The organism is Mycobacterium sp. NGS56, from assembly GCF_059812425.1.
In genome coordinates this window covers 57,672-115,342 of record NZ_JCALCQ010000004.1, presented here as the reverse complement: position 1 = coordinate 115,342, position 57,671 = coordinate 57,672, and the positions used below count along the sequence as shown (strand labels likewise).

The following is a 57,671-nucleotide window of genomic DNA, read 5'->3' as shown; positions in this document are numbered from 1 at the left end:
AGGTTGGACACTCGTCGATCGTATCGGATTCCGTATTGCCGATTAGCTGAAATGAGCGGGCAAAGCAGCGTACGGCCGGCGGCCAGGAGTGCGGCAGAGCGCCGAGGGTGCCTGCGGTGCCCGACGCACGGATTCGCGGCCGCAGCGCCCTCGAGGCCCCTTTGCGTCCCGCTGAAACCGATGCGCCGCGCCAAACGCCGCGTTGGCCTGCCGTTTGACCACGTCGCGACACGCGCGACACGCCGCAACAAATCCGTGATCCCCCGCACCGGGCCGGAGCACTGCCCGCCGGGCCCTTATCCGGACGGCACGGCCGGCCCGCCCGCTATCCCGCTCTGCAGACAAAACCGCAGCTAGGAGGCCTAGAAGAGTGCCAAAACGGGTTGGGCGCCGACGCCACGACGGCGCCACAGGCGACCGTCGTTCGTGCCCGGTAAAGCGCCGCTTTGGCTCGCCGCACGCCGGCCCATGCTGGGACTTTGCCCCCTTAAGCAGGGGGTCGGGTTAGATTTCGTCAGGAGGCCTGAGTACGGTCGTCTCCGCTGGCAGAAGTGCCGGCGGGACAAAATGAGATCGATTGAATGTGATTGATCAGATACGGAGGAATCGTGGCCCTTCCCCAGTTGACCGACGAGCAGCGCGCGGCCGCGTTGGAGAAGGCGGCTGCCGCACGTCGAGCGCGAGCAGAGCTTAAGGACCGCCTGAAGCGTGGTGGCACCAACCTCACCCAGGTGCTCAAGGACGCCGAGACCGACGAAGTCCTGGGCAAGATGAAGGTTTCCGCGCTTCTCGAGGCGTTGCCCAAGGTGGGCAAGGTCAAGGCGCAGGAAATCATGACCGAGTTGGAGATCGCCCCCACCCGCCGTCTGCGCGGTCTCGGCGATCGTCAGCGCAAGGCCCTGCTGGAAAAGTTCGGCTCCTAACCCGGCCGCCGACGATGCAGGCCGAATGGCCTGAGGAGAAGGCGGGCAATCCGATCCGGGCCGTGGGCGCATCGACCCAGGAGCGCCTGTGAGAACCGGCGGGGGACCGGACGTCCAGCACGGGACACGTCCCGAACCATCAGGTAACGGACGTGTGGTCGTGCTGTCCGGTCCCTCAGCGGTCGGCAAGTCGAGCGTGGTCCGGTGCCTGCGTGAGCGGGTCCCGGACCTGCACTTCAGCGTCTCGGCTACGACGCGCGCGCCGCGGCCCGGCGAGGTCGACGGTGTGGACTACCACTTCGTCACCCCGGCCCGCTTCCAGCAGCTCATCGACGAGGGCGCCCTGCTGGAGTGGGCGGAGATCCACGGGGGACTGCACCGATCCGGCACCCTGGCCGAGCCGGTTCGGGCCGCCACCGCCCGCGGATTTCCGGTTCTGATCGAGGTTGACCTGGCCGGGGCCAGGGCCGTGAAGAAGGCGATGCCCGAGGCGCTGGCGGTCTTCTTGGCGCCGCCCAGCTGGGAAGACCTCGAGGCCAGGCTCGTCGGCCGCGGCACCGAGACACCCGAGGCCATGCAGCGGCGGCTGGAGACCGCCCGGGTCGAAATGGCGGCCCAAAACGACTTCGATCGGGTGGTCGTGAACAGCGAATTGGAATCGGCCTGCTCGGAATTGGTATCCTTGCTGGTGGGAACTGCGCCGGGCCTACCCGACCCGTCGGGTCAGTCCAACAGCCGGACCACATCCCAGCACGATTGACTACCGAATTTTTCAGTATCTTTCAGCGGCGACGAGCCGCTCCGATCCGCCAGGAGATCAACCTAAGTGAGTATTCCGCAGTCCGACGCGGCACTGACCGCCGTCCCCGACCGGTTCGATCCGTCCGCCGGGGGGCCGGGCGCATACGACACCCCGCTGGGCATCACCAACCCGCCCATCGATGAGCTGCTGGACCGCGTTTCGAGCAAGTACGCCCTGGTGATCTACGCCGCCAAGCGAGCCCGTCAGATCAACGATTACTACAACCAGCTCGGTGAGGGCATTCTCGAATACGTCGGCCCGCTGGTCGAGCCGGGGCTACAGGAGAAGCCGTTGTCGATCGCGATGCGCGAGATTCACGGCGACCTGCTCGAGCACACCGAGGGCGAGTAACCGGGCCGGGCCGGGCGCGCGCCGTGGACAACCGCGATCGGGTCGCGAAAAAAGTAATCGTCGGCGTCTCCGGCGGTATCGCCGCCTATAAGGCGTGCACCGTCGTTCGTCAGCTCGCCGAGGCCGGTCATTCGGTTCGCGTCATCCCGACCGAGTCCGCGTTGCGTTTCGTCGGGGCCGCCACATTCGAGGCGCTCTCCGGCCAGCCGGTGCACACCGGCGTCTTCGACGACGTGCCCGAGGTCCCGCACGTGCAGCTCGGCAAGCAGGCCGACCTGGTGGTGGTGGCGCCGGCCACGGCGGACCTGCTGGCCCGGGCGGTCCACGGCCGGGCCGACGATCTGCTGACCGCCACCCTGCTGACCGCGCGATGTCCGGTGCTGTTCGCGCCGGCGATGCACACCGAGATGTGGTTGCACCCGGCCACCGTGGACAACGTGGCCACGTTGCGTCGCAGGGGAGCGGTAGTGCTCGAACCCGCCGCCGGCCGGCTCACCGGGACGGACAGCGGGTCGGGTCGGCTACCCGAAGCCGAGGAGATCACCACCCTGTCTCACCTGCTGCTCGAACGCCAGGACGCGCTGCCCTACGACCTCTCCGGCTGCAAGATGCTGGTGACGGCCGGGGGGACCCGCGAGGCCGTCGACCCGGTGCGCTTCATCGGCAACCGCAGCTCAGGCAAGCAGGGTTATGCCGTGGCGCGGGTGGCTGCCCAGCGCGGCGCGGACGTCACGCTGATCGCCGGGCACACCGCCGGGCTGATCGATCCCGCCGGCGTCGAGGTGGTCCACGTCAGCTCGGCCGAGCAGCTGGGCGACGCCGTGGCCAAGCACGCGTTTGAGGCGGACGTGTTGGTGATGGCCGCCGCGGTAGCCGACTTCCGGCCGGCCCGGGTTGCGGCCGCCAAGATCAAAAAGGGTCCGAAGGACCAAGACCAGCCGCCCACGATCGAGTTGGTCCGCAATGACGACGTGCTGGCCGGCGCCGTGCGGGCACGAGCCAATGGCGAGCTGCCCAACATGCGCGCCATCGTGGGATTCGCTGCCGAAACCGGCGACGCCAACGGGGACGTGCTGTTTCACGCCCGAACGAAGCTGCGCAACAAGGGTTGTGATTTGTTGGTCGTCAACGCGGTGGGCGACGGCAGGGCCTTCGAGGTGGACAACAACGACGGCTGGCTGCTGGCGGCCGACGGTACCGAGTCGGCGCTGCAACACGGCTCCAAGACATTGATGGCCAGTCGTATCGTGGATGCGATCGCCGCGTTCCTGCACGGGGGCAGCGGGTAGAACGGTCGAGTTTCTCGGCACCGGACCAGGTGCTGGCGGGCCGACGCCAGTCGATATAATTCGGCTAACTAACTAATTGGAAGGATCGGCATTGTGAGCGAAAAGGGTCGCCTGTTTACCAGTGAGTCGGTGACTGAGGGACATCCCGACAAGATCTGTGACGCGATCAGCGACTCGGTCCTCGACGCCCTGCTGGCGCAGGATCCCAACTCACGTGTCGCGGTCGAGACGCTGGTCACCACCGGACAGGTGCACGTGGTGGGCGAGGTGACGACCACCGCCAAGGAGGCGTTCGCAGACATCACCAACACGGTTCGAGAGCGCATCCTCGCCATCGGCTACGACTCGTCGGACAAGGGCTTTGACGGCGCGTCCTGCGGCGTGAACATCGGTATCGGCGCGCAGTCGCCCGACATTGCCCAGGGCGTCGACACCGCCCACGAGGCGCGCGTCGAGGGCGCCGCGGACCCGCTGGACGCCCAGGGCGCCGGTGACCAGGGCCTGATGTTCGGCTATGCGATCAACGACACCCCCGAGCGGATGCCACTGCCGATCGCGCTGGCCCACCGGCTGTCACGCAAGCTCACCGAGGTCCGCAAGAACGGCACGCTGCCCTACCTGCGGCCCGACGGCAAGACGCAGGTCACCATCGAGTACGAGGACGACGTTCCGGTCCGGCTGGACACCGTGGTCGTATCCACCCAGCACGCCGACGGCATCGACCTGGAGCAGACGCTGGATCCCGACATCCGGCAGCACGTGCTCAAGGCCGTGCTCAACGAACTGGCCCACGACACCCTGGACTCGTCGGCGACGCGGGTGCTGGTCAACCCGACCGGCAAGTTCGTCCTCGGCGGCCCGATGGGCGACGCGGGCCTGACCGGCCGCAAGATCATCGTCGATACCTACGGCGGATGGGCCCGCCACGGCGGCGGCGCCTTCTCCGGCAAGGATCCCTCCAAGGTGGACCGGTCGGCGGCCTACGCGATGCGCTGGGTGGCCAAGAACATCGTCGCCGCGGGGCTGGCGGAGCGTGTCGAGGTGCAGGTGGCCTACGCCATCGGCAAGGCGGCCCCGGTGGGTCTGTTCATCGAGACGTTCGGCACCGCGACGGTCGACCCGGTGAAGATCGAGAAGATCGTTCCAGAGGTGTTCGATCTGAGGCCCGGCGCGATCATCCGCGACCTGGACCTGCTGCGCCCGATCTACGCACAGACCGCCGCGTACGGGCACTTCGGCCGCACCGATGTCGAACTGCCCTGGGAGCAGCTGAACAAGGTCGACGAACTCAAGCGCGCGATCTAGGCGCCGGTGGACCGCTGGCCGGTGAACCGGTAGTCGTCCAAGTTGAACCGTCGGCTGCGCCAGTACACCTCGGGAGTGGTGCCCGGGCGCAGTGGCACGTCGCCGTTCTTGTCGAAGTAGTAGCTGTTCGCCAGCTTGCAGCTGTCTTGCCAGAAGATCTGCCGATGCCGCCGACGCATCATCTCGGCGAAGTAGCGGTCGTTGGCCTCCTCGCTGACCTCGACGCGGGTCGCCCCGATGCGCTTGGCCCGCTTGAGGCAGCGCACGATGTGATGCGTCTGCGCCTCGATGAGCGCGAAATACGAAGAGCCGACGTAACCGTACGGGCCGAACACGGTGAAGAGGTTGGGGAAGCCGGGCACGGTGACGCCCTCGTAGGCCTGCAGTCGGTGCTCGTCCCAGAACCGGCTCAACGACTTTCCGCCGCTTCCGGTCACCGCGAACGTGGGCACGTTGTCGGGGTCCATCACCTTGAAGCCGGTCGCCAGGATCAGCACGTCGATCTCGTGATTCTCGCCGTCGGTGGTGGCCACCGCGTCGGGCGTGATCTTGTCGATCGGCTTGGTCACCAGCCGCACGTTGTCGCGATTGAACGTGGCCAGGTAACCGTTGTGGAAACCGGGGCGTTTGCAGCCGACGGCGTACTTCGGGGTGAGCTGTTCGCGCACGCTCGGATCCCGAACCTGTTGCCGCAGATAGGACTTTCCCAGCGAAGCCATCCGCTTGGCCAGCGGGATGACCGTGAAGTAGTGCGCCGAGATTGGGAAGGTGAGCTCCACGTAGGCCTGGCTGAGCAGCCGCTGCAGGAGTCTGCCGCCGGGGATTCGCATCGCCCAGCGCGCGGGTGCGGGCAGGGGGACGTCGAACTTCGGGAAACACCAGATCGGCGTGCGCTGAAATACGGTGAGCGACGACACGATTGGCGCGATTTCGGGAATCACCTGCACGGCCGAGGCGCCGGTCCCGATCACCGCGACGCGCTTGCCACGCAAGTCCTGGCCGTGATCCCACCGCGCGGTGTGCATGGTGATGCCGCCGAACGAGTCCACGCCGTCGATGTCAGGCAGGTTGGGCACCGTCAGAACGCCGCAGGCGCTGATCACGAACCGAGCCGTGATTTCGCCCGCCGGGTCGGTCTGCACGCGCCACAGGTTTTGTTCGTCGTCGAACTCGGCGGTTTGCACCTTGGTGTTGAACCGAATCCGCGATCTCAGACTGTACTTGTCGGTGCAGTGTTCGGCGTAGGCCTTGAGCTCTCGGCCCGGCGCGTAGGTGCGCGACCAATGCCGGCTCTGCTCGAACGAGAACTGGTAGGAGAACGACGGAATGTCCACGGCGATACCCGGATACGTGTTCCAGTGCCAGGTACCGCCGACCCCGTCGCCGGCTTCGATCACCAGGTAATCGGACAGCCCGACCCTATCGAGGGTGATGGCCGCACCGATGCCGGAGAATCCGGCGCCGATGATCAGCGTATGAAAGTCGGGCGTTTCTGCTTCGTGGTCGACCATCGTTGCCTGCCTAGGGGTGCAGAGCCTTGCAGAGCGCAGCCAGCCCACGCTCGGCGGCCTCGGCGGCGGCGGGTATCGCCAGCGCGAAACTGACGAAACCGTGCACCAGGGTGGGCTCGTTACTCAACTCGACCGGCACGCCCGCGGCGTCCAGCAGCTCGGCGTAGCGGGCGCCGTCATCGCGCAGCGGATCGTGTCCGGCGGTGGCGATGTACGCGGGCGCCAGCCCGGACAGGTCCGCGGCGTTCGCCGGAGCGATGGTGGTGGGCAGCGACTTCGGGTCGCTGATATCGAGGCCCTGCACGTACCAGGACAGCAACGCATCGATGACTTCCCGGTTCAGGATCGGCGCCTCGGCGTTGTCGGCGAACGACGGCAGGGACAGATCCGCGGTGACGGTCGGGTACCACAGCAACTGGAACCGCAGTTCGGGCCCGCCGTGCTCGCGGGCCAGCAGTGCCGTCACCGCGGCGAGGTTGCCGCCCGCCGAGTCGCCGGCCACGGCGATGTTGTTCGGGTCGCCGCCGAGCCCGGCCGCGTTGTCGGCTACCCATTGCAGGGCCGCCCAGCAGTCGTTCACGCCCGCTGGGAACGGGTGCTCGGGCGCCAGTTGGTAGCCGACGGACACCACGATGGCCTCGGCGCCGACGGCGTGCGCGCGGGCGACCGGGTCGTGAGTGTCCAGGTCGCCCAGGCAAAACCCGCCGCCGTGGTAGAAGACGACCACAGGCAATGACGTGAGGTCGCTGTCGGGCCAGTAGATACGCACCGGGATGTCGGCGAGCTCGCCGTGGGAGATGGTGCGGTTCGCAATCCGCAGGTCCGGCAGCATACTCGTGGGAACCTTGAGCAGCCGGAGCCGCTTTCGGGCGACCTCGACGCCGTCGGCCTCGCGAAAGGTCATCGGATAGGCGTCGAGCAACGTCTTGAAGGTCGGATCGATGCCGGGGCGGGCGGTGGTCGGCTCGCTCATGCGTTCACCGTACGCCGCGGGGTGATCGGTGCAGGGCCGTGTGCAGCGCGGTCAGTCCGGCCTCGAGCGCAGCGGTGGCGGCGGGCACTACCCCGGCATAGCCCAGGTAGCCGTGCACCAGCGTCTCGGCGTTGTGCACGTGGGCGGCGACGCCGGCGGCGGAAAGCAACCCGGCGTAGCGGATGCCGTCGTCGCGCAGTGGGTCGTACCCGGCGACGGCGACGTAGGCCGGTGCCAGGTTGCTGAGGTCCTTCGCGCGCCCCGGCGCCATGTCCGGCGGGGGGTCGGACATATTGACTTCGCCCGCGTACCAACGGGAGAACGCCGCGACGGACCTGGCATCCAGGATCGGCGCGGCGGCGTTTTCGGTGAACGACGGCAGCGACGCGTCCCACATGGTCGAGGGATACCACAGCAGCTGGAACACGATCGGCAAAGCGCCGCTGTCGCGCGCTCGCTGCGCCACCGCGGCGGAGATGGTGCCGCCCGCCGAATCTCCGGCGACGGCGATCCGGTTCGGATCGCCGCGCAGTTCGGTCGCGTTCTCTGCGACCCAAAGCGTTGCGGCCCAAGCGTCTTCGACGGCGGCGGGGTAGGGGTGCTCGGGGGCGAGCCGGTAGTCGACGGCCACCACGATCGCGTCGGCGCCCACCGCGTGCTGACGCGCCGTGCCGTCGTGGGTTTCCAGGTCGCCTATGACGAAGCCGCCACCGTGAAAATAGAGCAACACGGGAGCGGTGGCGCCCTGCTGATGATCGTCGGAATAGCTTGGTGGCCAATAGATCCGGAGAGCTATAGACCCCACGGGGCCTGGAATCGTGCGGTCCTCGACCCGCAGCTCGGGATGCGGCGGCCGGCGCGGCAGGTCGCGGAACCGCTGGCGCGCTGCGCCGATACCGTCCTCAGTGGATAGCCGGAAGGGAACCGCATCCAGTACCTTCTGCAGGATGGGGTCGATAGCGGGTTTCTCGTCGGCTGTGTTATCCAAGCTGGGCATGGACGTACCGTACGCACCTCGCCTGGTGGCCGGCGCCTGGGTGGTGGCCGGCTGGGTGGCCCTCGGCTATGGCATCTACCTGACCGTGCTGGCGCTGCGCTCGCCACCGGGAATCGAGTTGACCGGTCACTGGGTGTTGCAGCCCGCGTTCAAGGCCTCGATGGCGTTCCTGCTGGCCCTGGCCGCGGCCGGGCACGCCAAGGTCGGCGAGCGGCGGTGGCTGATGCTGGCGCTGCTGCTCTCGGCCATCGGCGACTGGGTGCTGGCGATTCCGTGGTGGTCGCTGTCCTTCGAGGTGGGCCTGGCGGCATTCCTGTTGGCGCACTTGTGTTTTATCGCCGCGCTGCTGCCGCTGGTTCCGGCGCTCTCCGGGGACTCGGAGGATGACCGCCCGACGACCGTGCGCATCGTGGCGGTGGTCCTGATGTGTGCGGCCTCGGTCGCGTTGCTGGTCTGGTTCTGGCCGCACCTGGGCACCGACAAGCTGACGCTTCCGGTCACGGTCTACATCGTGGTGCTGACCGCGATGGTGTGCACGGCCCTGTTGGCGAAACTGCCGACGATCTGGACGGCGATGGGGGCGTTGTGTTTTGCGGCCTCGGATTCGATGATCGCGATCGGGCGCTTCATCCTCGGCAACGAGGCTCTGGCGGTGCCGGTCTGGTGGTCGTACGCGGCCGCCCAGATCCTGATCACGGCCGGCTTCTTCTTCGGCCGCGAGCTTCCGGCTGAACCCGCCGGGGAGGCCCCGGCGCCCGCCGAGAGCTGACTGTCACCGGTGCCCGGTACGCTGCGGACCGGACGGTAAACATTGGATGACAACATGATTCGCGGTCCGGAGACGCCGTGAGTCCGAATGCGCGCAGGCCCGTCGAGGTGGAGCCCATAGCCCGGGTGCTGCCGATGCTGTCGGTGCCGCACCTGGACCGGGAATTCGACTATCTGGTGTCGGCCGAGCAATCCGACGACGCCCAGCCTGGGGTGCGGGTGCGGGTGCGTTTCCACGGCCGGCTGGTCGACGGGTTTGTGCTGGAGCGCCGCAACGACACCGATCACACCGGCAAGCTGGGCTGGCTGGATCGCGTCGTGTCGGCCGAACCGGTGCTCACCCCGGAAATCCGCCGGCTGGTCGATGCAGTGGCCGCGCACTACGCCGGCACCCGCCCCGACGTGTTGCGGCTGGCGGTGCCGGCCCGGCACGCCAGGGTGGAGCGGGAACCCGCGGTCAGCCGCGACGCCGCGGTCCCGAAGCCCGTCGATCCGAACGCCTGGGGCGGTTATGGCCGGGGCGCTCAGTTCCTGGCCGCGCTCGCCGAATCACGGGCCGCCCGGGCCGTCTGGCAGGCGCTTCCCGGCGAGTCGTGGACCGACCGGTTCGCCGAGGCCGCCGCGGAAACGGTGCGGACCGGCCGCTCGGTGCTGGCGATCGTTCCCGACCAGCGCGACCTGGACGCGCTGTGGCGGGCCGCGACGACGCGGATCGACGAGGCCAGCGTGGTGGCCTTGTCGGCCGGCCTGGGGCCGGCGGCCCGGTACCGGCGGTGGCTGGCGGCGCTGCGCGGCTCCGCACGAATGGTGATCGGCACGCGCAGCGCGGTGTTCGCACCGCTGAGCGATCTGGGGCTGGTCATGGTGTGGGCCGACGCCGACGACAGCCTGGCCGAGCCGCGCGCGCCGTATCCGCATGCCCGCGAGGTGGCGATGCTGCGCGCCCATCAGGGCCGGTGCGCGGCGCTGATCGGCGGCTACGCGCGCACCGCCGAAGCCCACGCGCTGGTGCGCAGCGGCTGGGCCCACGACATCGTCGCCGCGCGGCCGGTGGTGCGGGCCCGCACGCCGCGAGTGATCGCCTTGGATGACACCGGCTACGCCGACGAGCGCGACCCGGCGGCGCGCACGGCACGCGTTCCGTCCATCGCGCTGCGCGCCGCCCGCTCGGCGCTGCAGGCCGGGGCGCCGGTGCTGGTGCAGGTGCCGCGGCGGGGGTACATCCCGGCGCTGGCTTGCGCGCGGTGTCGCACGATCGCCCGTTGCCGGCACTGCACGGGCCCGCTGTCGTTGCAGGAGGGTGGCGCCGCACTGCTGTGCCGCTGGTGCGGCCGCGTCGACCCGACGCGACGGTGCGCGCGTTGCGGGTCCGACGCGGTGCGCGCCGTCGTCGTCGGCGCGCGCCGTACCGCCGAGGAATTTGGCCGCGCGTTTCCGGGCACGGCGGTGATCACGTCGTCGGGCGAGGCTGTGGTACCCGAGGTCGCGGCCGGTCCGGCCCTGGTGGTGGCCACCCCGGGCGCCGAGCCGGCGGCGTCCGGCGGTTATGGTGCGGCGCTGTTGTTGGACACCTGGGCGCTGCTGGGCCGCCAAGACCTGCGCGCGGCCGAGGATGCGCTGTGGCGCTGGATGACCGCCGCCGCGCTGGTGCGTGCCCGCGGCGACGGCGGCGTGGTGATGATTGTCGCCGAATCATCGCTTCCCACGGTGCAATCGCTGATCCGGTGGGATCCGGTGGGTCATGCGGAGGCCGAAGTGGCCGCGCGGACCGAGGTCGGGCTGCCGCCTAGCGTGCACATGGCGGCCGTCGACGGGACGGCGGGCGCGGTGACGGCGCTGCTCGACGAGGCCCGCCTGACCGATCAGGAGTCTCTGCACGCGGATTTGCTTGGGCCGGTGGACCTTCCGGCCGGCGTGCGCCGCCCGGCCGGAACTCCCGCCGGCGCCGCGGTGACGCGAATGCTGGTGCGCGTGCCCCGCCACCAGGGCCTGGCGCTGGCGGCGGCGCTGCGGCGCGGCATCGGCGTGCTCAGCGCCCGGCAAACCCGTGAGCCGGCCCGGGTGCAGATCGACCCGCTGCACATCGGTTGACCTTCACCAACCATTACCCTAGGCGACAATATGTGCATGCAATAATCTCTTTTTACGACATTAGAGTGTTGCTACACTTTCTAATCCTTAGCCGCCGAAAGGCCGGAAACCATCCGGGAAGGGGCGTTATGGCAGCGGATCACGCCGCGGTGGACGAGTCGTTGGACGTCATCACCGATGCCCTACTGACGGCCTCCCGTTTGCTGATGGCCATCTCGGCGCGTTCCGTCGGACAGGTGGACGAGACGATCACCATCGCGCAGTTCCGGACGTTGGTGATCCTGTCCAATCGCGGCCCGGTCAATTTGGCCACCCTGGCGGGTCTGCTGGGTGTGCAGCCGTCGGCCACTGGCCGGATGGTGGACCGGCTGGTTGCCGCCGGGCTGATCGACCGGTTGCCGCACCCGACCTCGCGGCGCGAACTGCTCGCCGCGCTCACCGCGCGCGGCCGCGACGTCGTCCACCAGGTCACCGCGCACCGGCGCGCCGAGATCGCGGCCATCGTGGCGAAGATGCCGCCGCCCGAGCGGCACGGCCTGGTGCGGGCCCTGACCGCCTTCACCGCTGCCGGCGGCGAGCCCGACGTACACCTGGACGCCGAGATCGACCTGTAGCGGCTGTGGCGATCGCGAGCGCGGCGGAGCCGGGTGAAGCGGGTCGCCACCGGCGGGTCTAGTGGCGATCGCGAGCGCGGCGGAGCCGGGTGAAGCGGGTCGCCACCGGCGGGTCTAGTGGCGATCGCGAGCGCGGTGGAGCCGGGTGAAGCGGGTCGCCACCGGCGGGTCTAGTGGCGATCGCGAGCGCGGCGGAGCCGGGTGAAGCGGGTCGCCACCGTTGGGTCTAGTCGCTCCGCTTTCGGGCGGTCAGCAGCAGGTACTCCCACCCCATGGTCCCGTTGACCAGGTGGTGCTGCGCGAGTTCGACGAGCTGCGCGTCGAGTTCGGCGGCCAGCACCCGGTTGTGGCCGATGTTCGCGTATGCCTCGATTGTCGGCCCGTAGTGTCGCTTGAAGTAGGTGTGCACGGCCTCGGCGCTGTCAAAGCGGTTGACCGCCAACATGTCTCGTGCCGTGGTTATCTCGGTGATCTGGTCGCCGAGCAGCGCGGCGACGTAGCCGGGGCGCCCCCAAAGTGCCGCCGGCGGCACGGGGTGCGACAGGCTCGGCCGGTAGGGCCGAATGGTGGCGAGCATCCGGCCGAAGAACCCCTCGGGAGTCCAGCTGATCACGCCGATCGTGCCGCCGGGGCGACAGACCCGGGCCAGCTCGGCGGCGGCGCGCTGCTGGTCGGGGGCGAACTGCACGCCGATCGCGGACATGACGACGTCGAACTCGCCGTCGCCGAAGGGCAGTGCATGGGCGTTGGCTTCCCGGTAGTCGATGGTCAGGCCGCGTGCCTCGGCCCTGGCCTGCGACCGCCGCAACAACTCCGGGGTGAGGTCGGTGGAGACCACGGTGGCGCCCGCCGCGGCCGCCGGCAGCGAGATGTTGCCCGAGCCGGCGGCGACGTCGAGGACTCGTAGGCCGGGACGGATGCCGGTGGCTTCGACCAGCGCGGGCCCGAGCGGGGCCATCACTTCCTCGGCCATCAGGGCGTAGTCGCCCAGCGCCCATACCGTGCGATGCGTTGCGGCCACGGAGGCGTCACTGATCGAAGTGTCGACGGTCATCTGGAGCTCCTTGAAGAGAGGGGAAGGATTGTCTTTCGACCTCGTTGTCGACCCGATCAGCGGTGCGGCTCACACCGGCAGATAATGGCTTCTAGCAATAGTAGCCATAGGCAATAGTGTACGCACACACGTTCCCGCTCGGGCGGATCCGGCTGCGCACGCCGCTTCCTAGACTGGGTCGGTGCGTCTTGTCTTCGCCGGAACCCCCGAACCCGCGCTCCCCGCGCTGCGCCGCCTCATCGACTCACCACGTCACGAGGTCATCGCGGTGCTGACCCGGCCCGACGCCGCCGCCGGACGGCGCGGCAAGCCGGAGCCGTCACCGGTGGCCCGCGAAGCACTCGACCGCGGTATTCCGGTGCTGCGGCCGTCGCGGCCGAACTCGGAAGAATTCGTCGCGGAGCTCTCGCGGTTGGCACCCGACTGCTGCGCCGTCGTGGCCTACGGCGCGCTGCTGCGCGACGGCTTGCTGGCGGTGCCGCCGCGGGGCTGGATCAACCTGCACTTCTCGCTGCTGCCCGCCTGGCGCGGCGCGGCGCCGGTGCAGGCCGCCATCGCGGCGGGCGACAGCATCACCGGCGCCTCGACATTCCAGATCGAGCCGAGCCTGGACTCGGGTCCGATCTACGGGGTCGTGACCGAGACGATCCGGCCGACCGACACCGCCGGGGAACTGCTTGAGCGACTGGCTGTTTCGGGCGCAGCCCTGCTGTCGACCACACTGGACGGCATCGCCGACGGGACGCTGACGCCGGTGCCGCAACCCGCCGACGGGGTCAGCATCGCGCCCAAGGTCACCGTCGAGCAGGCCCGGGTGCGCTGGGATCTGCCGGCACTGGTCGTCGACCGCCGCATTCGCGCCGTCACCCCCAATCCCGGTGCCTGGACCTTGATCGGCGACCTGCGCGTCAAACTGGGGCCGGTGCAGCTTTTTCAGGATTCTATGCAACCCAAGCCCCCGGAACCGTTGCCGCCCGGCGCTATTCACGTCGACCGCAAGAGCGTCTGGATCGGCACGGGTTCCGGTCCGGTGCGGCTGGGCCAAATCCAGCCGCCCGGAAAGAAATTCATGAACGCGGTCGACTGGGCCCGCGGCGCCCGCCTTGGCCCCGCGGTGCGGGCGACATGAGCACCGGGCGCGACGGATCGCGGCGCGGCCGTTCGGAACGCAACCCGAAACAGCGCGAGCGCCGGCCCCAGCAACGGGACCGCCGACCGCGGCGCCGGCCGCTTGACCCGGCCCGCGCCGCCGCGTTCGACGTGCTTCGGGCGGTCAGTGAGCGCGATGCATACGCGAACCTGGCCCTGCCCGCGCTGCTGCGCGAACGCGAGATCACCGGCCGCGACGCGGCATTCGCCACCGAGCTCACCTACGGCACCTGCCGCACCCGCGGCCTGCTCGACGCCGTGATCGCCGCGGCCGCGGGGCGATCGCCGCAAGCGATCGATCCGGTGCTGCTCGACCTGCTGCGCCTCGGGGCGTATCAGTTGCTGCGCACCCGCGTCGACGCGCACGCCGCGGTGTCCACCACCGTCGAGCAAGCCGGAATCGCATTCGATTCGGCGCGGGCGGGTTTCGTCAATGGAGTCCTTCGCGCCATCTCCGGGCGCGACGAGCACTCCTGGGTCGCCGAGCTGGCCCCCAACCCGACGCAGGATCCGATCGGCCATGCGGCGTTCGTGCATGCCCATCCCCGGTGGATCGCCCAGGCCTTCGCCGATGCGCTGGGCGCCGCCGCGACCGAACTGGACGCGGTACTGGCCAGCGACGACGAACGGCCTCAGGTACATCTGGCCGCCCGCGCCGGCGCACTGACGGCCGCCGAGTTGGCCGACGCGGTCGGCGGGACCGTCGGCCGTTATTCGCCACACGCGGTGTACCTGGCAGGCGGTGATCCCGGACGGCTGGCGCCGGTGCGCGACGGCGTCGCGCTGGTCCAGGATGAGGGCAGCCAGCTAGTGGCCCGGGCGCTGACCCTGGCGCCGGTTGCCGGCGACGGTGGCCGGTGGCTGGACCTGTGCGCCGGGCCGGGTGGCAAGACCGCGCTGCTGGCCTCGTTGGGCATGCAGCAGCACCCGGAGTCCGGGTTCCGGCTCACCGCGGTGGAACCCGCGCCGCGCCGCGCCGATCTGGTGGCCGAAAACACCAGTGGGTTGCCGGTAGACGTGCTGCGAATCGACGGGCGAGAGACAGGTCTGGAACCGACCTTCGACCGGGTGCTCGTCGACGCGCCCTGCACCGGGCTGGGGGCGCTGCGCCGCAGGCCGGAGGCCCGGTGGCGCCGTCAGCCCGCCGACGTGCCGACGCTGACCAAGCTGCAGCGCGAGCTGCTGGGCGCCGCGATCGCGCTGACCCGTCCCGGCGGCGTGGTGCTCTACGCGACCTGCTCGCCGCACCTGGCCGAAACCGTCGGCGTGGTCGCCGACGCGCTGCGCCGCCACCCGGTCAGCGAACTGGACACCCGGCCGATGTTCGCGCCCGTCTCCGACCTGGGCGACGGGCCGCACGTGCAGCTCTGGCCGCATCGGCACGGCACCGACGCGATGTTCGCGGCCGCGCTACGCCGCGAGGCGGGGTAGGGGCGCGCCGGATGTGAAACGGGCCGTGCGGCTCAGTAGTCTGGCGCTCATGCCTCGCAATACGGAACCGTTGAAGGGGCCTCTGATCGCGCCGTCGATCCTTTCCGCTGACTTCTCCCGGCTCGCCGACGAAGCCGCCGCCGTGACCGGCGCCGACTGGTTGCACGTCGACGTCATGGACAACCACTTCGTGCCGAATCTGACCTTCGGGCTGCCCGTGGTCGAGAGCCTGCTGGCGGCCACCACCATCCCGATGGACTGTCATCTGATGATCGAGAACCCCGACCGCTGGGCGCCCCCGTACGCCGAGGCGGGGGCGTACAACGTCACCTTCCACGCCGAGGCCACCCAGAATCCGATCGCGGTGGCCCGCGATATCCGCGCCGCCGGCGCCAAGGCGGGCATCAGCGTCAAGCCGGGAACCCCGCTGGAGCCCTACCTGGAAATCCTGCCGCAGTTCGACACCCTGCTCATCATGTCGGTCGAGCCCGGGTTCGGCGGCCAGAGCTTCATCCCCGACGTGCTGAGCAAGGTGCGCACCGCGCGCAAGCTCATCGAGGCGGGGGAGTTGACGATCCTGGTCGAAATCGACGGCGGCATCAACGAGGACACCATCGAACAGGCCGCCGAGGCCGGCGTCGATTGCTTCGTCGCCGGGTCGGCCGTCTACGGCGCCGATGACCCGCAGGCCGCGATCGACGCGTTGCGGCGCCAGGCCGCCAACGCATCCCCGCACCTGCGTCGATGACGGTTCCGCCGGGCGACAGCCTTGACGCCGCGATGCGCCTGGCGATCGACCAGTCCAATCACGTCAAGGGGACCACGTATCCCAACCCACCGGTGGGGGCGGTCGTCTTGAACGCCGGTGGCGAGGTGGTCGGTGTCGGCGCGACCGAACCGGCCGGTGGCCGTCACGCCGAGATCCTGGCGCTGCGGCGCGCCGGTGATCTCGCGGCACGGGGCACTGTCGTGGTCACCCTCGAGCCGTGCAACCACTACGGCAGAACCCCACCGTGCGTGAACGCCCTGCTGGAAGCGAAGGTCGGCAGCGTGGTGTACGCCGTTGCCGATCCGAACCCGGAAGCCTCCGGTGGAGCGGCCCGGCTCGAGGAAGCCGGCGTAACGGTGCGGTCCGGCGTGCTGGCCGACGAGGTGACCGCCGGCCCGCTGCGGGAGTGGCTGCACAAGCAACGGACCGGGCTCCCACATCTGACTTGGAAATACGCCAGCAGCGTCGATGGCCGCAGCGCGGCGGCGGACGGCTCCAGCCAGTGGATTTCCAGCGAGGCGTCGCGGCTGGATCTGCACCGCCGCCGCGCGGCCGCCGACGCGATCGTGGTGGGGACCGGCACCGTGCTGGCCGACGACCCGGCGTTGACCGCCCGGCTGCCCGACGGCTCGCTGGCCGACCGGCAACCGCTGCGAGTCGTCGTCGGGAAGCGTGAAATACCCTCGGAGGCAAAGGTTCTCAATGAGGACTCGCGGACCATGCTGATCCGCACGCACGATCCACTAGAGGTGCTCAAGGCCGTGTCGGACCGCACCGATGTGCTGCTGGAGGGCGGCCCGACCCTAGCGGGCGCCTTCCTGCGGGCCGGGGTGGTCAACCGGATTCTGGCCTACATCGCGCCGACCCTGCTGGGCGGCCCCGTCACGGCGGTCGACGACGTGGGGGTGACCACGATCGGGCGGGCGCTGCGCTGGCAGTTCGACGGCATCGACCGGATCGGACCCGACCTGGTGCTCAGCCTGGTGCCGCGCAGCGGTTAGCGCTCGCCCAGCGAGACCGCTTGCGGCTCAGGGATTTCCGGCTCTTCGGCGTGCTCTTTACGCCCGCCGAGCAACAGGCCCAGCAGGGCGCCCGCGATACAGATCACGACGGTGGCCAAGAAGATGTCGCCGTACATCTGCGCGAAGGCCTTCAGGTACAGCGTGCCCTGCGCGGCGATGCGCTCCAGCAGGGTGGCGTCGGGCGGGATCGAGGCGGTCAGGTTCGCGACGATCTGGTTGAACCGGTACAGGCCCCACGCGCTGAGCGCGGCCACACCGATGAGCATGCCGGTCATCCGGGCCACCACCACCGCCGCCGAGGCGATGCCATGTTGGGCGGACGGCACCACGCGCAGCGCGGCGGAGGTCAGCGGCCCGATCACCAGGCCGAGGCCAATGCCGGGCACCAGCAGGTCGGCGTGCAGCACGGGCACGCTGAACAGCCCGAAGATGTTGTGCTTCTGGTTCAGCACGTCCTGGCGCCAGAAGTGGATCAGCCAGTAGCCGTACGCCGCGATCAGCAGCCCGACGAAGGTCATGATGCGGTCACCGACCCGGGTGGCGATCCACCCGCCCAGCACCGCCCCAATCGGCAAAGCGATCAAAAACCACAGCAACAGGCCGGCGGCCTGCGTCTGATCCTGTCCCAGCACGCCCTGGCCGAACAGTTCCACGTCCACCAGCGTCACCATCAGCGCGGCACCGGCGAACAGCGAGGCGCCCAGCGCGGCCAGGAACGGGCGGAAGTGCACCCCCGCCGGTTCGATCAGCCGGGTGCGGGCGAAGCGTTCCCAGAGCAGGAACAGCACCGCCACCACGACCGCCCCGATGACCAGCGGCAACCCATAGCTCGGCAGGATCTGCTTGCCGTCGGGTTGCGGGTTGTAGAGACCGATCACGGCGAGGCCCAGGGCGACCGCCAGCAGCACACCACCGACCAGGTCGACCTTTTCGGGCTCCTCGACCCGTTGGTGCGACGGCAGGCTGAACTGGATCATCACCATCGCGATGAGGGTCAGCGGGACGTTGATCCAGAACACATAGCGCCAGTCGTGTGTCAAGAAGACGATGAAAATCCCGTACAGCGGGCCCAGCACGCTGCCGAGCTCCTGCGCGGCGCCGATGCCGCCCAGCACACCGGCGCGGTTGCGCTGCGACCATAGATCGGCGCCCAGCGCGAGGGTCACCGGCAACAGCGCGCCACTGGCCACGCCCTGGATGGTGCGGCCGCCGACCAGCAGGTGGAAATCGCCCCAGTGACCGGCCAGCGCGGTGACCACCGAGCCGACGATGAACAGCGCCAGGCTGACCTGCAGCACCAGCTTGCGGCCGAACCGGTCGGAGGCTCGGCCCAGCAGGGGCATGGCGGCGATGTACCCCAGCAGGTACATCGTGATGATCCAGGTGATGCGCTGCAACTGGTTAATCGGTATGTGAACGTCGGTCATGATGTCGCGCATGATCGTCACGACGACATAGGCGTCCAGGGCGCCCAGCAGGACCGCGAGGCTGCCCGCGCTGATCGCTACGCGGCGTCCGGTTTGGTGCCCCGCTGGGACTTCGGTTGCCGTGGTCACTGGCTCACCGGGGGCTTGGTGACCTGAACCTGCTGGCCCCAGTTGGACAGGGTGATCTGGGCGGTGTTGCCCGAGCTCTTCTGCAGGTTGGCCTGGACCAGCTGGTGGTCACCGCTCTCTTGGATCCATACCGTGCTCGGCACCGGCTGCGTCGCGTTGAACTGCGGGACGATCTTGTTCACCGCGTCCGCGGAGACGTTTCCACTGATCCGAATCGTGTTCTGCCCGTTGATGTTGTCGCGGCCCTCGGCTTTGGCGTCGCTGAAGTGCGCCAGCACGTTGCCCAGCCCGGTGTCGGGGTTCAGCAGCACCGAAACGTCGTAGATGTCGGAGGCCTTGCCGAAGTCACTCCACTTGTTCGGGGTGAGGGCGGCGTACAGGGTCCCGTCGACCACCACGAAGTTGGCGTCGATATCGGACCCGCCCAGGGTGATCGTCGCGTTGCCCTTAGCGGCGGTGGCAGGCGCCGTGGCGAGGTCACCGGTGAGCGTCTTGAGCGGTAGCCCCTGAATCTTGCCCTGAACGCTCAGCACGAGGTGCGCGCTCTTCACATTCTTGGTGGCGTCGGCGGACTGCTTGACCAAGGTCGCGGCGTCGGGGAGCGGTGCGCCACTCTGCTTTGAGCCCGACGAGCAGCCGGCGATCAAGGCGGTGGCGAGGGTCAGGGATGCGATGACGGCCGATAGACGGCGGCGGGTCTGCATACTGTGCATCGTAGAGGGTGCCGGTGACTGCTCTGGTGAACGCGGGGTGCCGGTGTCGCCCGGATGCCGGCCTTTGTGGTGCTCATCTGCCTGCGAGAGGGCCAATTAGCCTAGGAGGATGTTTACCGGGATTGTCGAGGAACTCGGCGAGGTGACTGCTCGCGACGTCCTTTCCGACGCCGCGCGGCTGACCATTCGCGGCGCCGTCGTGACGGCCGACGCGGGCCATGGCGATTCAATCGCCGTCAACGGCGTGTGCCTGACCGTTGCCGAGCTGTTGCCCGGCGGTCAGTTCACCGCCGACGTCATGGCCGAATCGCTCAACCGTTCCAATCTGGGCGAACTGCAGGTCGGCAGCCGGGTGAACCTGGAGCGCGCCGCGGCGGTCAACAGCCGGCTCGGCGGCCACATCGTGCAGGGGCACGTCGACGGGACTGGGCGCATCGCGGCCCGCACGCCGTCCGAGCACTGGGAAGTAGTACGAATCGAGATGCCCGGCGAGGTGTCCCGCTATGTCGTGGAAAAGGGATCGATCACCGTCGACGGGATTTCGCTGACGGTGTCGGGGCTGGGCGACGAGCCGGGGAACTGGTTCGAGGTCTCCCTGATTCCCACCACCCGCGAATTGACCACCTTGGGCCGCGCTCCGGTCGGGACGCGGGTGAACCTGGAGGTCGATGTCATAGCCAAGTATGTCGAGCGGTTGCTGGCCCGATAATTCTCTGGACAGCCGAAACGGGCCACCGGCCAACGACGGGGCAACGAAATGTGATCCCGGCAACGATTACGCGACGCCGTCGGACGGTGAGCGGCATCGGTCCGGCACCGGGACGGCGGTGGATTCCGTGGCGACGGGGATAAGCGCGGGGGCATCGGAGGTGGTCAGGGCATCGGCGCGGCCGATGCGCTCGGCGGCGCAACGGCACCCGAGGCCGTCCCACTGATCAAACCGCGGCAATAACGGGGACGCCCCAGTGGTTCATACTGAATGCAACACGTGGGCTTCTCATGTGAGCCGATCCGACAGTGTTCCCGCCGGCCTGCGGGAACGGCGAGGTAGCAAGATGACGAGGTTGGACTCCGTCGAGAGGGCGGTTGCCGACATCGCCGCCGGTAAGGCCGTCATCGTCATCGACGACGAGGACCGCGAGAACGAGGGCGATCTGATCTTCGCCGCGGAGAAGGCGACGCCGGAGATGGTGGCCTTCATGGTGCGCTACACCTCGGGATATCTCTGTGTGCCGTTGGATGGTGAGATCTGCGACCGGCTCGGGCTGCTGCCGATGTATGCGGTGAACCAGGACAAGCACGGCACCGCATACACCGTCACAGTCGACGCGCGACGGGGTGTGGGCACCGGGATTTCCGCCTCGGACCGGGCGACCACCATGCGCCTGCTGGCCGATCCCACCAGCGCCGCCGACGACTTCACCCGGCCGGGACACGTGGTTCCGTTGCGCGCCAAGGACGGCGGCGTGTTGCGCCGTCCCGGTCACACCGAGGCCGCCGTCGACCTCGCCCGGCTGGCTGGGCTGCAGCCCGCGGGCGCCATCTGCGAGATCGTCAGCCAAAAAGACGAGGGCGCGATGGCCCAGACCGACGAATTGCGGGTGTTCGCCGACGAACACGACCTGGCGATGATCACCATCGCCGACCTGATCGAATGGCGGCGCAAGCACGAGAAGCACATCGCCCGGATCGCCGAGGCGCGGATCCCGACGCGGCACGGCGAGTTTCGTGCCATCGGCTACGCCAGCATCTACGAGGACGTCGAACACGTCGCGCTGGTGCGCGGCGACATCGCCGGGCCCGACTTCGATGGCGACGACGTGCTGGTGCGCGTGCACTCCGAATGCCTGACCGGCGACGTATTCGGGTCGCGCCGCTGCGACTGCGGACCCCAGCTGGACGCGGCGATGGCGATGGTCGCCCGCGAGGGACGCGGCGTCGTGCTGTACATGCGCGGGCACGAGGGCCGCGGCATCGGGTTGATGCACAAGCTGCAGGCCTATCAATTGCAGGACGCTGGTGAAGACACGGTCGACGCCAATCTCAAGCTCGGATTACCGGCTGATGCAAGGGATTACGGTATCGGCGCGCAGATATTGGTGGATCTCGGGGTTCGTTCGATGCGGCTGCTGACCAACAACCCGGCCAAACGGGTCGGGCTGGACGGGTACGGCCTGCACATCATCGAGCGCGTGCCGCTGCCGGTGCGTGCCAACGCGGAGAACATCCGATACCTGATGACCAAACGTGACAAGATGGGCCACGACCTGGTCGGCTTGGACGACTTTCACGAATCCGCTCATCTGCCAGGTGAATTCGGCGGTGCGTTGTGAGCGGTGGCGCCGGCGTGCCGGAAATACCGGCGCTTGACGCCTCTGGTGTGCGGCTCGGCATCGTGGCAAGCACCTGGCACAGTGAGATCTGCGATGCGCTGCTCGACGGCGCACGCAAAGTCGCCGCCGACTCGGGTATCGATGACCCGACGGTGGTCCGCGTGCTCGGTGCGATCGAAATCCCAGTGGTGGCACAGGAGCTCGCCCGCGACCATGATGCCGTCGTCGCGCTCGGCGTCGTGATCCGCGGTCAGACACCGCATTTCGAATATGTCTGCGATGCGGTAACCCAGGGCCTGACGCGGGTCTCACTGGACGCCTCCACGCCCGTCGCCAATGGCGTGCTGACCACTGACAACGAGCAGCAGGCCCTGGATCGGGCCGGGCTTCCGGCATCGGCTGAGGACAAAGGGGCCCAAGCCGCCGGGGCGGCCCTGTCCGCCGCGCTCACGCTGCGCGAGTTGCGCGCTCGGTCGTGACGTCGCCGTCGGACCGCGAGAGCTGGGATGCGGTGTTGCGTCCGCATCGCACGCCGTTATTCGCTTATGGGGCGGCATTCCTCATCGCCGCGGCGCACATCGCGGTGGGGGCGCTGCTCAAGGTGGGCTCCACCGGGGTTGTCTTTCAGACCTCCGATCAGGTGGCGATCGCGGCGCTGGGTTTGGTCATCGCAGGCGTGGTGCTGTTGTTCGCGCGGCCGCGGCTGCGAGTGGGGCAGGCCGGCGTTTCAGTGAGAAATCTGTTGGGCGACAAGCTGATCGAATGGCCAGATGTTGTCGGAGTGTCGTTCCCGGTGGGCCACCGATGGGCGCGAATCGACTTACCCGACGACGAGTACATACCGGTGATGGCCATCCAGGCCGTCGACAAGGGACGCGCCGTAAACGCCATGGACACGGTGCGGTGTCTGCTGAGGCGCTATCGACCGGACTTGCAGACGCACTGAGCGCTACCATCGGCCCGCCGCCGCATTTTCGGCGTGCACAGCCCGTATCGCCTGGTCGTAGTCAAGTGGTATTAAACATCGGACCGTAAGCGGGGTCGGCCGATGCGACCCCGGCTCCAGCGGTCGACGACAGTGCCACCCCGCCGATGGTGACGGCCACGTTGACCAAGCGGCGCTTCATCATTGACGGACACCCATTACTAACCCCGCGATGGATCGTCCGCCTGCGGGTTTGTTCCTTCCTCGGTCTCGGGATTCCAGCTGTTCGGCAGCAGCGGCAGACTCGGGCTGTCCTCCAACGAAGCGCCGGCAACTGTGGTCAAGCCTCCTGGAGCGGCGCCGGCGGCGCGAGCGGTGCCGGCGAACCCCATGCGCCCGGCACCCAGATCCGAAGCCGTCGTCGGGGGCTCATCGGATTCCACCCGGCGATCTTGGTCGAGGTATTCGTAGCGGTGACCGGGGTCGGTCAGACTCGTCCGGTGGCGCCGGCGCCGCCGGGACGGTTCTCGTGGGGCCGCGACCGCTGCCGCCGCGACGGCGTCGACCTTGGGCGACTTCTGCTCCGCGCGGGAGCCGACGCTCATGCCCGTGCCGGCCCCGAGGCCGGGAGGGCCGACCACATAGGGGTAGCCGAACGCCGGGACCCCGGGCGCGGGCGGAACCGGCGTAGCGGCGGACGTCGAGGCGACGGCGGGGGCGGGCGCATGCATTGGGGCGGTGGCCGGCGTGGCAGCGGGCGCTCCGAGGCCGGGGGCCATCGCAACGGGCGCTTCAGTGTGGGACGGAGCAGGCACTGCCGTCGCACCGGGCAGCGTGGGCGCGGGTTGAGCCGCGCTCGCCAACCCGGCCAGCCCCGCCAAACCGGGCGCACTGGCAACCGGGATGAAGGGGGCGATCAGGCCGAAGGAGAGCTGGGTCAATTCCGGCACCTGCGGGGCGAAGTACAAAAGCGACTCTCCGGCCCAGTGTGGAACCTCGGTGACCAGCAACGGGTCGGTCATCAGGTCCGAGAGTGTCGCGGACGGGTTCGAGGGCGACTGGCTCAGGTCCCCGCTGATGGCCCTCGCCACTTCCTGCACGCGAGTTACCCACCAGCTCAACTGAGTTGGGTTTCCGCCGGCGTCCTGGTTGGGGACGTCGGTCTTCTGAATCGCCGGCGGCGGGGCGGTGGGTGGCTTCCACGTCATCGCGGTCTCGGAGACGGCTTCGTAGATCGCCATTGTGGTGGCCGCCTGCAGCCACATCTGCAGATACTCGATCTCGTTCTGGGCGATCGGAATCGTATTGACACCAAAGAAATTCGTCGCCACCAGCTGCGCGAAGACGGCGTGGTTGGTGGCCAGCTCCTCCAGCGTCGGCATGGCAGACAGTGCGGCGGTGTAGGCCGCGGTCACGGTCTCGGACTCGAGGGCCGCCGCGGTGCTGTTGGCGCTGTTCTGCAAGAGCCATGCCAGATATGGCACATGGGCGGCCACGAATGCCTCCGCGCTGGGTCCTTGCCACGTGCCGGCCTGCACCGCCGCCAGCAAGTCGCCGAGTTCCTGGGCGGCGGTGTCATATTCGGCACTGAGCGCTTGCCACGCCTGCTCCGCCGACAGTAAGGATCCGGGCCCGGGGCCACTGGACAGCGCCGCCGAATGCACCTCCGGGGGGAAGGCGGCCCAGATCGGCATGGTCATCGCCGGCCGTCCGCGTGCGCCCGTGCTGCCATGTTGCCCTCCTCCCGACCCAACCGGTCAGCGGTCCCGCGGTGGCCGGCGGCGCACCGATCAGCCTCGCGGGAGCGCGTTATCCGGCCTCTCAGTGGCTTTTCGGCGTTTCAGCGATGCGACAACTGCGGGCCGGCGAAGACGCAGCCGCCGCCATCGCGTCGTCAGTCAACTGACCCGTCCATGTGCTGAGACGGGCCAGCTGTGCGATAGGGACAGCGACGGCAGGAACGTTAGCCCGCACATACAGTATTTTACGCAGAAAATAACCGCAAAGACGGATATAAATCCGCATTTTCACTGGAAATGCGAAGCTAACTGTCAGCCATCGGACAGCCGGACGAGGAATCCGTTCAGGATCAGCGTCTGGGCCAGCCCCGTCTGTTGCCCTGCGCTGAGCCCGGGCAGATCGCCCACCCGAAACGCCCCGGTGCTGCGGGCCAAAAACAGCATCGCCGCTTCATGGTCGGCGCCGGCGCCCACCGACAGCTGAGCGAACTGCAGGACGACGCGGTCCTCTACGCGCGCAACTCGCGCGTAGAGCGGTTCATACTTGGCGACCAGCGTCTGCCCGTCGATGCCCACCGTGTCTTTGACCCGCCCGACCGGAGGGCATCGGCCGCGCCGGACCAAGACCTCGGCCAGCGCGTCGAGGCTTTCGGTGAGGATCTGCGGATCCTCGACGGCTCGCAGGGTGTCCCGGACGGAGTCGTCCAGGCCGGCGCGGGCGGCTACGTCATCCAGGTGTCGCGGCGGCAGGCGGTCGTGCACGCGCGGGTCGCGCAAACTGAGCGCATACAGCGCGTGGGTGAGGAGCGTGAGCACGGTGGGCGCATGCAGCCCGATCGTCAAATGGACCGACGGCTCGGAGTGCGTTTCGGCCGAATGCACTTGGCCGCGGGGCAGATACAGCACATCGCCGGGCTGCATGCGCACATCGGTCGACGCGGTGGGCTCGGCCGTCCCCACCCCTTTGCGCCGCTGGATCTCATGCGGCGGCACGGCGGCAGCACCGGACACATGCCACGTCTTGGATCCCTGGATCTGCAGGACCAGCACGTCGTGGGGGTCGTAGTGCGGGACGAAGCCGGTCGATTCCGGTGGGGTGACGTAGGCGTTGACCCGTGTCGGGAAGTTCAGTTCGACTTCGATGGAGTGCGACAACGACGCGATCGTGCGTGAGTATCGCTCGAGTCCGTTCAAGACCATGGTGTAGCCGTCGGCCAGGCAGAGTCGTATCCGGACCGGGTCCAGGCCGCCATCGGCGCGTCGGTAGGTCCCCGGATCCTTGTCCTCGCCGCTTTTGACGAGCCGCACGGCCGACGGTTCCGGCTGCACCTGTTCCAGGAGCCCGTCCACGGCCGAGGGGCCGGGCAGCAGCCCGGCGAAGTAACCCGGCTGGCATCGCTTGATGTGGTGGTGCCTGCTTGCCCAGATCTCCGCGAGGAACGAGTCGACCGGGACAGGCTGCAGCAACCAGGCTAGCGAGGACTCGACGGTGATCCCCCCAAAACATCGTGGCGACCGGTATGCACCACAGTAGACCGGCACTCGCGCGCGCCCCGCCTTTCTCGGCGCTGGGCCGGCGGCTACTAGCCTGGGTCTGTGCCCGATCCCGCCACCTATCGCCCCGCCCCCGGGTCCATTCCGGTGGAGCCTGGCGTCTACCGATTCCGGGATCCGCACGGGCGAGTCATCTACGTCGGCAAGGCCAAGAGCCTACGCAGCCGGCTGACGTCATACTTCGCCGACATCTCCAGCCTGCACCCGCGCACCAGGCAGATGGTGACTACCGCGGCCAAGGTGGAGTGGACGGTGGTCAACACCGAAGTCGAGGCGCTGCAGCTCGAATACAACTGGATCAAGGAGTTCGACCCGCGGTTCAACGTCCGCTATCGCGACGACAAAACCTATCCGGTGCTGGCGGTGACCCTCAACGAGGAGTTCCCGCGGCTGATGGTCTATCGCGGTCCCCGCCGCAACGGGGTGCGATATTTCGGGCCGTACTCGCACGCGTGGGCCATCCGCGAGACGCTGGACCTGCTCACCCGAGTGTTTCCGGCCCGTACGTGCTCGGCGGGAGTGTTCAAGCGGCACAAGCAGATTGACCGTCCCTGCCTGCTCGGCTACATCGACAAATGCTCGGCGCCGTGTATCGGTAGGGTCAGTGCGGAACAGCACCGCCAGATCGTGGACGATTTCTGCGACTTCCTGTCCGGCAAGACCGACCGGTTCGCCCGCGAGCTGGAGCAGCAAATGAACGCCGCGGCCGAGCAACTCGATTTCGAGCGGGCCGCTCGACTGCGCGACGACCTGGGCGCGGTGAAGAGGGCGATGGAGAAACAGGCCGTCGTCCTCGGCGACGGCACCGACGCCGATGTGGTGGCGTTCGCCGACGACGAACTCGAGGCCGCGGTGCAGGTGTTCCACGTGCGTGGCGGCCGGGTGCGCGGTCAGCGCGGCTGGATCGTCGAAAAGTCCGCGGAAGCCGGTGATTCTGGCGAGGAACAGCTGGTCGAGCAGTTTCTGACGCAGTTCTACGGCGAGCAGGCCGAATTGGGCGGCGCCGCAGACGAATCCACCAACCCGGTGCCGCGCGAGGTGCTGGTGCCGTGTCTGCCGTCCAACGCCGGCGAGCTGACCAGTTGGCTGTCCGGGCTGCGCGGATCGCGGGTGGCGCTGCGGGTGCCGCAGCGCGGTGACAAACGGGCGCTGGCCGAAACGGTACAGCGCAACGCCAAAGAGGCACTGCAGCAACACAAGCTGAGGCGCGCCGGCGATTTCAACGCCAGATCCGCTGCGCTGCAGAACATCCAGGAGGCCCTCGGCTTGTCCGACGCGCCGCTGCGCATCGAATGTGTGGACATCAGCCATGTGCAGGGCACCGACGTGGTGGGCTCGCTGGTGGTGTTCGAGGACGGACTGCCGCGCAAATCGGACTACCGGCACTTCGCCATCCGGGAAGCCGCCGGGCAGGGGCGCTCCGACGACGTCGCCTCCATCGCCGAGGTGACCCGTCGCCGCTTCGCGCGGCACCTGGCCGAACAAAACGACCCGAATATGCTTTCACCGGAAGGAAAGTCTCGCCGCTTCGCCTATCCGCCCAATCTCTACGTCGTCGACGGCGGTGCGCCACAAGTCAACGCGGCCAGCGCGGTGCTCGAGGAACTCGGCATCACCGATGTCGCCGTGATCGGCCTGGCCAAGCGACTGGAAGAGGTGTGGGTACCCTCGGAGCCCGACCCCGTCATCATGCCGCGCAACAGCGAAGGGCTATATCTGTTGCAACGCGTCCGTGACGAAGCGCATCGGTTCGCGATCACCTACCATCGCAGCAAGCGATCCAAGCGAATGACGGCATCGGTGCTGGATTCGGTGCCAGGCTTGGGAGAATATCGCCGCAAGGCGTTGGTAAGCCATTTCGGATCGATAGCCCGCCTCAAGGAGGCCACCGTCGACCAGATCACTGCGGTTCCCGGGATCGGGGTGGCAACAGCCACGGCCGTTGTGGAGGCGCTGCGACCCGAACAAACCGAGGCCGCCCCATGACGGGCCCAGGTGAGTTCGCGGGCGGTCGCTCGGTGGACGCCCCGGCCGGCATCGACGTGGTGCTGGTGACCGGATTGTCGGGCGCTGGGCGGGGTACCGCGGCCAAGGTGCTCGAAGACCTCGGCTGGTACGTGGCGGACAACTTACCCCCGCAGCTGATCACCCGGATGGTCGATTTCGGTCTGGCCGCCGGCTCGCGGATCACCCAGCTGGCGGTGGTGATGGACGTGCGGTCGCGCGGCTTCACCGGCGATCTGGATTCGGTGCGCACCGAGCTGGCCACCCGAAACATCGCCCCGCGCGTGGTGTTCATGGAAGCATCCGACGACATGTTGGTTCGCCGCTACGAACAGAATCGTCGCAGCCACCCGCTGCAGGGTGATCAGACCCTGGCCGAGGGCATTGCCGCTGAGCGGCGCATGCTGGCATCGGTTCGCGCCACCGCCGACCTGATCATCGACACATCGACGTTGTCCGTGCGCGGCTTGCGCGAGACCATCGAGCGGGCATTCGGCGGCGCCGCCAGCGCGACCACCAGCGTCACGGTCGAGTCGTTCGGCTTCAAGTACGGCCTGCCGATGGACGCCGACATGGTGATGGACGTGCGGTTCCTGCCGAACCCGCACTGGGTCGACGAATTGCGTCCACGCACCGGGCAGGATCCGGCGGTGCGCGATTATGTGTTGAGCCAGCCCGGCGCGGCGGAGTTCCTCGACGCCTACCATCGATTGCTGACTCTGGTCGTCGACGGCTACCGCCGGGAGGGCAAGCGCTATATGACGGTCGCCATCGGCTGCACCGGCGGCAAACATCGCAGCGTCGCGATCGCCGAGGCGTTGATGCAGTTGCTGAACGCCCAGAAGGGGGAAGCGCAACTGTCGGTGCGGGTGCTGCACCGGGATCTGGGCCGCGAATGACCGAGCCGATAAACCGGGGCATCGTCGCGCTGGGCGGCGGACACGGCCTGTACGCGACGCTGTCGGCGGCTCGTCGGCTGACTCCCCATGTCACCGCGGTGGTCACCGTCGCCGACGACGGCGGTTCTTCGGGCCGGCTGCGCAACGAACTGGATGTCGTGCCCCCCGGCGACCTGCGAATGGCGTTGGCCGCCTTGGCATCCGACAGTCCGCACGGTCGGCTGTGGGCGACCATCATGCAGCACCGGTTCGGCGGCAGCGGCGCCTTGGCCGGGCATCCGATCGGCAACCTGTTACTGGCCGGCCTGTCCGAGGTGCTGGCCGATCCGGTGGCCGCCCTCGATGAGCTCGGGCGCATCCTCGGCGTCAAGGGGCGGGTGCTGCCGATGTGCCCGATCGCGCTACAGATCGAGGCCGACGTCTCCGGCCTGGAAAGCGACCCCCGGATCTTCCGGCTGATCCGCGGCCAGGTGGCCATCGCGACCACACCGGGCAAGGTGCGCCGCGTGCGGCTGCTGCCCGACAACCCCCCGGCGACACGGCAGGCCGTCGACGCCATCATGGCCGCCGACTTGGTGGTGCTGGGCCCCGGCTCGTGGTTCACCAGCGTGATCCCGCATGTGCTGGTGCCCGGACTCGCGGCGGCGCTTCGGGCGACCACCGCTAGGCGCGCCCTGGTGCTCAATCTGGTGGCCGAGCCGGGGGAGACGGCGGGCTTCTCGGTCGAGCGTCATCTGCACGTGCTGGCGCAGCACGCACCGGCATTCAGCGTGCACGACATCATCATCGATGCCGAACGGGTGCCCAGTGAGCGCGAACGCGATCAACTGCGCCGCACCGCCACACTGCTTTCGGCCGAGGTCCACTTCGCCGACGTGGCCAGACCTGGTACACCTTTACATGATCCAGGCAAACTCGCGGCGGCCCTGGACGGGGTCCGGGCGGCCGGTAAGGCTCCGGGAGCGTCTCCGATCACTGCCACCGCGGATATTCGGGTCGACGGTGCAGGACCACAAGCCGGTGGGAGTGGACCGGCCGGCAGCGGACCAAGGGGTGACGACGCGTGGCGATGACGACCGAAGTCAAGGACGAACTGAGCCGCCTCATTGTGAAATCGGTCAGTGCCCGCCGCGCGGAGGTCACGTCCCTGCTGAGGTTTGCCGGCGGGCTGCACATCGTCGGCGGCCGCGTCGTGGTCGAGGCGGAGGTGGACCTGGGCAACGTCGCGCGGCGGTTGCGCAAGGACATTTTCGAACTCTACGGGTACAACGCCGTCGTGCATGTGTTGTCGGCCAGCGGGATTCGCAAGAGCACCCGATACGTGTTGCGGGTGGCCAATGACGGCGAGGCGCTGGCCCGCCAGACCGGCCTGCTCGACAACCGCGGCCGGCCGGTGCGCGGGCTGCCGGCGCAGGTGGTGGGCGGCAGCGTCGGCGATGCCGAAGCCGCGTGGCGAGGAGCCTTCCTGGCGCACGGGTCGCTGACCGAGCCGGGACGCTCGTCGGCGCTGGAAGTCAGCTGCCCCGGCCCGGAGGCGGCGCTGGCGCTGGTGGGTGCCGCGCGGCGGCTCGGTGTCAGCGCGAAGGCCCGCGAGGTGCGTGGCGCCGATCGGGTCGTCGTGCGCGACGGCGAGGCGATCGGCGCTCTGCTGACGCGGATGGGCGCCCAGGACACCCGGCTGGTGTGGGAGGAGCGCCGGATGCGGCGCGAGGTTCGGGCCACCGCCAACCGACTGGCCAACTTCGACGACGCCAACCTGCGCCGGTCGGCCCGGGCGGCGGTCGCCGCCGCGGCCCGGGTGGAGCGGGCCCTGGAGATACTGGGCGACACCGTCCCGGACCACCTGGCCTCGGCTGGCAAGCTGCGCGTCGAGCACCGGCAGGCGTCGCTCGAGGAACTCGGCCGGCTCGCCGACCCCCCGATGACGAAAGATGCTGTGGCGGGCCGTATTCGGCGGCTGTTGTCGATGGCCGACCGCAAGGCGAAGGTCGAGGGCATTCCCGACACCGAGTCGGCGGTCACGCCGGATTTGCTAGAGGACGCTTAACCCCGACGCGCGGTGTGCGGCGGTTGCTCCACCGGGCCCGCGCGACTCGCCGGTGGCAAACCGTGTTTGAGCGCTGAACAGTCGGACGGGCAGACGCTCGCAATCGTTGCGGTGAAGAATTTCGATGCGCGCGGTCCGGTGTGGTTCTTCCGTGGCATCCGTTCATGTTCCGGGCCCGAGCGGATCCCATGAATGCGATTTCTTTACGTTGGGTATGAATGCGGCTATCGATATCCTTTTATGGACGAACGGCGGGGCATAAATAGGCGAGGTTGGGATCTTTAGACACCTATTCGACGCGCAAATTCAGAGGGCTTACATAAAATCTTTGAAAATGATATGAGTGCAGACGTACTCGCCGCGTGAGCCAACGGGAGCTGCCTATAGGCAGGCGTGGAGAACGCGCGCTGGCACCGTGGCCACGCCGAACTCAGCTCAGCCACACCTTCGTCCATCGCGATCGCGCGGCCGGTGTTCCGGCCCTCTTCTGTGCTGGGTCCACGCTCTGGTCGGCAGGGCCCAGTCCCCGTGCGGGCGTCGCGGTACGACCCCATTCGCCGCGAACTCAATTTGTGATGGCGAGATTTTTATTCGTGGTTAACGGCCGAGGGGCGCCTTTCCCGGCTCTTCAGCACCCATTCACCATCTCGTCTTCTCGGATTTGTGCGAGGTAGAGACGTTTATCGCCGGTTCGGTTATCGAATCTCGCATGCGCGCCCCGGCGTCGGAACCCTGCGACGGCGCCGACCGTGGTCGATTCTCGGCGGACGGCCTTGGGGTGATCGCTGGCTACTGTCCTGTCTACGAAAGGACATGGTCGTCGCCCAGCAAACTCTTCTGGCGGCGATGAAGTGCTCAACGACGTTGACGTTCGCCTTGTCGGCGACGCAAGAGGCGGGGGAAGGCATTGGATTTCGGGTTGTTACCGCCGGAGATCAACTCCGGCAGGGTCTACTCAGGGCCGGGATCGGCGCCGTTGCTGGCAGCTGCGGCCGCCTGGCAAGGGTTGGCAGCCGAATTGCGTTCGACCGCAGCGTCTTACGGTTCGGCCATCTCGGAGCTGAGAACCACCTGGCGTGGGCCCTCGTCTGCAGCGATGGCCGCCGCGGCGGCCCCATACATCGAGTGGCTTGACGGCACCGCCGTGCAGGCCGAACAGACGGCAGCCCAAGCCAATGCGGCGGCTGCGGCCTATGAAGCAGTTTTCGCGGCCACGGTCCCGCCGCCGGTGATCGTGGCCAACCGGGCGTTGTTGGCGTCGCTGATTGCGACCAACTTCCTGGGCCAAAACACTCCGGCGATCGCCGCCACTGAGGCCCAGTACGCCGAGATGTGGGCCCAAGACGCCGCAGCTATGTATGCCTATGCCGGTTCTGCGGCCGCCGCAACCCGGCTGCCCCCGTTCAGCGCAGCCCCGACGATCGCCGACGGGACCGTTGACCAGTCGGCCGCGGTGACGTCCGCGCTACGGTCGCCGACCGTATCGGGCGCGGAATCTTTGCTGACACAGTCGGTCTCGCAGGCTCCGTTGGCGGCGCAAAGCCTTGCCTTGAACGCCGATGCGGCAACGGCGGCAGCCGGGCTGCCGCTGAGCCTGACGGACGTCACCGGAATCCTGAAGACGTTCAACAGTGTCATGGGAGTTGTCTCCGGACCGTACACGCCGCTGGGCCTGGGGAATTTGATGAAGAACTGGTACCAGATCTCCATCAGCATCCCGAGCCTCGGTGTGGGCATCCAGGGTATCGGCCCCCTGCTGCATCCGAAGCCGCTGCTCGGCGTATTGGCCCCGCTGCTGCACAGCGACCTGCTGAGCGGTTCGGCCGCGCTGTCGAGTGCGGGCTCGGTTTCGGCGGCGGCGGGCCGTGCCGGCTTGGTGGGGTCGTTGTCGGTGCCGTCGAGCTGGGCCTCGGCGGTCCCGGCAATCAGGACGGTTGCCGCCGAGCTGCCAGAGACCATGCTGGACGCCGCTCCCGCAATGGCGGTGAACGGTCAACAGGGCATGTTCGGCCCGACCGCTTTATCGAGTCTGGCCGGGCGTGCTGTCGGCGCGACCGCCACCCGCACGGTCGCCGGGTCGACCGTGCGGGTTCCCGGTGCTGTGGCTGCCGACGACATCGCGACCACATCGACCGTCATCGTGATACCGCCGAACACAAGATAAGAGAGGTTGCGGCAATGGTTTTCGGGGATTTCGCAGCGCTGTCACCGGAAGTGATCTCCACCCAGATCTATACGGGCCCGGGCGCGGCGCCGTTGCTGGGGGCTGCCGCGGCTTGGGACGGGCTGGCTGCCGAGTTGCACTCCGCGGCGGCATCGTACGGATCGGTGATTGCGGAACTGGCCGGCGAGTCGTGGCAGGGCCCGGCCTCAGAGGCGATGACCGCCGCGGCGGCCCCCTATGTGGCGTGGCTATCGACCACAGCGGGCCAGGCCGAAGCGACTGCCGTCCAGGCCCGGGCCGCGGCCGGCGCCTACGAGGCCGCGTTGGCGGCCGTCGTGCCGCCGGCGGTTATCGCGGCGAACCGCAGCCTGCTGGCCACGCTGTTGCAGACGAACGTCTTGGGGCAAAACGGCGCGGCGATCGCGGCGACCGAGGCCGAGTACAGCCAGATGTGGGCCCAAGATGTCGCGGCGATGTTCGGGTACGCCAGCGCGTCGGAGTCCGCCGGCGAGTTGACGCCGTTCGAGAAAGCACCGGCGACCACCAATGACACCGGTTCGGCGACCCAGGCTGTCGCCGTCGCCGCGTCGGAGTCGCAGTCGTTGTCGTCGTGGCTCAAACAGATCGAGGACTACATCACTTCGCTCACCGGCCAATACACCAAGTTTTGGCAGGACTTGATCGGCGGGGCCACGGGGAGTACTGAGATCGCGCCCTTCTGGGAGACGCTGTATTCGACCATTTCGCAATTCGGCACACAGGCGACGTGGACCAACGTTGTCAATTCCAGTACCAGCATGGGCATCTCGCAGTGGAAGAACTTCTTCATCTATGCGCCGTGGAGCGCCGCGATGTCGAAAACGTCGTTGGGCGCCGGTCTGGCGTCTCCGGGGCATGTGGCCGCGGCCGTCCCAGTCAAGCCCGTATCGGCGGTATTGGGCAACGCGCCGACTGTGGGCAAATTATCGGTGCCGCCGAACTGGGCCACCGCGGCGCCGGCGATCAGGCTGGCCTCCAGCGCGCTACCGGCCACCAGCCTCGCTGCGGCCGCCCCGGCAGGTATCCCCGGCGCCCTGGTCAACGAGGCGACGCTGGGCGGCCTGGCCGGCGGCGCCCTGGGCAGCCCGGCGGCGCGTGTCGTCAGCTCGACCGGCATCGAGGCGCCCGGAATCACCGGCGAACGCCGCACGAAGCCGGTCAAGCTGGACCGCATCATCGCCCAACTTCAGGAGATGCCCGACCAGGTACAGCACTGGAACGTCGACGAGGCCGGCCTCGATGACCTGGTCGCCAAACTCAGAACAACGCCCGGCGTACACGCCGTGCACGTGACCGAGGGCGAGGAGATCGCCGTCGGATCGTCCGGCTCGAAGCTGGGGTAGCGCAAGACCGGAACACCCGCGAAAAACCACCATCAACGTACGCATCGAAGGGGGATGCATGAAACTGCTGTTAGCGCTTCTCGGTGTATCGCTGGGGATCGTTACCGCGGTCCCCGCGCACGCCATACCAGGCGAGGATGAGGCGGCCGCCGACGAAAACAATGAAGTCTTCATCGCTGACCTACATACGGTGGGCATCAGCTTCCAGGACCCGAACCAAGCCGTGAGCGCCGGGAAAGCGGTCTGCGGCTTGCTCGCTCGGGGTGTATCGGGTCTTCAACTCCTCAACGACCTGCGGGACAACAACCCCGCACTGACCACCAACGGCGCCGCCCAGTTCGCGACGATATCGGCGAAGGCGTATTGCCCACGGCAACTGGACGCCTCGGCGGGACCCGGCGCCAAAAGCGGATGAACGACTGAGGGTCAACAGCCGCAAGATAATCCGCGACCGCATCACAGCACGACACCGCAATGGCCGAAACCGATCCCCTTCACTCCTTAGAGAAAAGCCTGATGTTGCAGCATAACTCGCCCGCCGTTGAGCTGGGGTCAGTGACGGATTTCGGTACGCTTCCGCCGGAAAGCAATTCCGGGAGGATGCATTCGGGTCCCGGTGCCGGGTCAATGATGGACGCCGCCAAGGCTTGGGGTGCGCTGAGCGCCCAGCTCAGTGACATGGCACTGAGCTATCGGGCGGCTATCTCAACGCTGGATTCCGAACAACGAGGTGCTCCGGCGACGGCGATATTCCGTGCCGTCGCAGACCATCTCGCTTGGCTCGACGCTACCGCCGCGCGGGCCCGTCAGACGGCAGCCCAGGCCAAGGAAGCCGCGAGCGCCTACGGTTTGACGCGTGCGGCGGTAGTGGCGCCTCATCTGATCGATGCCAATCGGTTGCAGCGGATCGCGCTGGCCGCCTCGAACTGCCTGGGCCAAAGCAGTGCGGCCATCGCGGACACCGACGCCGACTACGAAAGGATGTGGGCCCAGGACGCCGCCGCCATGTATGCCTACGCCCGTGCCTCGGCCCGCATCTGGAAGCTGACGCCGTTCAGTTCGCCCCCGCCTCCCGCCGGCCTCTGCGAGGCCGCGCACCATGGCCCGGGGTTCAGCGAGCCGTCCCGAAACTGGCGTCTGACGGTGGCGCCGGAAGTAATCGCCACCGGCTGCCAAGTGATCTCGACTATCTCAGAAGCGCTCGATGAGTTGTCCTCCTCCCCGCTGGCCACCTTCGACGAGTCCCTGCTGCCGATAACGGCACCCTTGTCCAGGCTGAGTGCTTTGTCGGCGCCACTGGACTTCGCGCTCAGCCACCTGAGTTCGGTCAACAAGGCCGCCTCGTTGAACAGGGCCGCCGTCATGTGGTCGCTGCGGCCCGGAGCGGGCCGCACGAATCACGCGGCGCCACGTGTGAGCGTCGGTAGCGGGGCGGCAATCGGGATCTTGTCGGTTCCGCGGGCGTGGACTCGATCAATGCCCAGCCCGAAGTCGCCGAGTCCGCAAGCAACTCCCGTGGATCGCAGCCAATGAGCTCGCCACTTTCCATTCGGTGACACCATGTCGCCTCGGCCAAACCGACCGGTAGTTTGTTCGCCATTGCTGTTCGCGACGGGGGCAGGGGGGCTACGGTCGGGTGATGAAACGGCTTTCGAGTGTTGATGCGGCGTTTTGGTCAGCGGAAACCGCGGGCTGGCACATGCACGTCGGGGCGTTGGCGATCTGCGACCCGAAGGAGTCCCCCGAGTACAGCTTTCAACGCCTCCGTCAATTGCTGATCGAACGTTTGCCGGAGGTACCGCAGTTGCGGTGGCGGGTCACCGGCGCGCCGCTGGGCTTGGACCGGCCCTGGTTCGTCGAAGACGAAGAGCTGGACGTGGACTTCCACGTCCGCCGCATCGGTGTTCCCGCGCCCGGCGGTCGCCGCGAGCTCGAGGAACTGGTGGGCCGGTTGATGTCCTACAAGCTGGACCGCTCCCGGCCGCTGTGGGAGATGTGGGTGATCGAGGGCGTCGAGGGCGGCCGGGTCGCCACGCTGACCAAGATGCACCACGCCATCGTCGATGGGGTCTCGGGTGCCGGCCTGGGTGAAATCCTGTTGGACGTCACACCGGAACCGCGTGCGCCGCAACAGGAAACGGTCGGGTCGCTGGTGGGTTTCCAACTGCCGGGGTTGGAGCGGCGGGCCGTGGGAGCGCTCATCAACGTCGGTGTCAAGACGCCGTTTCGCATCGCGCGGCTGATGGAGCAGACCGTGCGCCAGCAGATCGCCACCCTGGGTGTGCGCAGTAGGCCGCCCCGCTATTTCGAAGCGCCCAAAACCCGCTTCAATGCACCGGTCTCGCCGCACCGGCGCATCACCGGCGCCCGCGTCGAACTGGCCCGCGCCAAGCTGATCAAGGACGCGTACGGCGTCAAGCTCAACGACGTCGTACTGGCCCTGGTGGCCGGGGCCGCGCGTGACTACTTACAGAAGCGCGGTGAGCTGCCGGCCAAACCGCTGATCGCCCAGATCCCCGTCTCGACGCGGACCGACGACGACAAGGACGACGTCGGTAACAAGGTCAGCTCGATGACCGTCTCGTTGGCCACCGATGTCGACGACCCCGGTGAGCGGCTGCGGGCCATCCACGAAAGCACCCAAAGCGCCAAGCTGATGGCCAAGGCGTTGTCCGCGCATCAGATCATGGGGCTGACCGAGACCACGCCGCCCGGGTTGTTGGGTCTGGCCGCGCGGGCCTACACCGCCAGCGGGCTGTCGCGGAACCTGGCGCCCATCAACCTGGTCGTCTCCAACGTCCCCGGCCCGCCGTTCCCGTTGTACATGGCGGGCGCCAAACTGGATTCGCTGGTGCCGCTGGGGCCGCCGGTGATGGACGTCGCGCTGAACATCACCTGCTTCTCCTACACCGACTACCTGGACTTCGGTTTCGTGACGACGCCCGAGGTGGCCAACGACATCGACGACATGGCCGACCGGATCGAGCCGGCGCTGACCGACCTGGAGAAGGCCGCCGCGCGGGAGAACGGTTAGGGGCCGCCGCCGTCAGGCCTAGTCGCGCTCGGGCGGATTCGTCGCGTACACCCAGGACAGGAATCGAGCCACGGCCTCCGCGGACCGATGCGCCCGTGGGGAGCTGAAGATGTCGAAAGCGTGCTGGGCGTGCGGTAATTGGGCGTAGGCGACCGGGTTTTTGGATACCCCACGCAGTTCCTCGACGAACTCGGCGGCCTCGCCGACCGGGATGAGCGAATCGTCGTGGCCGTGCAGGACGAAGAAGGGCGGTGCGTCGGCGCGCAGCCGCCGGATCGGCGAGGCGTCGACGAAGATGTCGCGATGCGCAGCGAATTTCTTTTTGACAACCAGCTTTTGGAGCATGTCCACGAATTCGCGCCGGCCTTCGCCCTCGGTGGAGAACCAGTCATAGCGCCCGTACACCGGCACCGCGGCCACCACCGAGGTGTCGGCGTCCTCGAAACCGGGCTGGAATTTGGGGTCGTTGGGCGTCAGCGCCGCCAACGAACAGAGGTGGCCGCCGGCGGATCCGCCGGTGATCGCCACGAAGTTCGGGTCCCCGCCGTAGCGGGAGATGTTCTCCTTGACCCAGGCGAGCGCGCGTTTGACGTCGATGATGTGGTCGGGCCACGTATGCCGCGGCGATACCCGGTAGCCGATCGACACGCACACCCAGCCGCGCGCGGCCAGGTGGCTCATCAGCGGATAGGCCTGGGGGCGGCGCATTCCGATCACCCAGGCGCCGCCAGGCACCTGCAGCAGCACCGGCGCCTTGCCGTCGCGCGGCAGGTCGCGGCGGCGCCAGATGTCGGCGAGGTTGGCGCGCCCGTGCGGGCCGTAGGACACCACGTTCGTCTTCTCGACGTAGCGCCGGCGCGCGATGGTGTTGCCCAGCGGCAGGGTGCGTCTGCCGCTGCGCGTCGGCGTCGTCTGGGGCAGCTTGCTCAGCGCCTCTTCGTAGTCATCGCCCAGTTGGTCGCGCAGCCCCGCCTCAAGCACCGGCCCGGGGGTGGTGACGCCGCGATACTTGATGACGCCCAGGATGGCCCAGGACGCCACGGTCAGCGCCAGGGCGGCTTTCCCGCGCCGCCCCGCGAAGTCCCCGCGCCGACCCCGCCGCAGCGCGTCGAGCAGCGAGGCGGAGAAGTAGATGCCGGGCACCTCCGAGGCCGGCCAGCCATACCAGAAGACCAGTACGGTGCTGTAGCCCTTGCGGGCCAGCGGGCGTAATCCGTTGGCGGCGTTGATCAACTCGAGCCCGGCCCGTGCGAGCGGCCGGGGCTTTGTGATCGTTCGAGGCAGCCGCTTCACCCCTTCACCCGCGCTTGCAAGTCGGCGCGCAGGACCTTGCCGGTGCTGCTGCGCGGAAGTTCGTCCAGGACCGTGATTTCGCGGGGGATTTTGTAGTTGGCCAGGTTCTCCCGCACGTGCTGCTTGAGCGCCTCAGGAGCGGCGGCCGCGTCGAGCGAGGCGCCGGGCTGCAGCACCACGAAGGCTGCCAGCCGCTGCCCGTATTGTTCGTCGTCCACGCCGATCACCGATGCCTCCGCCACGTCGGCGTGTGCCACCAGGATCTTCTCCACCTCGATCGGGTACACGTTCTCGCCGCCGGAGACGATCATCTCGTCGTCGCGGCCGACGACGAACAGGCGCCCCGCCTCGTCCAGATAGCCCAGGTCGCCCGACGACATGAAGCCGGCGTGGAAATCCTTCCCTTTGCCGGTTGAGCCCTCCGTGTAACCGTCGAACTGAGTGTTGTTGCGCACGTAGATGCTGCCGACCTCGCCGGTGGGCACCTCGTTGAATTCCGGGTCCAGGATGCGGATTTCGGTTCCCCCCGCGGGCCGGCCGGCGGTGTCGGGTGCGGCCCGCAGGTCCTGCGGAGTGGCGGTGGCGATCATGCCGGCCTCGGTGGCGTTGTAGTTGTTGTAGATCACGTCACCGAATGCGTCCATGAACGCGATGACCACGTCGGGCCGCATCCGCGATCCCGATGCCGCGGCGAATCTCAGGGATCGGCCGCTGTAGCGACGTCGCACCTCGGCGGGCAACTCCATGATGCGGTCGAACATCACCGGCACCACGGCAAGCCCGGTGGCCTGGTGGCGGTCGATGAGATCCAGCGTGGCCTCGGGGTCGAATTTGCGCCGGGTGATCACCGTGCAGGCCATGGACGCGGCGAAGATCAACTGGGAGAAGCCCCAGGCGTGGAACATGGGCGCGACGATCACAATGTTTTCCTCGGCCCGCCACGGCGTGCGGTCCAAAATCGCCTTGAGCGTGCCTATTCCGGCGTTGCCGCCGGTTTGGTTGGCGCCCTTGGGTGTTCCGGTGGTGCCGGAGGTGAGCAGGATCATCCTGCCCTTGCGGCCGGAGCGGCGGGGTTGTTGCCCGGCGTGATCGGCGATCAGCTTCTCGACGGTGACATCGTGTCTCCCGTCCGTCCAGGCCACGACGCGGCTGGCGTCCGGCTTGTCCGCCAGGGCGCGGTCCACCGTCGGGGTGAACTCTTCGTCGTAGACCACGGCGTCAACGCCCTCGCGGTTGACGACCTCGGCCAGCGCCGGCCCGGCGAACGAGGTGTTGAGCAGCACGACGTCCGAGCCGATCCGGTTCACGGCCACCACCGCTTCGACGAAGCCGCGGTGATTGCGGCACATGATGCCCACAACCTTCGGCTGGCCCCCGGGCAGGTGTTGCAGCGCGGCGCCGAACGCGTTGATCCGTTGATCGAGTTCCCGCCAGGTCAGCGTGCCGAGTTCGTCGATCAGCCCGGGGCGGTCGGGGCAGCGCTGCGCCGCACCGGCGAAGCCCACGGTCATGCCCATGCCCTCGCGGCGCATGGCCGCGGCCATCTTGAGGTAGCGGTCGGGCCGCATCGGCGCGATCATGCCGGCGCGGCTCAGCGTGGTGATCAATCCGAGCGTCTCGCTCAACGGAATTCGCATCGCTTAGCCCAGGATCGGGAAGCGACGCTTGGCGGCCAGCTCGGTGAGGGCCTCCTGCATCACCGACCGCACGTACTCGTCGACCTCGTCGACATCGGGGTCGTCGCCGAACTGCTTGGCGATGTCGATGGGTGGGAGCACCTGGGTCACGATCTTGGTGGGCAGCGGCAGGTTCGGCGGGATCACCGCGCTCAAGCCGAAGGGGAAGCCGAAGGACAGCGGCAGAATCGCGCTGCGCAGCAAGCGTTTAATGCCCAGCCGCTCGGCCAGCCAGGTGCCGCGGGTCAGATAGAGCTGGGTTTCCTGACCGCCGATGGACACCGCCGGCACGATCGGGACGCCGGCCTCGATCGCGGTGCGGACGTATCCCTTGCGGCCGTCGAAGTCGATGACGTTCTCCGAGCGGGTGGGCCGATAGGCGTCGTAGTCTCCGCCGGGGAACACGATCACCACCCCGCCGGACCGCAATGCCTGCGCCGCGTTCTCGCGGTTGGCGCGGATGTATCCGGTGCGGCGGAAGAAGTCTGCGGTGGGCCCGGTCATCAGGATGTCGTGGCTCAGCGTGTAGACCGGGCGGTCGTACCCGAGTTTGTCGTAGAAGTGGATGCTGAAGATTGGAACGTCCATGGGGAACATGCCGCCGGAGTGGTTGCCGACGACCAGCGCTCCGCCGGGTGGGAACGTGTCCAGGCCGTGCACCTCGGACCGGAAGTATGCCTTCAGGACCGGGCGCATGACCGCCATCAGCCGCTGGGTCAGGCCGGGGTCGAACTTGCCGATGTCCCCGCCGTCGGGTTTGCCGTTGTCGGTCACGTTCCTCCCTTGACGCCCGCGCGGGGCCGCTTCGCCGAATCGATGGTAGCGACAAAGGCCCAGCGGCTGTCATGGTGTTTCGTATTCGAAGACCCGAGGGTGTGATGGGTCGGGCCCCGGGCGCAGCCCGGCCGGCACCGGGCAACCGGCGCGGGCGGCGCTCGACGCCCGCCGTCCGGTGCGTATCGGGAAACCCTCAACGTCCTGATCGACAGAGCTGCGCCGGCGATTTGTCCGCCCGGTACCGGCGGAGGCACGCCCTGCGGTCCGCCGGAGCATCTCTGGCGTGCGCTGAATCACCTTTTACCGCAGCTGTTTTCGTCATCGATTCCCTGGCGAGGTAGCCAGGCGCAGATCACCGGCGTGCGCAAATCGGCCCGCCCGCACGGTCGTGCCGATACATTCGATGGGCCAGCTGGTTTCTAGACAGGAACGAGGCCGTCCATGGGATTCATGTCACCGGAACTTCCGGACGTCGATCGCAGTACCTGGCACACGCTGCCGCGGGCCACCCGACTGCAAGTCGTGACCCGGCACTGGGCGGAATACGGATTCGGGACACCGTACGCGGTGTATTTGCTGTACCTGCTCAAGATAGCCCTGTACGTCGTCGTACCGGCCGCGGTCATCTCGCTCACCCCCGGGCTCGGTGGCCTGGGCCACATCGGTGACTGGTGGACGCAACCCATCGTCTACCAGAAGGTCGTCATCTTCACGCTGTTATTCGAGGTCATGGGCCTCGGCTGCGGATCCGGGCCGCTGACGGGGCGGTTCATGCCACCGATCGGAGGCATCCTTTACTGGTTGCGGCCCAACACGATTCGCCTGCCGGCCTGGCCCGGCAAGGTTCCGTTCACCGGTGGTGACCGCCGTACCGTCATCGACGTTGCGCTGTATGCCATCGTTCTGATCGGCGGGCTGTGCGCGTTGCTGTCACCCGGCCACGGCGGGCCGGTCACCGCCACCGGCGACGTCGGCCTGATCGACCCCGTCCGGGTCATCCCGACGATCGTCGCCCTGGCGCTGTTGGGACTGCGCGACAAGACCATCTTCCTGGCCGCCCGCGGCGAACACTATTGGCTGAAGCTGCTTGTGTTCTTCTTCCCGTTCGCCGATCAGATCGCGGCGTTCAAGCTCATCATGCTGTGCCTTTGGTGGGGGGCGGCGACCTCCAAGCTCAACCACCATTTCCCGTACGTCGTGGCGGTGATGACGAGCAACAACGCGCTGCTGCGGCCCAAGCTGTTCACCCCGATCAAGCACCTGCTCTACCGCGACCACGTAAACGACCTACGGCCCACCTGGTTGCCGAAGCTGATGGCTCATGTCGGTGGCACGACAGCGGAATTCATCGTTCCCACGATCCTGGTGTTCGTCGCCGGCGATCAACCGTGGCGGTGGTTCCTGATCGGGTTCATGGTGGTCTTCCACCTCAACATCATTTCCAACCTCCCGATGGGAGTGCCGTTGGAGTGGAACGTGTTCTTCATCTTCTCGCTGTTCTATCTCTTCGGGCACTACGGCGAAATTCGTGCCACCGATCTTTCCTCGCCGCTGCTGCTGGCGCTCGTGGTGGTCGTGGTGGCCATCGTGATCGCGGGAAACATGTTCCCCGAGAAGATTTCGTTCCTGCCGGCCATGCGCTACTACGCCGGCAACTGGGCCACCAGTCTGTGGTGCTTCCGGGCGGGCGCCGAGGAGAGGGTCGACGCCGAGGTCGTCAAGAGCTCCGCGCTCGTGGTCAATCAGCTGGCCCGGCTCTACGGCCCGGAGACCGCCGAAATCATGGCGGACAAGGTGGCGGCGTTCCGCGCGATGCATATTCACGGGCGGGCGCTCAATGGCCTCTTGCCGCGGGCGATCGGCAACGAGGCCGACTACAAGGTGCGCGAGGGCGAGGTCGTGGCCGGGCCCCTGGTCGGGTGGAACTTCGGTGAAGGCCATTTGCACAACGAGCAGCTGCTCGAGGCGGTACAGCGGCGCTGCAACCTCGAGGACGGCGACCTTCGCGTGATCGTCCTCGAGGGTCAACCCATCCATATCCAAAAGCAGTGGTACCGCATCCTCGACGCCAAGACCGGATTGATCGAGGCGGGCTACGTCACCATCGAGGACATGGCGTCGCGTCAGCCATGGCCCGAGCCGGGTGACGAATTTCCGGTCCACCTCACCACGCAGCCCGTCCTTCACGGAGAGTCGTGACGAAGGCGGTCGTCGTCGGCGCCGGGCCCAACGGCCTGGCCGCGGCAATCCACCTCGCCCGCCACGACATCGACGTCCAGGTGCTAGAGGCGCGCGACAGCGTCGGCGGCGGAGCACGCTCGGGTGAGCTGACGGTGCCCGGAATCATCCACGACCACTGCTCGGCGTTTCATCCGCTGGGAATCGGTTCACCGTTCTGGCAGCAGGTGGACCTGCAACGCTACGGCCTGGCGTGGAAGTGGCCGGAGGTCGATTGCGCACACCCGCTCGACGACGGGACCGCCGGGGTGCTGTACCGGTCGATCGATCGGACGACGGCCGGGATGGGTCCCGACGCCTCGCGGTGGCGCCGCGCGATCGGGGACCTCGCGGCCGGATTCGACGCCCTGGCCGAAGACTTGCTGCGCCCGGTGCTCAACATTCCGCGTCACCCGGTTCGCCTCGCCGCATTCGGGCCGCGTGCGGTGCTGCCGGCCACTACATTGGCCAGGTGGTTTCGTACCGAGCAGGCCCGAGCGCTGTTCGGCGGATCGGCCGCGCACGTCTACACCCGGCTGGACCGCCCGCTCACCGCGTCCCTCGGGCTGATGATCCTGGCCAGCGGCCACCGGTATGGATGGCCGGTCGCCGAAGGGGGATCGGGTTCGATCACCAAGGCGCTCGCCGCGGCCCTGCAATCGCACGGCGGTACCGTCGCCACCGGAGTGACCGTGGGCGGCCGCCGCGACATCCCGGACGCCGACATCATCATGCTCGACCTGAGCCCGGCCGCGGCGCTGCACCTCTACGGCGACCTCATGCCCGGGCGCATCAAACGCTCCTATGCGCGCTACCGCCAGGGATCCTCGGCCTTCAAGGTCGACTTCGCCATCGAGGGTCACATCCCGTGGACCAACCTCGACTGCGGTCGCGCCGGCACGGTTCACCTGGGCGGCACTTTCGCCGAGATCGCCGACACGGAACGCGAACGCGCGCAAGGCAAGATGGTGCCGCGGCCGTTCGTCCTCGTCGGGCAGCAATACCTGGCCGATCCCTCCCGGTCGGCGGGCAACATCAACCCGATCTGGGCCTACGCGCACGTGCCGTTCGGCTACACCGGCGACGCCACCGACGCCGTAGTCGACCAGATCGAGCGGTTCGCCCCTGGATTTCGCGACCGCATCGTTGCCAGCGTCAGCAAGGGCACCGCGGATTTGGCGGCCTACAACCCGAACTTCATCGGCGGCGACATCATCGGCGGCGCCAACGACGGGCTGCAGGTCATCCTGCGCCCGCGCGTCTCGGTCAACCCGTATGCGACGGGTGTGCCGGGTGTGTACCTCTGTTCGCAGTCCACGCCGCCGGGAGCGGGCATCCACGGCCTGTGCGGTTACTACGCCGCCGAGGCGGCGTTGGGCTGGGTCTGCAAGCGCTCTCCCGGGTGATGTTCAGCACACGATTTGACCTGTACCGATGGCCATCCTGCACAGGCGGTGATCCACACCATTACCGGCTCGGCGATCGCGCCTGTCGCTGATCTAGGCTGACCACAGGCACTGTGCGGCTCACATGCAGCAGGCACGGCGAAGACGACCAGGAAAGACAGGGAGAAATCAAGTGACGGTCCGAGTAGGTATCAACGGCTTCGGTCGAATCGGGCGGAACTTCTACCGGGCCTTATTGGCTCAACAGGAGCAGGGCACCGCCGACATCGAGGTGGTCGCGGTCAACGACCTCACCGACAACGCCAGCCTGGCGCACCTGTTGAAATTCGACTCCATTCTGGGCCGCCTGCCCCACGACGTCAGCCTCGAGGGTGACGACACGATCGTCGTCGGCGATAAGAAGATCAAGGCGCTCGAGGTCAAGGAAGGCCCGGCGGCGCTGCCCTGGGGCGACCTGGGCGTCGACGTCGTCGTCGAGTCCACCGGCATCTTCACCAACGCCGCGAAGGCCAAGGGCCACCTGGACGCCGGCGCCAAGAAGGTGATCATCTCCGCGCCCGCCACCGACGAGGACATCACCATTGTGCTGGGCGTCAACGACGGCAAGTACGACGGCAGCCAGAACATCATTTCCAACGCCTCGTGCACCACGAACTGCCTGGGGCCGCTGGCCAAGGTGCTCAACGACGAGTTCGGCATCGTCAAGGGCCTGATGACCACCATCCACGCCTACACCCAGGACCAGAACCTGCAGGACGGGCCGCACAAGGACCTGCGCCGGGCGCGTGCCGCCGCGCTGAACATCGTGCCGACCTCGACCGGTGCCGCCAAGGCCATCGGCCTGGTGCTGCCCGAACTGAAGGGCAAGCTGGACGGGTACGCGCTGCGGGTGCCGATCCCCACCGGCTCGGTCACCGACCTGACCGCCGAGCTGAAGAAGACCGCCACCGCCGACGAGATCAACGCCGCGATGAAGGCCGCAGCCGAAGGGCCGATGAAGGGCATCCTGAAGTACTACGACGCGCCCATCGTTTCCAGCGACATCGTCACCGACCCGCACAGCTCGATCTTCGACGCCGGCCTGACCAAGGTGATCGACGACCAGGCCAAGGTGGTGTCCTGGTACGACAACGAATGGGGTTACTCCAACCGCCTCGTCGACCTGGTCGCCCTGGTCGGCAAGTCGCTGTAAGCCGTGGCTGTCCATAACCTGAAAGACCTGCTCGCCGAAGGGGTTTGTGGCCGCGGCGTGCTGGTGCGCTCCGATCTGAACGTTCCGCTCGAAGACGGCAAGATCACGGATGCGGGCCGCATCACCGCCTCGGTGCCGACGTTGCGGGCGTTGGTCGACGCGGGTGCCAAGGTGGTGGTCACCGCACACCTCGGGCGGCCCAAGGGCGGAGCCGACCCGAAGCTGTCACTGGCGCCGGTCGCCGCGGCGCTCGGTGAGCAGCTCGGCAGGCACGTGCAACTGGCAGGCGACGTCGTGGGCACCGACGCCCTGGCGCGCGCCGAGGGGTTGACCGACGGGGACGTCCTGCTGCTGGAGAACGTCCGCTTCGACGGCAGGGAAACCAGCAAGGACGATGGCGAGCGGCTGGCGCTGGCCAGGCAGCTGGCCGAATTGGTCGGGCCGACGGGCGCTTTCGTTTCCGACGGGTTCGGCGTGGTGCACCGCAAGCAGGCCTCGGTGTACGACATCGCCACCTTGCTGCCGCACTACGCGGGCACGCTGGTGGCCCAGGAGATTCAGGTGCTCGAGCAGTTGACCAGCTCGACGGAGCGGCCCTACGCGGTGGTGCTCGGCGGGTCGAAGGTCTCCGACAAGCTCGGGGTCATCGAGTCGCTGGCGACAAAGGCCGACAGCATCGTCATCGGCGGCGGCATGTGCTTCACCTTCCTTGCCGCCCAGGGCTTCTCGGTGGGCAAGTCGCTGCTGGAAGAAGAGATGGTGGAGACCTGCCGGAACCTTCTCGACACCTACGTCGATGTGCTGCGCCTGCCGAGGGACATTGTGGTGGCCGAGAAGTTCGCCGCTGACTCACCGCCGCAAACCGTGTCGGCCGACGCCATCCCGGACGACATGATCGGCCTGGACATCGGGCCGGACTCGGTCAAACGGTTCACGGCGCTGTTGTGCAACGCCAGGACCTTGTTCTGGAACGGCCCGATGGGTGTGTTCGAGTTCCCCGCCTTCGCCGCGGGTACGAAGGGCGTCGCCGAGGCCATCGCGGAGGCGACCGGCAAGGGCGCTTTCAGCGTGGTGGGCGGCGGGGACTCCGCGGCCGCGGTGCGCGCGCTGGGCATCCCCGAGGGGGACTTCTCGCACATCTCCACCGGTGGCGGAGCGTCGCTGGAATACCTTGAGGGCAAGACGCTTCCGGGTATCGAGGTGTTGAGTCGACCCCAGCCAGACCACAACTAGGGAGGCCCGAAGTCGTGAGCCGCAAACCGCTGATCGCCGGCAACTGGAAGATGAACCTGAACCACTTCGAGGCCATCGCGCTGGTGCAAAAGATCGCATTCGCGTTGCCGGACAAGTACTACGACAAGGTGGACGTCACCGTCCTGCCGCCGTTCACGGATCTACGCAGCGTGCAGACCCTGGTCGACGGTGACAAGCTGCGGTTGACCTACGGCGGGCAGGACCTGTCGCAGCACGACTCGGGCGCCTACACCGGCGACGTCAGCGGCGCCTTCCTGGCCAAGCTGGGTTGTACCTTCGTCGTCGTCGGGCACTCCGAGCGGCGGACCTACCATCAGGAGGACGACGCGGTGGTGGCCGCCAAGACCGCCGCCGCGCTCAGACACGAATTGACCCCGATCGTCTGCATCGGCGAGCACCTTGATGTCCGCGAGGCGGGAAATCACGTCGGACACTGCGAGGAGCAGCTGCGCGGCTCGCTGGCCGGGCTGTCCGCCGAACAGATCGGCAAGGTCGTCATCGCCTATGAACCGGTGTGGGCCATCGGCACCGGGCGGGTGGCCAGCGCGGCAGACGCCCAGGAGGTGTGCGCGGCGATCCGCACGGAACTTTGCGCACTGGCGTCACCGCAGATCGCGGAGGGCGTGCGGGTGCTCTACGGCGGATCGGTGAACGCGAAGAACATCGGCGAGCTGATCGCCCGCGACGACATCGACGGCGGTCTGGTCGGGGGCGCGTCCCTGGATGGCGAGCAGTTCGCCACGCTGGCGGCGATCGCCGCCGGTGGGCCGCTGCCGTGAAAACGATTCCGTCCCGGTAGGCTGGCCGGCATGCAGTTGGCTTTGCAGATCACCCTGGTCGTCACCAGCATCCTGGTGGTGCTGTTGGTGCTGCTGCACCGCGCCAAGGGTGGCGGCCTGTCCACGCTGTTCGGTGGCGGCGTGCAGTCCAGCCTGTCCGGTTCCACGGTGGTGGAAAAGAACCTGGACCGGCTGACGTATTTCATCACCGCCATCTGGCTGGTGTGCATCGTCGGCATGGAGCTGCTGATCAAATACCGCTGACGGCTGATCTGTCGACGGGCGGACGCCGGCATCCGCATCGATACTGGGTCCCATGGTTGAGGCTTCCGATAGCACGCTGGAACCGATCGGCGCCGTACAGCGCACCTCGGTGGGTCGCGAGGCGACGGAGCCGATGCGGGCCGACATCCGGCTGTTGGGCGCCATCTTGGGTGACACGGTGCGTGAGCAGAACGGGCACGAGGTCTTCGCGCTCGTTGAGCGTGCCCGAGTGGAGTCGTTTCGGGTGCGGCGTTCCGAGATCGATCGGGCCGAACTGGCGCGGATGTTTGACGGCATCGACATCCACCAGGCCATCCCGATCATCCGGGCGTTCAGTCACTTCGCCTTGCTCGCCAACGTCGCCGAAGACATTCACCGGGAGCGCCGCCGGGCGATCCATGTCGCCGCCGGCGAAGCGCCGCAGGACAGCAGCCTGGCTGCGACCTACGCCAAACTCGATCGGGCGCAGCTGGATTCGGCCACCGTCGCCAACGCGCTGAAGGGCGCGGTGGTGGCCCCGGTGATCACCGCGCACCCCACCGAGACCCGCCGGCGCACCGTCTTCGTCACCCAGCACCGGATCACCGAACTGATGCGGTTGCGGGCGGAGGGGCACCAGGAGACCGACGAGGGCCGCAACATCGAACTCGAGCTGCGCCGCCAGGTCCTGACGCTGTGGCAGACCGCACTGATCCGCTTGTCCCGGCTGCAGATCACCGACGAGATCGAGGTTGGGCTGCGCTATTACGCCGCCGCGTTCTTCAGGGTGATTCCACAGGTCAACGCCGGGGTGCGCGACGCGCTGCGGACGCGCTGGCCCGACGCCGACCTGCTCAACCAGCCGATCCTGCAGCCCGGGTCCTGGATCGGCGGTGACCGCGACGGCAATCCGAACGTGACACCCGACGTGGTGCGCCAGGCCACCGGCAACGCCGCGTTCACCGCGCTCGCGCACTACCTGGCCGAACTGACCGCCCTGGAACAGGAACTGTCGATGTCGGCGCGCCTGGTCGCGGTCACCCCCGAACTGACCGAGCTGGCCGAGGGATGTGGGGAGAAGGCCCGCGCCGACGAGCCGTACCGGCGCGCGGTGCGCGTGATCCGAGCCCGGCTCTCCGCGACGGGTGCGCAGATCCTGGACCGGCGACCTCAGCACGAGCTGGACCTGGGGTTGACGCCGTATGTCGCGCCGACCGAATTGCAGGCCGACCTGGACACCATCGACGCGTCGCTGCGCGGGCACGGTAGCGCACTGCTGGCCGACGATCGCCTGGCGCTGCTGCGAGAAGGCGTGCGGGTCTTCGGGTTTCATCTGTGCGGCCTGGACATGCGGCAAAACTCCGACGTGCACGAGGAAGTGGTCGCCGAGCTGCTGGCCTGGGCAGGGGTGCACCCCGATTACGGTTCGCTGACCGAAGACGAGCGGGTCGAGCTGTTGTCCGCCGAGCTGGGCACCCGCCGTCCGTTGGTCGGCGACCGCGCGGACCTGTCCGAGCTGGCCCGCAACGAGCTGGACGTGGTCCGCGCGGCCGCCCACGCGATCAAGCGCTACGGGCCGTCCGCCGTGCCTAACTACGTGATCTCCATGTGCCGATCGGTCTCCGACGTTTTAGAGGCCGCGATCCTGCTCAAGGAGGCGGGCCTGATCGACGCGTCGGGGGACGCGCCGTACTGTCCGGTGGGTATCTCGCCGCTGTTCGAGACGATCGACGATCTGCGCAACGGCGCGACGATCCTGCACGCGATGCTCGAGCTTCCGATCTATCGCGCGCTGGTGGCCGCGCGCGACGACAGCCAGGAAGTGATGCTGGGCTATTCCGACTCCAATAAGGACGGCGGATACCTGGCCTCGAGCTGGGCGGTGTACCGAGCCGAGCTGGCCCTGGTTGAGGTGGCGCGCAAGACCGGAATCCGACTGCGGCTCTTCCACGGTCGCGGCGGCACCGTGGGACGAGGTGGCGGGCCGAGCTACGAAGCCATCCTGGCGCAACCGCCCGGGGCGGTGAACGGTTCGCTGCGGCTCACCGAACAGGGCGAGGTGATTGCCGCGAAATACGCTGAACCGCAAGCGGCGCAACGCAATCTGGAAAGCCTGCTGGCCGCCACGCTGGAGTCCACGCTGCTGGACGTGGAAGGATTGGGCGATGCCGCGGAACCGGCGTACGCGGTGCTCGACGACGTTGCCGAGCTGGCGCAGCGCTCCTACGCCGAATTAGTACACGAGACACCGGGTTTCGTTGACTACTTCATGGCCTCCACGCCGGTCAGCGAGATCGGGTCGCTGAACATCGGCAGCCGGCCCACCTCGCGCAAGCCCACCGAATCCATCTCGGACCTGCGCGCCATCCCGTGGGTGCTGGCGTGGAGCCAGTCGCGGGTCATGCTGCCCGGCTGGTACGGCACTGGGTCGGCGTTCGAGCAGTGGATCGCGGCCGGCCCGGAAAGCGAAAGCGAGCGGGTGGACACACTGCACGACTTGTACCAGCGCTGGCCGTTTTTCCGTAGCGTGCTGTCGAATCTGGCACAGGTGCTGGCCAAGAGCGACCTCGGCCTGGCGGCGCGCTACGCCGAATTGGTCGCCGACGAGGAATTGCGGCACCGCGTCTTCGACAAGATCGTGGACGAGCACCGGCGAACCATCGCCATGCACAAGCTCATCACCGGCCAGGACAACCTGCTTGCCGACAACCCGGCGCTGGCGCGTTCGGTGTTCAACCGCTTCCCATACCTCGAGCCGCTCAATCACCTGCAGGTGGAACTGCTTCGCCGCTACCGTTCCGGCGATGACGACGAGTTGGTGCAGCGCGGCATTCTGCTGACGATGAACGGGCTGGCCAGCGCGCTGCGCAACAGCGGCTGACTATCCGCGAATCGCTATTGACGTGGCGGTTCAGCTCAGCCCTTCACCAGCTCGCCGACGTGCGCGGTGACCGAATCGGTGAGGCCCTGCAGGTCATAACCACCCTCGAGCACCGTCACCAATCTGCCCCCGCACAGCTTTTCGGCCGATTTCATCAATTCCCTTGTCACCCAGCCGAAGTCGGTGTCCGTCATCCGCAGTGAACCGAGCGGGTCACGCTCGTGGGCGTCGAAACCGGCGGACACGATGATCAGCTCGGGCGAAAACGCATGCAGCGCGGGCACGATCCGATCCTGAAACGCCGCGCGCAATGCGGCGCCGTCATCACCGGGCGCCAGCGGCGAATTGAAGATGTTGCCGACACCGGTTTCCCGCACCGCACCGGTCCCCGGGAACAGCGGCATCTGATGAGTCGACGCGTAGAGCACACTGGGGTCGGAGTAGAAGATCTGCTGGGTGCCGTTGCCGTGGTGGACGTCGAAATCGACGATCGCGACCCGTGCCAGCCCGTGCTTGCGCTGTGCATGACGCGCGCCGATGCTGATGTTGTTGAACAGGCAGAAGCCCATGGCGCGCTCGGTCTCGGCGTGATGGCCCGGCGGGCGACACGCGACGAACGCGTTCTGCGTTTCACCGGCCAGCACCCTGTCCACCGCCTGCAGCGTGGCGCCCACACCACGCAGCGCCGTCTCCCAGGTCGAGGGCTCCATCATGGTGTCGCCGCCGTCGAGATAGACGTACCCGTGCTCGGGTCGAGCCGCTTCCAATGCGTCCACATAGCGGTTGGAGTGCACATAGCGCGTCGCCGCAAGGCCGGCTGGCTCGGCCTCCTCGCGCACCAGGGCGTCGAAACGCGGCCGGCTCAGCGCCGCCTCCACCGCGCGATAGCGGTCCGGCCGCTCCGGATGGCCGGGAGCGGTCCGATGCGCGGCGAAGGCGGAATGGTGCACCAGCAGCGTGGCCATCGAAAGTCCCGCCAACCGCCTACTGCACGGTCCGGTTGCGCAGTCTGTCCACGAAGCCGCGCACCGCGTGCTCGGTGACCGCGAGGGGGGAAATCATGGTCTCGCCCACCCGCACCATGTCGTCGACCCGCGCAACGATGGCTTCCACCGGTTCCACCAGCACGATCAGCCGCTTGGCCAGGTCATCAAGGCTGGTCATGGTGCCATCCAGGTGATCCAGTCCGGCCTCCAGGCGCTCGACTGTGGCGTTCAGTGCTGAAAGGGAACTGCTGAGCTCCTTCATCGTGGTGCTCAAACCGTCGAGGACGTCTTCGACCTGCTCCACCGTCTTGTCGGCGTTCAACGCGGCCTGGGTGAGCGTTTTGATCCGGCTTCGCTCTTGCCCCCCGCGCACGGTTCTGTCTGCCATGTCCGTCATTATGACCCGGCCGGGGCGCGCGGGAGCCCGAAGGCGTGCACCACGTGGAAAGCGCGGCCAATCGCGGGACCGCTTCGGCGGCCGGAGGGTGCGGTCAGCTGCGCCGCGAAGACCGCGACGGCAGCTTGGTCGCGGCGTCCTCGTCGAGCAACCACAGCGTGGTCTCCTGCCCGACCGCCCCGGCCGCCGGCACCGAGACGGGTGCGGCGCCGCCGACGGCGGCGGCCACCGCGTCGGCCTTGCCACCGCCGGAGACCATCAGCCACACTTCGCGGGAACGGGCAATGGCGGGCAGTGTCAAGGTGATTCGCTGCGGCGGCGGCTTGGGGGAGTCGTCGACCGACACCACCATGCGGCTTGTCTCGAGCACGGCCGGGGTGTCGGGGAACAGCGAGTTGATGTGACCCTCGGGGCCCATCCCCAGCAGGTGCACGTCGAAATTCGGAACCGGTTCGCCGGGCGCGGCATTGGCGGCCAGCAGCTGCTCGTAGGCCAGCGCCGCCGCGGCGAGATCATTGCCGAATTCCCCATCGCTGGCCGGCATCGGATGCACCTGGCTGGACGGGATGTCGACGTGGGACAGCAACGCCGCCCGTGCCTGTTTGTCGTTGCGCTCGTCGTCGTCCTCGGGGACGTAGCGTTCGTCGCCCCAGAACAGATGCACCGATGCCCAGTCAATCTCTCGCCCCACCAACGACTTCAGTAACCCGATGCCGTTGCCGCCGCCGGTCAGCACTATGAGCGCTCGGCCCCGCGCCACCACGGCGTTCGCGATGGTATCGGTCAGTCGCGCGGCGGCGGCGTCGACCATGGTCTGGCTATCCGGGAAAATCTCAATGCTGGTACTCATACGTACTGCACTTTCTCAATGCCTTCGAGCGCTGTTTGGTATATCTCGTCGGGATCCAGTCGACGCAGGTCTTCGGCGAGGCACTCTCCGGTTTCCCTGCGCGCCAAGGGGAGTAGCGCGTCCGGTCGGGCCGTTCGACTCAACGTGGCCGTTCTTCCCTCCTGCGGCCGGCTCAAGACGATGGTCTCGCTCTTGCGCACCAGTTCGATCTTCAGCTCGCCGACCTCCCGGCGCACCGGGCCGTCGATGCGGCTGGCCAGCCACCCCGCGAGGACGTCCAGGGCCGGCTCCGTTCCCAGACCCGACACCACCGCCGACTCGATCGGCTCGTGCGGCGCCAGGTCCACGGCCGAGGTGAGCAGCGCGCGCCAATAGGTGATGCGCGCCCAGGCGAGGTCGGTGTCACCCGCGGTGTATCCGGGCAGCCTGCTCTTGATCGCCGCCAACGGGTCAACCCCGTTGGTCGCGTCGGTGATACGTCGAATAGCCAACCGGCCCAACGGATCTTGTGCTGGGACCGCGGGCGCGACATCGGGCCACCAGACCACCACCGGGATGTCAGGCAGCAGGAAGGGGGTGACCACGCTGGCGGCGTGGCTGGACAGCGGCCCGGACAGCCGCAGCACCACGACTTCGCTGGCACCGGTGTCACCGCCGCCGCGCAGCTGCGCATCCAGGCGCGGTTTGTCCGCATACGGATTGCCCCTCATCGTCACGATGATCCGGCTGGGGTGCTCATGGCTGGCGTCGTTCGCGGCTTCCAGCGACTCTTCCACGATCTCTTCGCTGTCCGGCGCGATGATCAGGGTCAGCACCCGGCCCATCGCGACGGCACCGACCCTTTCACGCAGTTCGTCGAGTTTCTTGTTGACCGCCGTGGTGGTGGTGTCCGGCATATCGATGATCATCAGGGTCGCCGCCATTCCCGGTCGGTGCGGCGCAGCATCTCGAAGGCGGAGTCCGGACCCCACGTGCCCGACTCGTACGGTTCCGGTTTACCGTCGGCGGCCCAATTGTTGAGGACGGGATCGAGTATTTCCCAAGCCAATTCGACCTCTTCGTTGACCGGAAACAGGGACGGCTCGCCCAGCAGCACGTCAAGGATCAGCTGTTCGTAAGCTTCCGGTGACTCCTCGGCGAACGCCGAGCCGTAGGAGAAGTCCATGTTGACGTCGCGGACTTCCATCGCGGTGCCCGGCACCTTGGACCCGAATCGCAGCGTGACGCCTTCGTCGGGCTGCACCCGGATCACCATGGCGTTGGTGCCGAGTTCGTCGGTCATGGTCGCATCGAACGGCAGATGCGGCGCCCGCTTGAAAATCAGCGCGATTTCGGTCACCCTGCGGCCCAGGCGTTTTCCGGTGCGCAAGTAAAACGGAACGCCGGCCCAGCGGCGGGTGTCCACCTCGAGCGTGATGGCGGCGAACGTTTCGGTGGTCGAGTCCTTGGCGAACCCCTCCTCCTCCAGCAGCCCGACGACCTTCTCGCCGCCCTGCCAACCGGCGGCGTACTGGCCGCGGCTGGTGGTCTCGTCGAGGGGCTCGGCGAGGTGGGTGGCCGAGAGCACCTTGATCTTCTCGGCTTGCAGCGCCGCCGGGCTGAAGCTGACCGGCTCCTCCATCGCGGTGAGCGCCAGCAGCTGCATCAAATGGTTCTGGATCACGTCGCGCGCGGCGCCGATGCCGTCGTAGTAGCCGGCCCGGCCGCCCAGGCCGATGTCCTCGGCCATGGTGATCTGCACGTGGTCGACGTAGTGCGAGTTCCAGATCGGGTCGAACAGCTGATTGGCGAACCGCAGAGCGAGGATGTTGCGGACGGTCTCCTTGCCCAGGTAGTGGTCGATCCGGAACACCGACTCCTCGGGAAAGACCGCGTTGACAGCCTTGTTCAGCGCCTGCGCGCTTTCCAGGTCGTGACCGAACGGCTTCTCGATGACCACCCGGCTCCACCGCTTGCCCTGCGGGCGCGCCAATCCCGACTTGTGCAGCTGGTCGCACACCACCGGGAAGGACTTGGGCGGGATGGCCAGATAGAAGGCGTGGTTGCCGCCGGTGCCGCGCTCGGCGTCCAGCTTGTCCAGAGTCTCGGCCAGCCGCCCGAACGCCTCATCATCGTCGAAAGCGCCCGGTACGAAGCGGAATCCTTCGGCCAACCGATCCCAGTTCTCCTGCCGGAAAGGCGTGCGGCAGTGTTCCTTGACCGCCTCGTGCACGACCTTGCCGAAATCCTGGGTGCTCCAATCCCGGCGGGCGAAGCCCACTAGCGAGAAGCTGGGCGGGAGCAGACCGCGATTGGCCAGGTCGTAGATCGCCGGCATGACTTTTTTGCGGGCCAAGTCGCCGGTGACACCGAAGATCACCATCCCGCATGGTCCCGCGATTCGCGGTAGCCGCTTATCGCGCTTGTCCCGTAAGGGGTTATGCCATTGTTGCGCGGTGCGGGCTGGGCTCATTTGGAGGTGGAACCCAGCTGCTTCTGCGTTTCCTCCAGCAGCTCGTTCCAGGAATCCACGAACTTCTCCACGCCTTCGTTCTCCAGCACCTTGAAAACGTCGGTGAGATCGATGCCGACCCCCGAAAGCTTGTCGAACACTTCCTGCGCGGCGCCGGCGGTGCCGGTGACCGTGTCACCTTTGATCTCGCCGTGGTCGGCGACCGCGTCAATCGTCTTCTCCGGCATGGTATTCACCGTATTCGGCGCCACCAGCTCGGTGACGTAGAGGGTGTCGGAGTAGTCGGGATTCTTGACGCCTGTCGACGCCCACAGCGGACGCTGAACCCGGGCTCCGTCGGCCTTGAGCGCCTCGAAGCGATCTCCGCCCTCGAAGACCTCCTGGTAGGCAGCGTAAGCCAGCCGGGCGTTGGCCACACCGGCTTTGCCCGCCAGCGCCTTTGCATCGTCCGAGCCGATCTTCTCCAACCGCTTGTCCACCTCGGTGTCCACCCTCGACACGAAGAACGAAGCGACGGAATGGATCTTGGACAGGTCGTGGCCGGCCTCGCGAGCCTTCTCCAGGCCGGCCAGGTAGGCGTCCATCACCTGACGGTGCCGTTCGACGGAGAAGATGAGCGTGACGTTGACCGAAATCCCTTCGGCCAGAACGGTGGTGATGGCCGGGATGCCCGCCTTGGTGGCGGGGATCTTGATGAACAGGTTCGGGCGGTCGACGATCTTCCACAGCTCGACGGCCTGCGCGACGGTCTTCTCGGTGTCGGCCGCCAAGCGTGGATCCACCTCGATGGACACCCGGCCGTCCACACCGTCGGATGCCTCCCACTCACGCTTCAAAACATCGCAGGCGTTGCGGACGTCGTCGGTGGTGACCGTGCGGATCGTGGCGTCGACGTCGGCGCCACGCTCGGCGAGCTCCGCGATCTGGTCGTTGTAGGAATCGCCCTCCGCGAACGCTTTCTGGAAGATCGACGGGTTGGTGGTCACGCCAACGACGCTCTTGGTGTCGATCAGCTCTTGCAGGTTGCCTGATTCCAGCCGTTGCCGCGACAGGTCGTCAAGCCAGACGGATACACCGGCGGCGGACAGCGCCGCCAGATTCGGGTTCTGAGCGGTCATGTGAATTACCCTTTCCTCAGTTATCCACTACTTCTTCCGCGGCGGCCGCAACGGCTTCGGCGGTGAAGCCGAATTCACGGAATAAGGTTTTGTAGTCGGCGGATTCGCCGTAGTGCTCGATCGAGACGATCTTGCCGGTGTCGCCGACGAGCTTGTGCCAGCTCTGCGCGACGCCGGCCTCGACGGCCACCCGAGCCGACACGGTCGGCGGCAGCACGCTGTCGCGGTAGTCGTCGGGCTGTGACTCGAACCATTCGACGCACGGCATGGAAACCACTCGCGCCACGATGTCCTTGTCCGCCAACAACTTCTGCGCCTCGACCGCCAGCTGGACCTCCGAGCCGGTGGCGATCAGCACCACGTCGGGGTCTTGGCCGGCTTCTTCGCCGTCCGCTCCCAGGATGTAGCCGCCCCGGGCGACACCGTCGGCGCTGGTGCCCTCCAGGGTCGGCACATTCTGGCGGGTCAGGATCAGTCCGACCGGTCCGCTGCCATTGCCGCGGGCCAGTACGGTGCGCCAGGCGTAGGCCGTCTCGTTCGCGTCGGCGGGCCGCACCACCGACAGATTCGGGATGGCCCGCAGCGCCGCAAGGTGCTCGATCGGCTGATGGGTCGGACCGTCCTCACCCAGGCCGATGGAGTCGTGGGTCCACACGTAGATCGTGTCGATGTCCATCAACGATGCCAGCCGCACCGCGGGCCGCATGTAGTCGGAGAACTGCAGGAACGTGCCACCGTACGCCCGGGTCGG

General features: G+C 67.7%; 51 protein-coding genes and 1 pseudogene (2 of these 52 cut by a window edge). 32 read left to right on the top strand and 20 right to left on the bottom strand.

Going from position 1 to position 57,671, the window contains the following annotated elements; all coding sequences use genetic code 11:
• On the bottom strand, window positions 1-11 hold the beginning of the coding sequence (locus AC5Y4F_RS13370) for a TOBE domain-containing protein (RefSeq protein WP_067932309.1). Its footprint begins 412 nt before the window's first position; 11 of the gene's 423 nt are visible here — the first part of the coding sequence; its start codon is at window positions 9-11; the stop codon falls past the left edge of the window.
• 597 nt (window positions 12-608) lie between these two features.
• On the opposite strand from AC5Y4F_RS13370, the gene mihF reads away from it, so the two are divergent.
• From mihF to metK, 5 genes are all read left to right on the top strand, one after another.
• Window positions 609-923 carry an integration host factor, actinobacterial type gene (mihF, locus tag AC5Y4F_RS13365; protein ID WP_007171927.1) on the top strand — a complete coding sequence of 105 codons (315 nt, stop codon included), beginning with the start codon at window positions 609-611 and terminating at the stop codon, window positions 921-923.
• 88 nt (window positions 924-1,011) lie between these two features.
• Entirely contained in the window at window positions 1,012-1,683 is a 672-nt protein-coding gene (gene gmk, locus AC5Y4F_RS13360) for a guanylate kinase (protein ID WP_156749975.1), read from the top strand.
• Window positions 1,684-1,749: 66 nt separating this feature from the next.
• A complete protein-coding gene (gene rpoZ, locus AC5Y4F_RS13355) occupies window positions 1,750-2,076 on the top strand; it encodes a DNA-directed RNA polymerase subunit omega (protein WP_067932305.1) in 327 nt (108 codons plus the stop codon).
• Between the two features lie 23 nt (window positions 2,077-2,099).
• Window positions 2,100-3,365 carry a bifunctional phosphopantothenoylcysteine decarboxylase/phosphopantothenate--cysteine ligase CoaBC gene (gene coaBC / locus AC5Y4F_RS13350; protein WP_067932303.1) on the top strand — a complete coding sequence of 422 codons (1,266 nt, stop codon included), beginning with the start codon at window positions 2,100-2,102 and terminating at the stop codon, window positions 3,363-3,365.
• Window positions 3,366-3,458: 93 nt separating this feature from the next.
• Window positions 3,459-4,670, top strand: a complete 1,212-nt coding sequence (metK, locus tag AC5Y4F_RS13345; RefSeq protein ID WP_067932301.1) for a methionine adenosyltransferase — start codon at window positions 3,459-3,461, stop codon at window positions 4,668-4,670.
• Here the strand turns inward: metK and AC5Y4F_RS13340 are convergent.
• Genes AC5Y4F_RS13340 through lipI form a run of 3 tightly spaced genes read right to left on the bottom strand, consistent with a single transcriptional unit; the run spans window position 4,667 to window position 8,151 of the window.
• Entirely contained in the window at window positions 4,667-6,181 is a 1,515-nt protein-coding gene (locus AC5Y4F_RS13340) for a flavin-containing monooxygenase (protein WP_067932299.1), read from the bottom strand. The genes metK and AC5Y4F_RS13340 overlap by 4 nt on opposite strands.
• A gap of 10 nt (window positions 6,182-6,191) precedes the next feature.
• Window positions 6,192-7,154: an alpha/beta hydrolase gene (locus AC5Y4F_RS13335; protein WP_499997196.1), complete on the bottom strand. Its 963-nt coding sequence runs from the start codon at window positions 7,152-7,154 to the stop codon at window positions 6,192-6,194.
• A gap of 4 nt (window positions 7,155-7,158) precedes the next feature.
• Window positions 7,159-8,151 (bottom strand): esterase LipI, encoded by a 993-nt coding sequence (lipI, locus tag AC5Y4F_RS13330; protein WP_499997195.1) that lies wholly within the window; start codon window positions 8,149-8,151, stop codon window positions 7,159-7,161.
• Here lipI and AC5Y4F_RS13325 point away from each other — a divergent pair.
• From AC5Y4F_RS13325 to AC5Y4F_RS13315, 3 genes are all read left to right on the top strand, one after another.
• Window positions 8,150-8,920 carry a lysoplasmalogenase gene (locus AC5Y4F_RS13325; RefSeq protein WP_067936601.1) on the top strand — a complete coding sequence of 257 codons (771 nt, stop codon included), beginning with the start codon at window positions 8,150-8,152 and terminating at the stop codon, window positions 8,918-8,920. The genes lipI and AC5Y4F_RS13325 overlap by 2 nt on opposite strands.
• A gap of 77 nt (window positions 8,921-8,997) precedes the next feature.
• A complete protein-coding gene (locus AC5Y4F_RS13320; RefSeq protein WP_197520609.1) occupies window positions 8,998-11,010 on the top strand; it encodes a primosomal protein N' in 2,013 nt (670 codons plus the stop codon).
• Window positions 11,011-11,138: 128 nt separating this feature from the next.
• Window positions 11,139-11,624, top strand: a complete 486-nt coding sequence (locus AC5Y4F_RS13315; protein WP_067936603.1) for a MarR family winged helix-turn-helix transcriptional regulator — start codon at window positions 11,139-11,141, stop codon at window positions 11,622-11,624.
• Window positions 11,625-11,850: 226 nt separating this feature from the next.
• On the opposite strand, the gene AC5Y4F_RS13310 is transcribed toward AC5Y4F_RS13315, so the two are convergent.
• Window positions 11,851-12,678 carry a class I SAM-dependent methyltransferase gene (locus tag AC5Y4F_RS13310; protein ID WP_067936607.1) on the bottom strand — a complete coding sequence of 276 codons (828 nt, stop codon included), beginning with the start codon at window positions 12,676-12,678 and terminating at the stop codon, window positions 11,851-11,853.
• Between the two features lie 181 nt (window positions 12,679-12,859).
• Here AC5Y4F_RS13310 and fmt point away from each other — a divergent pair, with 181 nt between their 5' ends.
• The 4 genes from fmt to ribD are packed head-to-tail and all read left to right on the top strand — an operon-like array spanning window position 12,860 to window position 17,028.
• Window positions 12,860-13,807 carry a methionyl-tRNA formyltransferase gene (gene fmt, locus AC5Y4F_RS13305; protein WP_499997193.1) on the top strand — a complete coding sequence of 316 codons (948 nt, stop codon included), beginning with the start codon at window positions 12,860-12,862 and terminating at the stop codon, window positions 13,805-13,807.
• Window positions 13,804-15,258 (top strand): RsmB/NOP family class I SAM-dependent RNA methyltransferase, encoded by a 1,455-nt coding sequence (locus tag AC5Y4F_RS13300; RefSeq protein WP_499997192.1) that lies wholly within the window; start codon window positions 13,804-13,806, stop codon window positions 15,256-15,258. The genes fmt and AC5Y4F_RS13300 overlap by 4 nt, the downstream gene beginning before the upstream one ends.
• A gap of 49 nt (window positions 15,259-15,307) precedes the next feature.
• Window positions 15,308-16,006: a ribulose-phosphate 3-epimerase gene (gene rpe, locus AC5Y4F_RS13295; protein WP_067936615.1), complete on the top strand. Its 699-nt coding sequence runs from the start codon at window positions 15,308-15,310 to the stop codon at window positions 16,004-16,006.
• A complete protein-coding gene (ribD, locus tag AC5Y4F_RS13290; RefSeq protein ID WP_067936618.1) occupies window positions 16,003-17,028 on the top strand; it encodes a bifunctional diaminohydroxyphosphoribosylaminopyrimidine deaminase/5-amino-6-(5-phosphoribosylamino)uracil reductase RibD in 1,026 nt (341 codons plus the stop codon). The genes rpe and ribD overlap by 4 nt, the downstream gene beginning before the upstream one ends.
• Here ribD and AC5Y4F_RS13285 read toward each other — a convergent pair.
• Window positions 17,025-18,605: an MFS transporter gene (locus AC5Y4F_RS13285; RefSeq protein WP_499997191.1), complete on the bottom strand. Its 1,581-nt coding sequence runs from the start codon at window positions 18,603-18,605 to the stop codon at window positions 17,025-17,027. The genes ribD and AC5Y4F_RS13285 overlap by 4 nt on opposite strands.
• On the bottom strand, window positions 18,602-19,309 hold the full coding sequence (locus AC5Y4F_RS13280) for an LppX_LprAFG lipoprotein (RefSeq protein WP_067936623.1): 708 nt from the start codon (window positions 19,307-19,309) through the stop codon (window positions 18,602-18,604). Before AC5Y4F_RS13280 ends, AC5Y4F_RS13285 begins: the two co-directional genes overlap by 4 nt.
• A 118-nt stretch (window positions 19,310-19,427) precedes the next feature.
• Between AC5Y4F_RS13280 and AC5Y4F_RS13275 the strand changes: the two genes are divergently transcribed.
• The 4 genes from AC5Y4F_RS13275 to AC5Y4F_RS13260 all read left to right on the top strand — a co-directional run bounded on the left by AC5Y4F_RS13275 (window position 19,428) and on the right by AC5Y4F_RS13260 (window position 22,597).
• On the top strand, window positions 19,428-20,027 hold the full coding sequence (locus AC5Y4F_RS13275) for a riboflavin synthase (protein ID WP_067936625.1): 600 nt from the start codon (window positions 19,428-19,430) through the stop codon (window positions 20,025-20,027).
• A 346-nt stretch (window positions 20,028-20,373) separates the two neighbouring features.
• A complete protein-coding gene (locus AC5Y4F_RS13270) occupies window positions 20,374-21,651 on the top strand; it encodes a bifunctional 3,4-dihydroxy-2-butanone-4-phosphate synthase/GTP cyclohydrolase II (RefSeq protein ID WP_067936710.1) in 1,278 nt (425 codons plus the stop codon).
• Window positions 21,648-22,130, top strand: coding sequence for a 6,7-dimethyl-8-ribityllumazine synthase (ribH, locus tag AC5Y4F_RS13265; RefSeq protein WP_067936627.1), 483 nt, complete (start codon window positions 21,648-21,650; stop codon window positions 22,128-22,130). The genes AC5Y4F_RS13270 and ribH overlap by 4 nt, the downstream gene beginning before the upstream one ends.
• Window positions 22,127-22,597, top strand: a complete 471-nt coding sequence (locus tag AC5Y4F_RS13260; RefSeq protein WP_499997189.1) for a PH domain-containing protein — start codon at window positions 22,127-22,129, stop codon at window positions 22,595-22,597. Before ribH ends, AC5Y4F_RS13260 begins: the two co-directional genes overlap by 4 nt.
• A gap of 6 nt (window positions 22,598-22,603) precedes the next feature.
• On the opposite strand, the pseudogene AC5Y4F_RS13255 reads toward AC5Y4F_RS13260, so the two are convergent.
• The 3 genes and pseudogenes from AC5Y4F_RS13255 to AC5Y4F_RS13245 all read right to left on the bottom strand — a co-directional run.
• Window positions 22,604-22,781 (bottom strand): annotated as a pseudogene (locus AC5Y4F_RS13255) (hemophore-related protein); the annotation flags it as partial.
• Between the two features lie 16 nt (window positions 22,782-22,797).
• On the bottom strand, window positions 22,798-24,276 hold the full coding sequence (locus AC5Y4F_RS13250) for a PPE family protein (protein ID WP_067936633.1): 1,479 nt from the start codon (window positions 24,274-24,276) through the stop codon (window positions 22,798-22,800).
• 351 nt (window positions 24,277-24,627) lie between these two features.
• The gene (locus AC5Y4F_RS13245; protein ID WP_499997457.1) at window positions 24,628-25,809 is read right to left on the bottom strand and encodes a cupin domain-containing protein; all 1,182 of its coding nucleotides are present in this window, start codon (window positions 25,807-25,809) and stop codon (window positions 24,628-24,630) included.
• A gap of 102 nt (window positions 25,810-25,911) precedes the next feature.
• Here AC5Y4F_RS13245 and uvrC point away from each other — a divergent pair, with 102 nt between their 5' ends.
• From uvrC to AC5Y4F_RS13200, 9 genes are all read left to right on the top strand, one after another.
• Window positions 25,912-27,855, top strand: coding sequence for an excinuclease ABC subunit UvrC (gene uvrC / locus AC5Y4F_RS13240; protein WP_499997187.1), 1,944 nt, complete (start codon window positions 25,912-25,914; stop codon window positions 27,853-27,855).
• Window positions 27,852-28,772 (top strand): RNase adapter RapZ, encoded by a 921-nt coding sequence (gene rapZ / locus AC5Y4F_RS13235; RefSeq protein WP_067936639.1) that lies wholly within the window; start codon window positions 27,852-27,854, stop codon window positions 28,770-28,772. The genes uvrC and rapZ overlap by 4 nt, the downstream gene beginning before the upstream one ends.
• An 8-nt stretch (window positions 28,773-28,780) precedes the next feature.
• Window positions 28,781-29,845, top strand: coding sequence for a uridine diphosphate-N-acetylglucosamine-binding protein YvcK (gene yvcK, locus AC5Y4F_RS13230; protein WP_156750118.1), 1,065 nt, complete (start codon window positions 28,781-28,783; stop codon window positions 29,843-29,845).
• Entirely contained in the window at window positions 29,842-30,819 is a 978-nt protein-coding gene (gene whiA, locus AC5Y4F_RS13225) for a DNA-binding protein WhiA (RefSeq protein ID WP_040631623.1), read from the top strand. The genes yvcK and whiA overlap by 4 nt, the downstream gene beginning before the upstream one ends.
• Window positions 30,820-31,726: 907 nt before the next feature.
• Window positions 31,727-32,983 carry a PPE family protein gene (locus tag AC5Y4F_RS13220; RefSeq protein WP_499997186.1) on the top strand — a complete coding sequence of 419 codons (1,257 nt, stop codon included), beginning with the start codon at window positions 31,727-31,729 and terminating at the stop codon, window positions 32,981-32,983.
• A gap of 14 nt (window positions 32,984-32,997) precedes the next feature.
• Entirely contained in the window at window positions 32,998-34,365 is a 1,368-nt protein-coding gene (locus tag AC5Y4F_RS13215) for a PPE family protein (protein ID WP_067936647.1), read from the top strand.
• Between the two features lie 58 nt (window positions 34,366-34,423).
• Window positions 34,424-34,780, top strand: a complete 357-nt coding sequence (locus AC5Y4F_RS13210; protein WP_067936650.1) for a DUF732 domain-containing protein — start codon at window positions 34,424-34,426, stop codon at window positions 34,778-34,780.
• A gap of 140 nt (window positions 34,781-34,920) precedes the next feature.
• The gene (locus AC5Y4F_RS13205) at window positions 34,921-35,898 is read left to right on the top strand and encodes a PPE family protein (RefSeq protein WP_231986401.1); all 978 of its coding nucleotides are present in this window, start codon (window positions 34,921-34,923) and stop codon (window positions 35,896-35,898) included.
• A gap of 106 nt (window positions 35,899-36,004) precedes the next feature.
• A complete protein-coding gene (locus AC5Y4F_RS13200; protein WP_067936717.1) occupies window positions 36,005-37,399 on the top strand; it encodes a WS/DGAT/MGAT family O-acyltransferase in 1,395 nt (464 codons plus the stop codon).
• A gap of 18 nt (window positions 37,400-37,417) precedes the next feature.
• Here the strand turns inward: AC5Y4F_RS13200 and AC5Y4F_RS13195 are convergent, their stop codons facing one another.
• The 3 genes from AC5Y4F_RS13195 to AC5Y4F_RS13185 are packed head-to-tail and all read right to left on the bottom strand — an operon-like array spanning window position 37,418 to window position 41,073.
• Window positions 37,418-38,683, bottom strand: coding sequence for an alpha/beta hydrolase (locus tag AC5Y4F_RS13195; protein ID WP_197520610.1), 1,266 nt, complete (start codon window positions 38,681-38,683; stop codon window positions 37,418-37,420).
• Between the two features lie 5 nt (window positions 38,684-38,688).
• Window positions 38,689-40,329, bottom strand: coding sequence for an acyl-CoA ligase FadD12 (gene fadD12, locus AC5Y4F_RS13190; protein ID WP_067936658.1), 1,641 nt, complete (start codon window positions 40,327-40,329; stop codon window positions 38,689-38,691).
• Between the two features lie 3 nt (window positions 40,330-40,332).
• Window positions 40,333-41,073, bottom strand: a complete 741-nt coding sequence (locus AC5Y4F_RS13185) for a lysophospholipid acyltransferase family protein (protein ID WP_231986402.1) — start codon at window positions 41,071-41,073, stop codon at window positions 40,333-40,335.
• A 513-nt stretch (window positions 41,074-41,586) separates the two neighbouring features.
• Between AC5Y4F_RS13185 and AC5Y4F_RS13180 the strand changes: the two genes are divergently transcribed.
• From AC5Y4F_RS13180 to ppc, 7 genes are all read left to right on the top strand, one after another.
• A complete protein-coding gene (locus AC5Y4F_RS13180) occupies window positions 41,587-43,344 on the top strand; it encodes a DUF3556 domain-containing protein (RefSeq protein WP_499997183.1) in 1,758 nt (585 codons plus the stop codon).
• Window positions 43,341-44,768 carry a phytoene desaturase family protein gene (locus tag AC5Y4F_RS13175; RefSeq protein WP_499997181.1) on the top strand — a complete coding sequence of 476 codons (1,428 nt, stop codon included), beginning with the start codon at window positions 43,341-43,343 and terminating at the stop codon, window positions 44,766-44,768. The genes AC5Y4F_RS13180 and AC5Y4F_RS13175 overlap by 4 nt, the downstream gene beginning before the upstream one ends.
• 172 nt (window positions 44,769-44,940) lie before the next feature.
• Window positions 44,941-45,960: a type I glyceraldehyde-3-phosphate dehydrogenase gene (gene gap, locus AC5Y4F_RS13170; RefSeq protein WP_067936668.1), complete on the top strand. Its 1,020-nt coding sequence runs from the start codon at window positions 44,941-44,943 to the stop codon at window positions 45,958-45,960.
• Between the two features lie 3 nt (window positions 45,961-45,963).
• On the top strand, window positions 45,964-47,193 hold the full coding sequence (locus AC5Y4F_RS13165; protein ID WP_067936670.1) for a phosphoglycerate kinase: 1,230 nt from the start codon (window positions 45,964-45,966) through the stop codon (window positions 47,191-47,193).
• Window positions 47,194-47,207: 14 nt separating this feature from the next.
• Window positions 47,208-47,993, top strand: coding sequence for a triose-phosphate isomerase (gene tpiA / locus AC5Y4F_RS13160; RefSeq protein WP_067936673.1), 786 nt, complete (start codon window positions 47,208-47,210; stop codon window positions 47,991-47,993).
• 30 nt (window positions 47,994-48,023) lie between these two features.
• Window positions 48,024-48,257: a preprotein translocase subunit SecG gene (gene secG / locus AC5Y4F_RS13155; RefSeq protein ID WP_065054303.1), complete on the top strand. Its 234-nt coding sequence runs from the start codon at window positions 48,024-48,026 to the stop codon at window positions 48,255-48,257.
• 52 nt (window positions 48,258-48,309) lie between these two features.
• Complete coding sequence (gene ppc, locus AC5Y4F_RS13150) at window positions 48,310-51,117, top strand: phosphoenolpyruvate carboxylase (protein WP_067936677.1); 2,808 nt, start codon at window positions 48,310-48,312, stop codon at window positions 51,115-51,117.
• Window positions 51,118-51,152: 35 nt separating this feature from the next.
• Here the strand turns inward: ppc and AC5Y4F_RS13145 are convergent, their stop codons facing one another.
• The 7 genes from AC5Y4F_RS13145 to tkt form a co-directional block, all read right to left on the bottom strand.
• Window positions 51,153-52,082 (bottom strand): histone deacetylase family protein, encoded by a 930-nt coding sequence (locus AC5Y4F_RS13145; protein WP_499997177.1) that lies wholly within the window; start codon window positions 52,080-52,082, stop codon window positions 51,153-51,155.
• A 19-nt stretch (window positions 52,083-52,101) separates the two neighbouring features.
• Entirely contained in the window at window positions 52,102-52,500 is a 399-nt protein-coding gene (locus tag AC5Y4F_RS13140; protein WP_067936682.1) for an ATPase, read from the bottom strand.
• A 94-nt stretch (window positions 52,501-52,594) separates the two neighbouring features.
• A complete protein-coding gene (gene pgl, locus AC5Y4F_RS13135; RefSeq protein ID WP_499997175.1) occupies window positions 52,595-53,350 on the bottom strand; it encodes a 6-phosphogluconolactonase in 756 nt (251 codons plus the stop codon).
• Entirely contained in the window at window positions 53,347-54,258 is a 912-nt protein-coding gene (gene opcA / locus AC5Y4F_RS13130) for a glucose-6-phosphate dehydrogenase assembly protein OpcA (protein ID WP_067936719.1), read from the bottom strand. The genes pgl and opcA overlap by 4 nt, the downstream gene beginning before the upstream one ends.
• Entirely contained in the window at window positions 54,258-55,802 is a 1,545-nt protein-coding gene (gene zwf / locus AC5Y4F_RS13125) for a glucose-6-phosphate dehydrogenase (RefSeq protein ID WP_067936688.1), read from the bottom strand. Before zwf ends, opcA begins: the two co-directional genes overlap by 1 nt.
• Window positions 55,799-56,920 carry a transaldolase gene (gene tal, locus AC5Y4F_RS13120; protein ID WP_067936691.1) on the bottom strand — a complete coding sequence of 374 codons (1,122 nt, stop codon included), beginning with the start codon at window positions 56,918-56,920 and terminating at the stop codon, window positions 55,799-55,801. The genes zwf and tal overlap by 4 nt, the downstream gene beginning before the upstream one ends.
• A 16-nt stretch (window positions 56,921-56,936) precedes the next feature.
• Window positions 56,937-57,671 carry the 3' portion of a transketolase gene (gene tkt / locus AC5Y4F_RS13115; RefSeq protein WP_499997173.1) on the bottom strand. The gene runs 1,365 nt beyond the window's last position, so the window shows 735 of its 2,100 coding nt (coding positions 1,366-2,100); its start codon lies off the right edge, out of view; its stop codon occupies window positions 56,937-56,939.

Excerpts from the sequence above, each read along its gene's own strand:
- AC5Y4F_RS13340 (WP_067932299.1), bottom strand. The coding sequence starts at position 6,181 with ATGGTCGACCACGAAGCAGAAACGCCCGACTTTCATACGCTGATCATC.
- AC5Y4F_RS13335 (WP_499997196.1), bottom strand. The coding sequence starts at position 7,154 with ATGAGCGAGCCGACCACCGCCCGCCCCGGCATCGATCCGACCTTCAAG.
- AC5Y4F_RS13325 (WP_067936601.1), top strand. The coding sequence starts at position 8,150 with ATGGACGTACCGTACGCACCTCGCCTGGTGGCCGGCGCCTGGGTGGTG.
- lipI (WP_499997195.1), bottom strand. The coding sequence starts at position 8,151 with ATGCCCAGCTTGGATAACACAGCCGACGAGAAACCCGCTATCGACCCC.
- AC5Y4F_RS13315 (WP_067936603.1), top strand. The coding sequence starts at position 11,139 with ATGGCAGCGGATCACGCCGCGGTGGACGAGTCGTTGGACGTCATCACC.
- AC5Y4F_RS13310 (WP_067936607.1), bottom strand. The coding sequence starts at position 12,678 with ATGACCGTCGACACTTCGATCAGTGACGCCTCCGTGGCCGCAACGCAT.
- AC5Y4F_RS13300 (WP_499997192.1), top strand. The coding sequence starts at position 13,804 with ATGAGCACCGGGCGCGACGGATCGCGGCGCGGCCGTTCGGAACGCAAC.
- rpe (WP_067936615.1), top strand. The coding sequence starts at position 15,308 with ATGCCTCGCAATACGGAACCGTTGAAGGGGCCTCTGATCGCGCCGTCG.
- ribD (WP_067936618.1), top strand. The coding sequence starts at position 16,003 with ATGACGGTTCCGCCGGGCGACAGCCTTGACGCCGCGATGCGCCTGGCG.
- AC5Y4F_RS13280 (WP_067936623.1), bottom strand. The coding sequence starts at position 19,309 with ATGCAGACCCGCCGCCGTCTATCGGCCGTCATCGCATCCCTGACCCTC.
- AC5Y4F_RS13275 (WP_067936625.1), top strand. The coding sequence starts at position 19,428 with ATGTTTACCGGGATTGTCGAGGAACTCGGCGAGGTGACTGCTCGCGAC.
- AC5Y4F_RS13270 (WP_067936710.1), top strand. The coding sequence starts at position 20,374 with ATGACGAGGTTGGACTCCGTCGAGAGGGCGGTTGCCGACATCGCCGCC.
- AC5Y4F_RS13250 (WP_067936633.1), bottom strand. The coding sequence starts at position 24,276 with ATGACCATGCCGATCTGGGCCGCCTTCCCCCCGGAGGTGCATTCGGCG.
- rapZ (WP_067936639.1), top strand. The coding sequence starts at position 27,852 with ATGACGGGCCCAGGTGAGTTCGCGGGCGGTCGCTCGGTGGACGCCCCG.
- whiA (WP_040631623.1), top strand. The coding sequence starts at position 29,842 with ATGACGACCGAAGTCAAGGACGAACTGAGCCGCCTCATTGTGAAATCG.
- AC5Y4F_RS13215 (WP_067936647.1), top strand. The coding sequence starts at position 32,998 with ATGGTTTTCGGGGATTTCGCAGCGCTGTCACCGGAAGTGATCTCCACC.
- AC5Y4F_RS13210 (WP_067936650.1), top strand. The coding sequence starts at position 34,424 with ATGAAACTGCTGTTAGCGCTTCTCGGTGTATCGCTGGGGATCGTTACC.
- AC5Y4F_RS13200 (WP_067936717.1), top strand. The coding sequence starts at position 36,005 with ATGAAACGGCTTTCGAGTGTTGATGCGGCGTTTTGGTCAGCGGAAACC.
- fadD12 (WP_067936658.1), bottom strand. The coding sequence starts at position 40,329 with ATGCGAATTCCGTTGAGCGAGACGCTCGGATTGATCACCACGCTGAGC.
- AC5Y4F_RS13185 (WP_231986402.1), bottom strand. The coding sequence starts at position 41,073 with ATGGCGGTCATGCGCCCGGTCCTGAAGGCATACTTCCGGTCCGAGGTG.
- AC5Y4F_RS13180 (WP_499997183.1), top strand. The coding sequence starts at position 41,587 with ATGGGATTCATGTCACCGGAACTTCCGGACGTCGATCGCAGTACCTGG.
- secG (WP_065054303.1), top strand. The coding sequence starts at position 48,024 with ATGCAGTTGGCTTTGCAGATCACCCTGGTCGTCACCAGCATCCTGGTG.
- ppc (WP_067936677.1), top strand. The coding sequence starts at position 48,310 with ATGGTTGAGGCTTCCGATAGCACGCTGGAACCGATCGGCGCCGTACAG.
- AC5Y4F_RS13145 (WP_499997177.1), bottom strand. The coding sequence starts at position 52,082 with ATGGCCACGCTGCTGGTGCACCATTCCGCCTTCGCCGCGCATCGGACC.
- AC5Y4F_RS13140 (WP_067936682.1), bottom strand. The coding sequence starts at position 52,500 with ATGACGGACATGGCAGACAGAACCGTGCGCGGGGGGCAAGAGCGAAGC.
- pgl (WP_499997175.1), bottom strand. The coding sequence starts at position 53,350 with ATGAGTACCAGCATTGAGATTTTCCCGGATAGCCAGACCATGGTCGAC.
- opcA (WP_067936719.1), bottom strand. The coding sequence starts at position 54,258 with ATGATCATCGATATGCCGGACACCACCACCACGGCGGTCAACAAGAAA.
- zwf (WP_067936688.1), bottom strand. The coding sequence starts at position 55,802 with ATGAGCCCAGCCCGCACCGCGCAACAATGGCATAACCCCTTACGGGAC.
- tal (WP_067936691.1), bottom strand. The coding sequence starts at position 56,920 with ATGACCGCTCAGAACCCGAATCTGGCGGCGCTGTCCGCCGCCGGTGTA.